The sequence below is a fragment of the Bacillus arachidis genome, assembly GCF_030285945.1.
Taxonomy (GTDB): domain Bacteria; phylum Bacillota; class Bacilli; order Bacillales; family Bacillaceae_G; genus Bacillus_A; species Bacillus_A arachidis.
In genome coordinates, this window is the sequence record NZ_CP127376.1 from 3,173,574 (window position 1) to 3,231,244 (window position 57,671).

The 57,671-nt window shown below is 34.8% G+C and carries 59 protein-coding genes and 5 pseudogenes (2 of these 64 cut by a window edge); 21 read left to right on the plus strand and 43 right to left on the minus strand.

Features of this window, described 5'->3' with window-relative positions; all coding sequences use genetic code 11:
* On the plus strand, nt 1–517 hold the 3' portion of the coding sequence (locus QRY57_RS17895; protein ID WP_286015767.1) for an IS6 family transposase. Its footprint begins 170 nt before the window's first position; only the last 517 of its 687 coding nucleotides appear in the window; its start codon lies off the left edge, out of view; the stop codon is at nt 515–517.
* 162 nt (nt 518–679) lie between these two features.
* On the opposite strand, the gene QRY57_RS17900 is transcribed toward QRY57_RS17895, so the two are convergent.
* The 4 genes and pseudogenes from QRY57_RS17900 to QRY57_RS17915 form a co-directional block, all read right to left on the minus strand.
* Nucleotides 680–1,135 (minus strand): hypothetical protein, encoded by a 456-nt coding sequence (locus tag QRY57_RS17900; RefSeq protein ID WP_286015768.1) that lies wholly within the window; start codon nt 1,133–1,135, stop codon nt 680–682.
* Between the two features lie 16 nt (nt 1,136–1,151).
* Nucleotides 1,152–2,126: a hypothetical protein gene (locus QRY57_RS17905; RefSeq protein ID WP_286015769.1), complete on the minus strand. Its 975-nt coding sequence runs from the start codon at nt 2,124–2,126 to the stop codon at nt 1,152–1,154.
* 17 nt (nt 2,127–2,143) lie between these two features.
* Entirely contained in the window at nt 2,144–2,587 is a 444-nt protein-coding gene (locus QRY57_RS17910) for a hypothetical protein (protein ID WP_286015770.1), read from the minus strand.
* A 52-nt stretch (nt 2,588–2,639) separates the two neighbouring features.
* A pseudogene (locus tag QRY57_RS17915) lies at nt 2,640–2,968 on the minus strand (IS4 family transposase); the annotation flags it as partial.
* A gap of 109 nt (nt 2,969–3,077) precedes the next feature.
* On the opposite strand from QRY57_RS17915, the gene QRY57_RS17920 reads away from it, so the two are divergent.
* Nucleotides 3,078–4,240 (plus strand): IS3 family transposase gene (locus QRY57_RS17920; protein WP_286015498.1). Its coding sequence is split into 2 segments (ribosomal slippage): nt 3,078–3,345 and nt 3,345–4,240, totalling 1,164 coding nucleotides; the frame shifts between segments, so codons are not numbered across the junction.
* A gap of 110 nt (nt 4,241–4,350) precedes the next feature.
* Here QRY57_RS17920 and QRY57_RS17925 read toward each other — a convergent pair.
* Nucleotides 4,351–5,229 carry a hypothetical protein gene (locus QRY57_RS17925; RefSeq protein ID WP_286015771.1) on the minus strand — a complete coding sequence of 293 codons (879 nt, stop codon included), beginning with the start codon at nt 5,227–5,229 and terminating at the stop codon, nt 4,351–4,353.
* A 334-nt stretch (nt 5,230–5,563) separates the two neighbouring features.
* Here QRY57_RS17925 and QRY57_RS17930 point away from each other — a divergent pair, with 334 nt between their 5' ends.
* The gene (locus QRY57_RS17930) at nt 5,564–5,713 is read left to right on the plus strand and encodes a hypothetical protein (protein WP_286015772.1); all 150 of its coding nucleotides are present in this window, start codon (nt 5,564–5,566) and stop codon (nt 5,711–5,713) included.
* A gap of 633 nt (nt 5,714–6,346) precedes the next feature.
* Here the strand turns inward: QRY57_RS17930 and QRY57_RS17935 are convergent.
* On the minus strand, nt 6,347–6,727 hold the full coding sequence (locus QRY57_RS17935) for a hypothetical protein (RefSeq protein ID WP_286015773.1): 381 nt from the start codon (nt 6,725–6,727) through the stop codon (nt 6,347–6,349).
* Between the two features lie 123 nt (nt 6,728–6,850).
* On the opposite strand from QRY57_RS17935, the gene QRY57_RS17940 reads away from it, so the two are divergent.
* From QRY57_RS17940 to QRY57_RS17955, 4 genes are all read left to right on the plus strand, one after another.
* A complete protein-coding gene (locus tag QRY57_RS17940; RefSeq protein WP_286015774.1) occupies nt 6,851–7,453 on the plus strand; it encodes a TetR/AcrR family transcriptional regulator in 603 nt (200 codons plus the stop codon).
* A gap of 352 nt (nt 7,454–7,805) precedes the next feature.
* Nucleotides 7,806–8,414 carry a DUF3967 domain-containing protein gene (locus tag QRY57_RS17945; protein WP_286015775.1) on the plus strand — a complete coding sequence of 203 codons (609 nt, stop codon included), beginning with the start codon at nt 7,806–7,808 and terminating at the stop codon, nt 8,412–8,414.
* A 36-nt stretch (nt 8,415–8,450) separates the two neighbouring features.
* Nucleotides 8,451–8,759 carry a hypothetical protein gene (locus QRY57_RS17950; protein WP_286015776.1) on the plus strand — a complete coding sequence of 103 codons (309 nt, stop codon included), beginning with the start codon at nt 8,451–8,453 and terminating at the stop codon, nt 8,757–8,759.
* A gap of 297 nt (nt 8,760–9,056) precedes the next feature.
* The gene (locus QRY57_RS17955; protein ID WP_286015777.1) at nt 9,057–9,527 is read left to right on the plus strand and encodes a hypothetical protein; all 471 of its coding nucleotides are present in this window, start codon (nt 9,057–9,059) and stop codon (nt 9,525–9,527) included.
* A gap of 690 nt (nt 9,528–10,217) precedes the next feature.
* Here the strand turns inward: QRY57_RS17955 and QRY57_RS17960 are convergent.
* The 3 genes from QRY57_RS17960 to QRY57_RS17970 are packed head-to-tail and all read right to left on the minus strand — an operon-like array spanning nt 10,218 to nt 11,759.
* Nucleotides 10,218–10,466 carry a DUF2164 domain-containing protein gene (locus tag QRY57_RS17960; protein WP_286015778.1) on the minus strand — a complete coding sequence of 83 codons (249 nt, stop codon included), beginning with the start codon at nt 10,464–10,466 and terminating at the stop codon, nt 10,218–10,220.
* Between the two features lie 15 nt (nt 10,467–10,481).
* The gene (locus QRY57_RS17965; RefSeq protein ID WP_286015779.1) at nt 10,482–10,940 is read right to left on the minus strand and encodes a peptidoglycan recognition protein family protein; all 459 of its coding nucleotides are present in this window, start codon (nt 10,938–10,940) and stop codon (nt 10,482–10,484) included.
* Between the two features lie 15 nt (nt 10,941–10,955).
* The gene (locus QRY57_RS17970) at nt 10,956–11,759 is read right to left on the minus strand and encodes a protein phosphatase 2C domain-containing protein (protein WP_286015780.1); all 804 of its coding nucleotides are present in this window, start codon (nt 11,757–11,759) and stop codon (nt 10,956–10,958) included.
* 119 nt (nt 11,760–11,878) lie between these two features.
* Between QRY57_RS17970 and QRY57_RS17975 the strand changes: the two genes are divergently transcribed.
* The gene (locus tag QRY57_RS17975) at nt 11,879–12,718 is read left to right on the plus strand and encodes a YitT family protein (protein ID WP_286015781.1); all 840 of its coding nucleotides are present in this window, start codon (nt 11,879–11,881) and stop codon (nt 12,716–12,718) included.
* 29 nt (nt 12,719–12,747) lie between these two features.
* On the opposite strand, the gene QRY57_RS17980 is transcribed toward QRY57_RS17975, so the two are convergent.
* On the minus strand, nt 12,748–13,116 hold the full coding sequence (locus QRY57_RS17980; protein WP_026592689.1) for a VOC family protein: 369 nt from the start codon (nt 13,114–13,116) through the stop codon (nt 12,748–12,750).
* Between the two features lie 277 nt (nt 13,117–13,393).
* On the opposite strand from QRY57_RS17980, the gene QRY57_RS17985 reads away from it, so the two are divergent.
* The gene (locus QRY57_RS17985) at nt 13,394–14,923 is read left to right on the plus strand and encodes a BA3702 family sensor histidine kinase (protein ID WP_286015782.1); all 1,530 of its coding nucleotides are present in this window, start codon (nt 13,394–13,396) and stop codon (nt 14,921–14,923) included.
* 101 nt (nt 14,924–15,024) lie between these two features.
* On the opposite strand, the gene QRY57_RS17990 is transcribed toward QRY57_RS17985, so the two are convergent.
* From QRY57_RS17990 to hutP, 6 genes are all read right to left on the minus strand, one after another.
* Complete coding sequence (locus QRY57_RS17990; RefSeq protein ID WP_286015783.1) at nt 15,025–16,152, minus strand: alkene reductase; 1,128 nt, start codon at nt 16,150–16,152, stop codon at nt 15,025–15,027.
* A gap of 179 nt (nt 16,153–16,331) precedes the next feature.
* Nucleotides 16,332–17,300, minus strand: coding sequence for a formimidoylglutamase (gene hutG, locus QRY57_RS17995; RefSeq protein ID WP_286015784.1), 969 nt, complete (start codon nt 17,298–17,300; stop codon nt 16,332–16,334).
* Nucleotides 17,279–18,550: an imidazolonepropionase gene (gene hutI / locus QRY57_RS18000; protein ID WP_286015785.1), complete on the minus strand. Its 1,272-nt coding sequence runs from the start codon at nt 18,548–18,550 to the stop codon at nt 17,279–17,281. The genes hutG and hutI overlap by 22 nt, the downstream gene beginning before the upstream one ends.
* 13 nt (nt 18,551–18,563) lie before the next feature.
* Nucleotides 18,564–20,222, minus strand: a complete 1,659-nt coding sequence (hutU, locus tag QRY57_RS18005) for a urocanate hydratase (protein WP_286015786.1) — start codon at nt 20,220–20,222, stop codon at nt 18,564–18,566.
* A 23-nt stretch (nt 20,223–20,245) separates the two neighbouring features.
* The gene (gene hutH, locus QRY57_RS18010) at nt 20,246–21,763 is read right to left on the minus strand and encodes a histidine ammonia-lyase (protein WP_286015787.1); all 1,518 of its coding nucleotides are present in this window, start codon (nt 21,761–21,763) and stop codon (nt 20,246–20,248) included.
* Nucleotides 21,764–21,866: 103 nt separating this feature from the next.
* The gene (gene hutP, locus QRY57_RS18015; RefSeq protein WP_003199156.1) at nt 21,867–22,307 is read right to left on the minus strand and encodes a histidine utilization transcription antiterminator HutP; all 441 of its coding nucleotides are present in this window, start codon (nt 22,305–22,307) and stop codon (nt 21,867–21,869) included.
* Between the two features lie 196 nt (nt 22,308–22,503).
* On the opposite strand from hutP, the gene QRY57_RS18020 reads away from it, so the two are divergent.
* Both QRY57_RS18020 and QRY57_RS18025 read left to right on the plus strand, forming a co-directional pair.
* The gene (locus QRY57_RS18020; RefSeq protein ID WP_286015788.1) at nt 22,504–23,454 is read left to right on the plus strand and encodes a class I SAM-dependent methyltransferase; all 951 of its coding nucleotides are present in this window, start codon (nt 22,504–22,506) and stop codon (nt 23,452–23,454) included.
* Between the two features lie 126 nt (nt 23,455–23,580).
* On the plus strand, nt 23,581–24,141 hold the full coding sequence (locus QRY57_RS18025) for a class I SAM-dependent methyltransferase (protein ID WP_286015789.1): 561 nt from the start codon (nt 23,581–23,583) through the stop codon (nt 24,139–24,141).
* Nucleotides 24,142–24,601: 460 nt separating this feature from the next.
* On the opposite strand, the pseudogene QRY57_RS18030 reads toward QRY57_RS18025, so the two are convergent.
* Together QRY57_RS18030 and QRY57_RS18035 are read right to left on the minus strand one after the other, a co-directional pair.
* Nucleotides 24,602–25,166, minus strand: a pseudogene (locus QRY57_RS18030) (DJ-1/PfpI family protein).
* Nucleotides 25,163–25,741, minus strand: coding sequence for an AAA family ATPase (locus QRY57_RS18035; protein WP_286015790.1), 579 nt, complete (start codon nt 25,739–25,741; stop codon nt 25,163–25,165). Before QRY57_RS18035 ends, QRY57_RS18030 begins: the two are co-directional and overlap by 4 nt.
* A gap of 260 nt (nt 25,742–26,001) precedes the next feature.
* On the opposite strand from QRY57_RS18035, the gene QRY57_RS18040 reads away from it, so the two are divergent.
* Together QRY57_RS18040 and QRY57_RS18045 are read left to right on the plus strand one after the other, a co-directional pair.
* Nucleotides 26,002–26,298 carry a hypothetical protein gene (locus QRY57_RS18040; protein WP_208018598.1) on the plus strand — a complete coding sequence of 99 codons (297 nt, stop codon included), beginning with the start codon at nt 26,002–26,004 and terminating at the stop codon, nt 26,296–26,298.
* Between the two features lie 104 nt (nt 26,299–26,402).
* Nucleotides 26,403–26,834, plus strand: a complete 432-nt coding sequence (locus QRY57_RS18045) for a DUF2621 domain-containing protein (RefSeq protein ID WP_026592677.1) — start codon at nt 26,403–26,405, stop codon at nt 26,832–26,834.
* Between the two features lie 27 nt (nt 26,835–26,861).
* Here the strand turns inward: QRY57_RS18045 and QRY57_RS18050 are convergent, their stop codons facing one another.
* Nucleotides 26,862–27,368 (minus strand): CcdC family protein, encoded by a 507-nt coding sequence (locus QRY57_RS18050; protein ID WP_026592676.1) that lies wholly within the window; start codon nt 27,366–27,368, stop codon nt 26,862–26,864.
* Nucleotides 27,369–27,457: 89 nt separating this feature from the next.
* Entirely contained in the window at nt 27,458–28,165 is a 708-nt protein-coding gene (locus tag QRY57_RS18055; protein WP_026592675.1) for a cytochrome c biogenesis CcdA family protein, read from the minus strand.
* A 471-nt stretch (nt 28,166–28,636) separates the two neighbouring features.
* On the opposite strand from QRY57_RS18055, the gene QRY57_RS18060 reads away from it, so the two are divergent.
* Nucleotides 28,637–29,545: an EamA family transporter gene (locus tag QRY57_RS18060; protein WP_286015791.1), complete on the plus strand. Its 909-nt coding sequence runs from the start codon at nt 28,637–28,639 to the stop codon at nt 29,543–29,545.
* Nucleotides 29,546–29,593: 48 nt separating this feature from the next.
* Here the strand turns inward: QRY57_RS18060 and QRY57_RS18065 are convergent, their stop codons facing one another.
* From QRY57_RS18065 to QRY57_RS18080, 4 genes are all read right to left on the minus strand, one after another.
* The gene (locus tag QRY57_RS18065) at nt 29,594–30,967 is read right to left on the minus strand and encodes an ABC transporter substrate-binding protein (RefSeq protein ID WP_286015792.1); all 1,374 of its coding nucleotides are present in this window, start codon (nt 30,965–30,967) and stop codon (nt 29,594–29,596) included.
* Between the two features lie 272 nt (nt 30,968–31,239).
* On the minus strand, nt 31,240–32,184 hold the full coding sequence (locus QRY57_RS18070; protein WP_286015793.1) for an ABC transporter permease: 945 nt from the start codon (nt 32,182–32,184) through the stop codon (nt 31,240–31,242).
* Nucleotides 32,177–33,088 carry an ABC transporter ATP-binding protein gene (locus tag QRY57_RS18075; RefSeq protein WP_286015794.1) on the minus strand — a complete coding sequence of 304 codons (912 nt, stop codon included), beginning with the start codon at nt 33,086–33,088 and terminating at the stop codon, nt 32,177–32,179. Before QRY57_RS18075 ends, QRY57_RS18070 begins: the two co-directional genes overlap by 8 nt.
* A gap of 93 nt (nt 33,089–33,181) precedes the next feature.
* The gene (locus QRY57_RS18080; protein WP_286015795.1) at nt 33,182–33,757 is read right to left on the minus strand and encodes an ABC transporter permease; all 576 of its coding nucleotides are present in this window, start codon (nt 33,755–33,757) and stop codon (nt 33,182–33,184) included.
* A 147-nt stretch (nt 33,758–33,904) separates the two neighbouring features.
* Between QRY57_RS18080 and QRY57_RS27305 the strand changes: the two are divergent.
* A pseudogene (locus QRY57_RS27305) lies at nt 33,905–34,024 on the plus strand (hypothetical protein); the annotation flags it as partial.
* Nucleotides 34,025–34,137: 113 nt separating this feature from the next.
* On the opposite strand, the gene alsR reads toward QRY57_RS27305, so the two are convergent.
* Nucleotides 34,138–35,040: an acetoin biosynthesis transcriptional regulator AlsR gene (alsR, locus tag QRY57_RS18085; protein ID WP_286015796.1), complete on the minus strand. Its 903-nt coding sequence runs from the start codon at nt 35,038–35,040 to the stop codon at nt 34,138–34,140.
* Nucleotides 35,041–35,185: 145 nt separating this feature from the next.
* Here alsR and QRY57_RS18090 point away from each other — a divergent pair, with 145 nt between their 5' ends.
* Together QRY57_RS18090 and QRY57_RS18095 are read left to right on the plus strand one after the other, a co-directional pair.
* Nucleotides 35,186–35,548: a CidA/LrgA family holin-like protein gene (locus tag QRY57_RS18090; protein WP_098301858.1), complete on the plus strand. Its 363-nt coding sequence runs from the start codon at nt 35,186–35,188 to the stop codon at nt 35,546–35,548.
* Complete coding sequence (locus QRY57_RS18095; protein ID WP_286015797.1) at nt 35,548–36,225, plus strand: LrgB family protein; 678 nt, start codon at nt 35,548–35,550, stop codon at nt 36,223–36,225. Before QRY57_RS18090 ends, QRY57_RS18095 begins: the two co-directional genes overlap by 1 nt.
* A gap of 203 nt (nt 36,226–36,428) precedes the next feature.
* Here the strand turns inward: QRY57_RS18095 and QRY57_RS18100 are convergent, their stop codons facing one another.
* The 3 genes from QRY57_RS18100 to QRY57_RS18110 all read right to left on the minus strand — a co-directional run bounded on the left by QRY57_RS18100 (nt 36,429) and on the right by QRY57_RS18110 (nt 39,517).
* Nucleotides 36,429–38,069: a M20/M25/M40 family metallo-hydrolase gene (locus QRY57_RS18100; protein ID WP_286015798.1), complete on the minus strand. Its 1,641-nt coding sequence runs from the start codon at nt 38,067–38,069 to the stop codon at nt 36,429–36,431.
* A gap of 78 nt (nt 38,070–38,147) precedes the next feature.
* The gene (locus QRY57_RS18105) at nt 38,148–38,894 is read right to left on the minus strand and encodes an IclR family transcriptional regulator (protein WP_090686923.1); all 747 of its coding nucleotides are present in this window, start codon (nt 38,892–38,894) and stop codon (nt 38,148–38,150) included.
* Between the two features lie 212 nt (nt 38,895–39,106).
* Complete coding sequence (locus QRY57_RS18110) at nt 39,107–39,517, minus strand: NUDIX hydrolase (RefSeq protein WP_286015799.1); 411 nt, start codon at nt 39,515–39,517, stop codon at nt 39,107–39,109.
* A 141-nt stretch (nt 39,518–39,658) separates the two neighbouring features.
* On the opposite strand from QRY57_RS18110, the gene QRY57_RS18115 reads away from it, so the two are divergent.
* Complete coding sequence (locus QRY57_RS18115; RefSeq protein WP_090686925.1) at nt 39,659–39,859, plus strand: DUF3903 domain-containing protein; 201 nt, start codon at nt 39,659–39,661, stop codon at nt 39,857–39,859.
* A 308-nt stretch (nt 39,860–40,167) separates the two neighbouring features.
* On the opposite strand, the gene QRY57_RS18120 is transcribed toward QRY57_RS18115, so the two are convergent.
* The 6 genes and pseudogenes from QRY57_RS18120 to QRY57_RS18145 all read right to left on the minus strand — a co-directional run bounded on the left by QRY57_RS18120 (nt 40,168) and on the right by QRY57_RS18145 (nt 45,952).
* Nucleotides 40,168–40,755, minus strand: coding sequence for a DUF2238 domain-containing protein (locus QRY57_RS18120; protein ID WP_286015800.1), 588 nt, complete (start codon nt 40,753–40,755; stop codon nt 40,168–40,170).
* 30 nt (nt 40,756–40,785) lie between these two features.
* A pseudogene (locus tag QRY57_RS18125) lies at nt 40,786–41,534 on the minus strand (sulfite exporter TauE/SafE family protein).
* A 114-nt stretch (nt 41,535–41,648) separates the two neighbouring features.
* A complete protein-coding gene (locus QRY57_RS18130; RefSeq protein WP_208019231.1) occupies nt 41,649–41,795 on the minus strand; it encodes a BC1881 family protein in 147 nt (48 codons plus the stop codon).
* 457 nt (nt 41,796–42,252) lie between these two features.
* Nucleotides 42,253–42,828 (minus strand): outer membrane protein assembly factor BamE domain-containing protein, encoded by a 576-nt coding sequence (gene bamE / locus QRY57_RS18135; RefSeq protein ID WP_286015801.1) that lies wholly within the window; start codon nt 42,826–42,828, stop codon nt 42,253–42,255.
* 41 nt (nt 42,829–42,869) lie between these two features.
* Nucleotides 42,870–43,913: a nuclease-related domain-containing protein gene (locus QRY57_RS18140; RefSeq protein ID WP_286015802.1), complete on the minus strand. Its 1,044-nt coding sequence runs from the start codon at nt 43,911–43,913 to the stop codon at nt 42,870–42,872.
* Nucleotides 43,914–44,347: 434 nt separating this feature from the next.
* Nucleotides 44,348–45,952, minus strand: a complete 1,605-nt coding sequence (locus QRY57_RS18145) for a lipase family alpha/beta hydrolase (RefSeq protein ID WP_286015803.1) — start codon at nt 45,950–45,952, stop codon at nt 44,348–44,350.
* Nucleotides 45,953–46,283: 331 nt separating this feature from the next.
* Here QRY57_RS18145 and QRY57_RS27210 point away from each other — a divergent pair.
* Nucleotides 46,284–46,406, plus strand: a pseudogene (locus tag QRY57_RS27210) (YxiF family protein); the annotation flags it as partial.
* Nucleotides 46,407–46,431: 25 nt separating this feature from the next.
* Here the strand turns inward: QRY57_RS27210 and QRY57_RS18150 are convergent.
* From QRY57_RS18150 to tkt, 5 genes are all read right to left on the minus strand, one after another.
* Nucleotides 46,432–48,213, minus strand: a complete 1,782-nt coding sequence (locus tag QRY57_RS18150; protein WP_286015804.1) for an ABC transporter ATP-binding protein — start codon at nt 48,211–48,213, stop codon at nt 46,432–46,434.
* Nucleotides 48,213–49,964 (minus strand): ABC transporter transmembrane domain-containing protein, encoded by a 1,752-nt coding sequence (locus tag QRY57_RS18155; RefSeq protein ID WP_286017902.1) that lies wholly within the window; start codon nt 49,962–49,964, stop codon nt 48,213–48,215. Before QRY57_RS18155 ends, QRY57_RS18150 begins: the two co-directional genes overlap by 1 nt.
* Nucleotides 49,965–50,088: 124 nt before the next feature.
* The gene (locus QRY57_RS18160; RefSeq protein WP_003199214.1) at nt 50,089–50,310 is read right to left on the minus strand and encodes a YneF family protein; all 222 of its coding nucleotides are present in this window, start codon (nt 50,308–50,310) and stop codon (nt 50,089–50,091) included.
* A 78-nt stretch (nt 50,311–50,388) separates the two neighbouring features.
* Entirely contained in the window at nt 50,389–50,829 is a 441-nt protein-coding gene (gene sirA / locus QRY57_RS18165; protein WP_286015805.1) for a sporulation inhibitor of replication protein SirA, read from the minus strand.
* 157 nt (nt 50,830–50,986) lie between these two features.
* The gene (gene tkt, locus QRY57_RS18170) at nt 50,987–52,987 is read right to left on the minus strand and encodes a transketolase (RefSeq protein WP_286015806.1); all 2,001 of its coding nucleotides are present in this window, start codon (nt 52,985–52,987) and stop codon (nt 50,987–50,989) included.
* 347 nt (nt 52,988–53,334) lie between these two features.
* On the opposite strand from tkt, the gene QRY57_RS18175 reads away from it, so the two are divergent.
* Complete coding sequence (locus QRY57_RS18175) at nt 53,335–53,634, plus strand: hypothetical protein (RefSeq protein WP_286015807.1); 300 nt, start codon at nt 53,335–53,337, stop codon at nt 53,632–53,634.
* 226 nt (nt 53,635–53,860) lie between these two features.
* On the opposite strand, the gene QRY57_RS18180 is transcribed toward QRY57_RS18175, so the two are convergent.
* Entirely contained in the window at nt 53,861–54,100 is a 240-nt protein-coding gene (locus QRY57_RS18180; RefSeq protein ID WP_026592652.1) for a DUF896 domain-containing protein, read from the minus strand.
* Nucleotides 54,101–54,145: 45 nt separating this feature from the next.
* Nucleotides 54,146–54,802, minus strand: coding sequence for a YneB family resolvase-like protein (locus QRY57_RS18185; protein ID WP_090686938.1), 657 nt, complete (start codon nt 54,800–54,802; stop codon nt 54,146–54,148).
* A gap of 142 nt (nt 54,803–54,944) precedes the next feature.
* On the opposite strand from QRY57_RS18185, the gene lexA reads away from it, so the two are divergent.
* The gene (lexA, locus tag QRY57_RS18190; protein WP_026592650.1) at nt 54,945–55,565 is read left to right on the plus strand and encodes a transcriptional repressor LexA; all 621 of its coding nucleotides are present in this window, start codon (nt 54,945–54,947) and stop codon (nt 55,563–55,565) included.
* Nucleotides 55,566–55,835: 270 nt separating this feature from the next.
* Here lexA and QRY57_RS18195 read toward each other — a convergent pair whose 3' ends face one another.
* Together QRY57_RS18195 and QRY57_RS18200 are read right to left on the minus strand one after the other, a co-directional pair.
* Complete coding sequence (locus QRY57_RS18195; protein WP_026592649.1) at nt 55,836–56,258, minus strand: YfmQ family protein; 423 nt, start codon at nt 56,256–56,258, stop codon at nt 55,836–55,838.
* Nucleotides 56,259–56,659: 401 nt separating this feature from the next.
* Nucleotides 56,660–57,671: the 3' portion of a pyruvate kinase gene (locus QRY57_RS18200; protein ID WP_286015808.1), read on the minus strand. It continues 41 nt past the right edge of the window; the window shows 1,012 of its 1,053 coding nt (coding positions 42–1,053); the start codon falls outside the window, past its right edge — the gene reads right to left on this strand; it ends in the stop codon at nt 56,660–56,662.

Below are 57,671 nucleotides of genomic sequence, written 5' to 3' on the forward strand. Positions count from 1 at the left end.
CATCTATCAAATTTGGAAAATGAAAAATAAATCTGCACGATTATCTTGGCATTTGGATGAGACTTATATCAAAGTTAAGGGAGAGTGGCGTTATCTCTATCGTGCAATTGATAAGGATGGACACACATTGGATATTCAACTTCGTAAAAAACGGGACCATCAGGCTGCCTATGCCTTCATGAAAAGATTAGTAAAACATTTTGGAGAACCAACGGTTCTCACTACAGACAAAGCGCCGGCATTACTTTGTGCATTTAACAAATTAAGAAAACAAGGATTTTATCAAACTACAATCCATTGTACAATCAAACATTTAAACAACCTTATTGAACAGGATCACAGGCATGTAAAGAGACGTTTTGCCAAATCTGCAGGATTTCAAAATCTTCGTCATGCTTCACGTACGATAAAAGGTATCGAGACCATTCATGCTCTATATAAACAAAGGCGAAGTCTTCAAAGAGACTCCGCCTTTTCAACGTACAATGAACTTCAACAATTACTAGCTACTTCCTAAACATTGTTCCTTATTTACCAACCTGTTTATGCTTTTTTTAAACTTTGCAACAGAACCCTTAGTTATAATATAAATCTATTTCTTCTTTTCATTACATCTTTCATTTAGAGCAAAAAAGGAAACCTTGACCGGAGTCAAGGTTGAAGACATACAATCTTAGGTCTATCTATAATACTTGATGCACCTTTCTTGAAAAGGGATTCTATCATCAAGCAGCACTTCTTCTTGCAGTAATTTTGTTATATTCTCTATTTTTACAATGAATAGTGCGAAGAAGTCGCCCGAATTTGGATATGAAAATAGTCCATACCCCTTTAGTGACAGTATTTTGTTGACCTCCTTAATCTTTTCAGGTAAAAATTCATAATTAAATGCTTCTAGTTTCTCGAGTTCTTCTTGTGTTGCTAATTCAATTTGGTGGGCAAATTCGTAATCAAGAATAAAATTGACAATTTCTTGGTATTGCTCACCTTTATAGTCAACGTATAAAAGCTGTTTCGTCGTCAATCCATATTTTAATAGGTCTTCATGTAAGTCATAACTTCCTTGTTCCTTCAAAAACGTTTCCAAATCCTTGCTATCAGGAAATATAATCTGCGCTATCCCTTGATTAGGCATATTAGCTTCCTCCCTTTTATTGAAATAATTCTCCATGCTTGTTTGGAATATATTCCGGGTAGTTTTTACGATAAAATTGATCGATCATCTGAAGCACAGGGTCCCATTCAGGGTATGGCTCACGTTCTCCAAATACCATTTTCGCTTCTGGAGTATTCATCAGAAAATTATCGATTTGAGTAGGTACTGGCAACCCTAGTTGTTTCCTTACATGGATCAAGAATAAGATTTCAAAAGGATAAAATCCGAATCCGAAATCACCAAATTCACCTAGCTGTCCGATTTCAGAAGCTAATGCAGAATGATACTGAGACATTATCGAAATTAGATGTTCTATTTCTTCTAAATCACCAGTCGACCAACGTCCCAGCACTTCATCATAAATGTTCAGCTCTTCAGGGATTAAGTCGCATCGCAGTTCAGCTTCCTTAAACTTATTTTTCACGGCTAGATGCAATTTTTCATTCGTTCCCATGATGGTTTTATTTTTATACTGCAAGTACAGCTCTAGTAAAAACCAAATATGTCTATCCTCTTCATTGGCATTTATTAAATGTCCACCGAAGTGATGAGCCATAAAATCATATAATATATTTTCTTCTTTCTCCCATCCATACATTGCAAAATGAACTAATGTGAAGACGACTTCGCTAAACCAATATCCCAAGAACATCCTTGGATACCTGATTGTATAAAGATCCTGTCCCATGCACTGGTAAAATAAGACCTTCTGCATGTTTTTTAATCCTTCTGCATTGTTTCCACCGCTGATCAATACATCGTTTTTCCATAGTGACAAGTGATATGAGGATATTTTGCTTAGATTTATTAATAGTATGTGATCTTTCTCTGTTTCATTTTGCTCAACGATTTTCTCAATCTTTCTTCTACTGACATTATATTTATCTTTAACATCTTCAAATTTGATTCCATCCACAAAATTTTTGCTATATCTTTTAAAAGCCATTTCTAACTTTTTGTGGTTTATCATTGTATCCTCCCTATGAATTAATCGATTTTCTTATTCCAGTCTTTTACCTTTAACTCATCAACGCCGAATCCAGTATCAGTAATCTTGATATCTGTTTCAACTCTAATAAAATCGAATTGTAGATCAGGACGCTCCTCCATCAGTTCCTCTAAGTTATCTCTGAAACTGGCATACCTAGGATCTTTGCTTTTAACCATGTCTTGTAAGTACGTATCTCCACCCTTTTTCTGTTTATCCGAGTAACTAAAACTAGCGGAATCTGATGCCTTCGATTCAATAATCGTTAACTTTGGCGGCGGCCCTTCCGATAGGAACGCTGCATCTATGCCGTTTCTCCCCACTTGGAACAGATCGGAAACGTCTTTACCTAAATTATTTTGTCTAGCTAGGATTTTTGTCACTTCTTCTCCAAAATCACCTTTATCACAAGAGAAATATTTAGAATTATCGATTTTTTCCATGCTCCTTTGCAACCTCCAAGTCATAATGATCACTTATAACATCTTTCGTATCCAACTTGTTGGCCAATTTTTTGCTTAGTAGTTCGGCTAGTAGCCGTTGTAAAAGTTGGACGGCGCCTTATTAAATCGTTGATTCAGTCCCTCAGGACTGATAAGTACTGCTGTTGATGCTTCTAAACAGCTAGATAACTGAGTTAAAGAAGTCATAGCTACATTTTGACTCATCCATACACATAAAGCTATTAAATCTTTTGCTTGGTACTTACTGGTTCGTTGTACAAAACCAACATCTCTAGCAAGATCGCGTAAGGTATTTGGAGATAAAAAACTTTGAATCTCTTGAGCAAATAGTTGTAATTCGTCAGACACAGAAATAGACATACAAAAACGCCATCCTTTCTATATGGAGTGAACCCTGAGAATGAGACGATAAAAAACACCTCTCTAAATCGTAAGTATCAGTTATGATTTTAATGGAGGTGTTTTTCGCATGGGGAAAAAGAATCATTATCCCGCCGAAATAAAGTGGAAAGTAGTTGAAATGAAACACCAAGGATTCAAAAATAAAGAAATTATGGATGCCTTAGGAATTAAACATGTGGCTCAAATTAAAACTTGGATGAAATGGTATCGTGAAGGCGAAACCTATCGGTTTGAACAATCTATTGGAAGACAATCTGCACATGGAAAAGGTTTAAAAAAGTTAACAGAACTTGAACAAAAAGAATTAGAAATACGTTATTTAAAGGCAAAGATTATATTGCTGGAAAAGTGCCAAGAAATTTTAAGGAGGTGGGAGGAAAAGAAGAAATAATGAAAATGATAAAGGAATGGCAATCAACTTTCACAATTGCAGAACTGTGTTCCATATTTAATATTTCACGTGCTACTTATTATCGTTGGAAAAAGCACGAGAAAACAGTAACTAATCATGAAGAAAAAACCGTAATAGAAATATGTCAACATCATAAATATCGGTATGGATATCGTCGGGTTACAGCTTGTCTACGTGATCAATTTAACATCGTAATGAATCATAAAAGAGTATTACGTATCATGAGAAAATACAACGTATTATCTCGAGTTAGAAAAAAGAAAAAGATATTTGTGCTCGGTCATGAACCAGTGGTAGCTAAAAATAGAATACAACGGAGATTTAAAGCTACCAAGCCTAATGAAAAATGGTTCACTGATATCACGTATTTGATGTTCGGCAATAAGACTCTTTATTTTTCATCTATTATAGATGGGTTTAACAATGAAATTGTAAGTTATAAAATAGGTGAGACACAGGATGTTTCTCTTGTATTAGATACTCTAAAAGAGGCTTTAAGAAAGCGAAATGTGATTGATACGATTTTGCATTCGGATCAAGGAAAAGTGTATACATCAAAACAATTTCAAACATATGCCAAAGAAAAAGGCATTATCACAAGCATGTCTCGTACAGGAAACTGCCATGATAATGCCCTCATAGAATCCTTTCATTCTCATTTGAAATCCGAAGGATTCTATGCGCAAAATATAAAACAATCGAATAATGCTAGTATAATACAAACTGTGGATGAATATATCCACTACTATAATAATGAACGGATTCAGAGAAAATTAGATAATATGTCACCTATAGCTTATAGGAAACATGTTGTCTAGGTGTTTTTTCTTTGTCTCACCAAATGGGGTCAGACCACTATATATGCCTACAAAAAGTATAGCGTTTTTTTATATTAGAATAAACTAAAAATTAAATTATATTAATATTCTTATGTGTTGGGTGAACACTTATTTTCCTCATATAACGTATTAACATGCTGTTTTAAATTTTTGATGAATAATAGAATCTCTTGACTAGACATTCTAGCATGTTGAAGGTGAAATATGTTGCCTTTTCCAATTTCTAACTCGTTTGAATTCAATGTAATAGGGATATTCATAAAGACATGCCATGGAAAATACAAGTGTACAAAAGTTTCTCTAAAATATATACCCGATTGACAAATTAATACGCCATCCGATCCTTTACTCAAATTACCAAGGACAGAGGTATCTAAAAAAGCAATGATTTCTTCTTCTTTTGAAACAACATATCGTGCCCAAATTTCCTTTAGCTTTTTGTCTGAAATATGAGTGTCTACAAATAATCCATTATCAGGTTCTAATAATTCATCGTACGTCTCAAACAAAGAGCAGATTGATTTTATCTCATCATTTTTTATAACTGGATGTATATCATTTTGCTTTGAATTATGGAACGAATTTGTAAGAGCTATAAGTAATTCTTTAAATAACTGCGGTGGATAATCACTGCCGTTAATATTAAAACTTTTTTGTGCATCAAAAGATAAAAAACCATCTTTATCAATTTCGATTTGTTGCACTTCATTTAATTTATCCCATTTCATATTTCCTTTACCTAATAACCAATTTTTCCAATATAAACCCGAACTTGTAAAATAAACACCATATTTTCCTGAGCCAAATAAATTGCAACTTAAAAATGCAATAATCCGATCATCCGTTGGTATAGAGAAATGTTTTTTTGCAATTGATAAGAAATCTTCAGGTATTCTAGTAACATAAAATCTAGACTGCTGATATTCTAAACAAATATCAGTTAAACGATTAATATCTATATTCAGCATGATAATTCTCCGCTTCTTATATATTATTGATATGTAAATTATAATATTATCAGGTAAATATTAACACTTAAAATTCGCTTAAATTGAGAGGCACTCTATTGGATTCTAAAATAAATTTGTATTAAATTGAAAAATTTATTATTTATTTTTATCGTTTTGGGGTAGTGTCTTCTTATTAGCTTGATAGCGATGGGGCGGTACCCCAAGTAGGAAATATCGGGATTAAGATAGATATAAGTAGAAAAACTAATAAAGTAATAAGGTTTACTTCAGTAAAATAAGGTATATTATATTTGTTGAATAGATTCCCTTTAAAGAAAAGAAGGTGAACAAAGTGGGAAAATATCAATTGGATCACAAAGGTCAGGTAGCTGTGGCAAAGTTTCATGAAAAACAGAAGCCTGCCAAATTTGATAAAAAGCAGCAACTTGAAAAATTGCGTGCGGAGTATTTGAAAAAGAAGAAAAAACAAACAGATAAATAATATGTTACGTTTTTCCTAATTTTAAGTGCGAACAAACACAAGAAAAAAGTGGATACCTACTCTCACAAGGAATCCACTTTTTCTTTTTCTACAACTCTATTTTATACGTTCCTACCCTGGTTGGTGGTACCCCTTCTTGCTCTTACCAAAACCTCCACCACTAGCTCATTTACATAATTATCGTTACAGGAAGTTAAGTATTATGATTTTTTCTTGGAATAGATGTAGAGATATAAGTCACATCTTTTTTAATTTTAGCTATATATAAAATTTAACCAAGATGCTCAGAAAAATGTGAAGCACATTGCATTACTATATCTAGGGGTCACCATATCATTTTAAGAAAATTGTATGTTAAGGAGTTTATAAAGGTAGTGGATACTTAATAAGCGTTTATAAATATTTTGCAACATGTTTATAAACGTGATAAACCCTGATTTTATAAGGGTAAAAGTTATGTTCTTAAAGGTATATCTTTATAAACAAGCGTTCGCTTTTCCTATTGGGGAAAATAGGCTTAGCGTACAGTATACGACTTAAAATATGTCTAAATTGTGTCGTAACGTACAATTTTCTTTTTTTGATATGGTGAGACCAACTACTAAAATCCTTTCAAAATTTAACATTTTTAAATTAAAACTTCCCAGTTTTAATCCACATTCCTCCATCGCAATGATCTGTATCTACACATTTTAAACTGTAGTTCACCCAACCTACTGCTGCGTTGTAAGTTCCTGTATCAAAATTACGGATTCTGTAGTCGTAAAAAGTCCTATTACCCTGCCAGATTTTAACATATACTCCGTACATTCCGTAGTTTTGTGCACGAAACGTGACCCTTTCTCCAGGAGATAACCAAATCCGTCCTTGACTATATTCATAATCAGCATGGACACGTAAAGATCTATGATCTGCAGCAGAAGCTTCAGATTGAGGAAAAAATGCAAAAAACATTGCAAAGCATAAAATAAATACTAATAAGCATTTTTTTATAATTCCTTGAGATAATGTCATTAAATCATCTCCTTTATAAGTGTTATTTTTCTAATACCAACTAGTCGGTATTAATTAATTTATTATATGATGGAGAATGTGTTACTATTAATTAAATATTCAGTTTTTTAAAAGGAGGTTGTTATGGGGAATTATCATCAGAAACAATCAGAAAACACCATTAAAAAATTAATGCAATCAGGAATTAGTTTGTTTTCTAAACAAGGCTATTCTAGTACAAGTGTTGATCAAATTGTGAAACATGCTGGTTACTCTAAAGGTGCTTTCTATGTTCATTTTTCTAATAAAGAGGAGTTTTTGTTGAAACTGATAAAAGAAGGAATTGATTTTTATTTTGAAGATTTAAAAGAAGCTCTTACTCAAAAAGAGTGTGATTTACTAAAGGAGTTTAAAGAACACTCTTTGCGTCTGGTAAATGAATCTTATGAAAAAGGATCTTCTCCCATGCTTCTCCAAGGATGTATGATATCTAATCAATTACCTCTAATAAAAGAAAGGCTTATTCTCCAAATGGAAGAATGGAGATCATTTCTTACACATTTTTTTCAGATAATGAAAGACGAAGGTATAATCGGAAGTCCATTAGATGCCAGAACTTTAGCAACAGCAGGAATGGCTCTTTTTAATGGATTTAATTTGCAACACTTTGTAGACAATCGAATTCAAATACAGGACATGCTAAGTGTTTTTGTTGAATTACTCCAAATCCAAGAGCCTAATAAATAAGATGGATAAGAGTATGATATTTGAATGATAGTTTATGAGTACTCTATACATGTGAGGTTAACATAACGCATCATTATCAGTAGCAAGGACATGGGGGAATCCTTAGTTTTATCAGATTCTCTCTTTTTCTTATGTAAAATCGATATACATGATTTTATACATGGTTGATGTAGCGGGGATTCTGGGGATCCTCGCTATTCTTTTTTTGCATAAAATTTTGTATATAGAAAAACGATTTTGGTGTGGGTATTGAGATGTAATGAGTATTTAATTTTAAAACAAGTGAAACGTGAATTATTAGGGAAAAGGGTATATCATTGCTATAGCGAATATATTTTTGAGGTTAAGCGCTATGAAGACGTTATATAGTCCTGGCGATGTGGCAGAGCAACTAGGTATCCAATCTAGTACATTACGTAAGTATGCTGATGTACTAGAAAAAGAGGGTTATACTTTCATAAAGAATAAACGTGGGCATAGGAAGTATAGAGAAAGTGATGTAATGGTGTTTCGTAAGGTTATCAACCTAAAGAACGACACAGACATAACATTAGAAAACGCCACAAAACAAATAGTATCATGGCATCAAGGTGTTGAGGTATTGCCATTAGAACGACACGAAATTGAGCGCTATGAAGAACCCAATTTCAACGCCACAACGCTACAGACGATGATTCAAAATCAAAAAGAAGTCATTGAAAAGCAAAATGACTTACTACAGGAATTGACCAAACGATTAGCGGAGCAAGACCAGCGATTCATACAAAGAGAATCAGAGTTATTGAGCGCTATACAAGCGATACAGGAATCCCATGCTCTTATAGCGATGAATACAAGCGAAGACATGGTGAAGAATCAAGGTCGTGATAAAATGCTTATGCAAACAATAAGAGAAGTTCAGGAAGTTAAGAAGATAATTGCAGCAAGTAAAGATAAGAAATGGTATGAGTTTTGGAAATAATCTTTTGAATTTTGATTAATTAAGGGGTGAATTGAAATGGGAAGATACCCAACGATTACAATAATAAAAGAATTAGATAATAGCAAATATGCGATTTATAGTTTTGGTCCTCATATTGATAGTTGCGAGCAATACCCAGAAAGGTATGAAAGATGGCGTTTTAAGATTTTGAAAGATAAAATAACCTTTGAAGAAGGCTATATTTTACTTGATGATATGCCTAAAGAACATTTCCAATTATTTTATAAGTGCGCATTTAAAGTATATAAGCAAGTTGAAGAATGTGGTGGAATGGAGAATTTTAAAAATATTGATTTACCAGATCGAATTTCATTTGCTATTTAAAATTTATTAGGATAGATTGTATTTTATTTTAAAATAAGTATTTTTATATTCCTTTATTTACAGTGTTTTGAATGTATACTTTTGTTGTGCATTTTGCGGATATCAGAGGATTTGGTATAAGGTCGATGTTTTATGATATTTGAATGTAAACTAATATTCAAAAGTTTACTTTCGGGTGTTTTTGATAAATATGGATTTGAAGGTGTTGCATAAGAATTACCTGATCCTATTAGTCGGTGGTTGGTAGAATATGGTCAAAATGCTAAACTTATTAAGTAAGAGAGGAGAAATAATTAAATGATTAAGCCTTTATATGTAGAAAATATTATAGTAGGTGTAAAATATAAAAATAAGTTCAATTGGTATATAACTGAACCGCATTTATGGTATTTAGATTATAATCAAGCTGGGTACTCTCCTAGTGAATATCCAGAAGAAAGAAAAGGCATTAGTATTTTAAATGAGACTACAATAGCTCATTTTTTAGAAAGAATAGAAAAATATGAAAGATTTACAGAAGATATTCGGTTAGAATTTTTAAGGGAATTAAGAACTAATAGAGAAGAAGCCTATTATGATTATAATCCATGTTTCTTGATAGATTTTGAACGTTTAATTTTTTATTCTAATTATCCGGAATCAATATCTTTTGAAGAATATATTCCGAATAACTGGAGAGGTTATTTACAGCGATTTGATGAACAAGTACTCTATGAGTATAGATACTGGGAAGATAAGAATAAAAGCTATTTAGTTAGAGAGGATTAAGTTATACAAGGGGTCCGCCACATTGCCATCAAGCTAGTATTTTGAATTGCCCCTAAAACAAAAAAATTTATTATTTTATAGTTATTTATGAGAATTCCGCTCGTTTTTTTCGTTTTGGGATAGTTTATTCTTGTTAGGTTGATGGGCATGGGATAGATCCGGAACTTATACGCTTTATGGACGAGCACCACTTTCCACCTCACTTTCTATTTTAGTTTTTCTACATGCTTTTTTCACGATATGTATGAGAACGATATCGGAATATATTCAAAAATACTTCTCTCGTATTATTTCTTCTTTTTTGTCGAAATTCCTCTATCACCCTTCAAAAATGTATACATATGGAAAGACTTTTATGATGGAACAATTCCTTATATGTAAAAATGCTTCTTCCTGCATCATCTCCCTTCTATAGGAACGAACGGATCCCGATACCTCATACTGACTCTTCCACAAGAAGGAATGTTAGGCCTTTACCTAACCACCATTCATCTCCCACCTACTCATTGGACCATGTCCTACCCATTCCTTGAGGTGGGAGTTTTCTGTTGGGGAATGATAAATGAAAAAATATTTACCTTTCAATATTTCTTCTCTTGTACATTCCATACAAATTGTAAAGTATACTATCGGTACCGTAACAGAAAAAGTAGATGAACATAAATAAAAAGAGCCTTTTATAAGCTCTTTTTATTTACCATTCTGTTTTTCTAATACATATAAATCCTCTTCTATGTTCGACAATTTATCTGTAACTAATTTTCTCGCATCTCCAATCGCTTGATTATATACATACGGTCCAAGTAATTTTATCATCTCTTCTATTAAACGCTCTGCTTGGAAACGTCCAATTGTATCTAAGTCCTCTTCTTCAAAAAACTGCTGAATGTGCTCTACAAGCTCCTCTTTCTTTTCATTTGGTATTTTTACATTCATCATGAATTATCTTCTCCTCTATTTTTGAGATAAGGTTTTCCTTAACTCTACCATAGAAAAGCGTATTCCTGGACAAGTTTTTGTAACACCTTCTAATTCACGATGACCAAGTATGTGTGCTTCACATATAGAGAATTGTTCCATTAAGTCTCTACATAACGAATGTAAAGAATCTATTTGTGCTATTGTTGGATCATATTTATCAAAATTACCTGTCATACAAATCCCTATCGTTTCACTATTATATCCTTTTGCATGGGCTCCAACATATAATCCCCTACCTTCAAACACAGTCCCCTCTTCTTCAATAAAATAATTATATCCAATACCGCTCCACCCTCTTACCTTTTGATGGAATTCATGTGTTTTATACACATCCCATCCATCTTCAGCTGTATGATGAATAATGATTTTTGTTACACTTTGCAGTGGCTTAAGCTTATCTCGAAAAGAGAATTTCGGTCTTTGAATTTTCATCTATATCCCTTCCCTTTACAAATGAATCATAATAGCAGTTTTATCATCCGGACGAATTCGTTTCTCTTGTTCTAGCTCTTCAATTATTGAAACATATGCCGGTATACCATATTTTTTGATATATTGTACTGTTTGTTCCAGCGACCAATCAGCATGAAATAGTCCATCAGAACAAATAAATATATCTTTTACTTCTCCTCGTAACAGTATTCCTTGTTGAATCCATTCAATTGCTTCTGGCATTCCATTTGCTACTGCATATCCATTTGGCATATTAGCAAGATAACGATTATATTTTAATTGCTGTCTCACGTCATTAAATATATGTTCTTCCGGTACAGAACGTCCTTTGTTCCTATCTGCTTCACGCTTTCTTTTCGCTCGTGTACTAATCCCTTTTACTGTATCCTTTGTTAACACCTTTATGGTTCCATCATGAAATGTAGCAGCAATCATACAGTCACCAAGTTGAGCATATTGAATGATTTCATCTTTTATACGAACTACAGCAATACATGTACACCATAAATGATGTTTCTTCGTCGTATCAATCCTATAATCTATCATTTTTTCTTGTAACGCTTCGTTTGCATTTACAATTTCCTCTTGTAAACTAGTCACTTCTTTTAGCGATGTAAAATGACTTGCAAATAAATGTGAGGCAAGATATGCTCCGTTATGCCCCGTTTCATCTTGAAATGGTATAAGCGGTGTTGCTCCATCACACACACCATAAACTAGCATATCTTCATTACAAAAAAGTGTATCCTCACACTCCTGTTTCAAAGGACTTTTCTGTTGGTATCTTTTTATTTCCATCTCTTTACACTCCTCTATCCAACATTGAGAATTATTCAAACTTTTTTGATTAATCTAACTTCCCTAAATAAACTGTTTTCCCAAAAGACTTTCAATTTCATATATAATCTTGAAATAATATGATTTTTTTAGTGAAGGACGGGAAAAAGATGGTCAGATTTCTTGGAGTTATCATTGGTTCTATCATTATTGCAGTTGCCTTTAATCTTTTCCTCATCCCCCACAAAATATTAAGTAGTGGAATTGGTGGAATTGCTATTATCTTAGGAATTGTAACCCCTGTAAATACAGGAATTATTAACTTTGTATTAAACTTACCTATTCTTATTTTAGGATACATAGGCCTTGGAAAAAAAGTGATTTTTAATACCGTTGTCTCTGTTATAGTATTATCTGTAGCATTATACTGGATTCCAGTACAAATCGTCGCAAAAGACCCACTTCTTTCTTCCGTATTTGGAGGCGTAATTGCCGGTGCAGGAGTTGGTCTTGTCTTTAATTGTCATGGTTCCACCGGTGGATTCGATATTATCGGCATGCTATTATCTCGCAAAAGGGATATTAAACTCGGTGGTTTTCTCATTATTTTGAATACAGTTGTTATTGTAATTGCTGGATTTTTCTTTGACTGGGATGTAGCATTAACGAGTTTACTTTCAATCTATGTAACAGGTAAAGTAATCGATGCTGTCTATACAAAACATCGTAAAGTTACACTTATGATCGTAACAAACCAAGCTGAAGAAATGAAAAAGAGACTTCTTTCAACTGTGGTACGTGGAATTACACTTCTTGATGGTGAAGGAGCTTATTCAAGTGAAAAAAAACGTGTACTTATGACGGTTGTTTCGCGTGAAGAGCTTGCTGATATGAAACTAGCCATTTCTGAAATTGATCCGCAAGCATTCGTAAATATTACAGAGACGGTTGAAGTATTAGGTTTATTTAGAAAAGGTTAAAAAACTAGGTAGAATTCCACCTAGTTTTTTTATTTATTCTCCATAAATTCTACTCTATTTCCAAATGGATCTGAAACATAAAATCTAATTACATCTGGTCGAGCATGATCATCTATAACTTGAACCCCTTGCTCGATTAATTTTTGTTTAAATTCTTCAATTCTATGAACATAAAAAGCTGGATGTGCTTTTTTAGCAGGAGAAAAGGTTTGTTCAACTCCTATATGAATTTCTTGATTTCCACAACGAAACCAACAACCGCCACGTTTTCTTAATTCTTCAGGTTTTGGAATTTCTTCTAAACCTATTTTATGTCCATAAAATTCTCTTGCCTCTTCTTCACATCCTACAGGTGCTGCTACTTGTACATGATCGATTCCTTGAATATAACTTACCATATATCTCTCCCCCTTTATATTTTTATTTTATAGTATACTGCTTAAAAAATAACTTATTTATATTTTATAAAACGCGATAAGATTTACTAATCAGCTATATACATATTGTTTGTTTTATAATGAAGAGGGTATTTTAACAAGCACCGATTAAAAAGAGCGAAAAAACATTCAATTCTGTAACTTTATTTTTTATAGAAATATATAACATTTTTCATATATTATATTTATAATAGGTTATTGAATCTGTTTTAGATGCTAGTTGCATGGAGGAAAAGTTATGAGTCGGAAAAAGTTTTCATCTATTCAAAAAAATCGTCATTCGGCTGTGCCTCGCCGTTTACAAAGTCATATACAAAATTGTACTTTAACAGAAATGTATGCATCTCTTTTTGAGCATAATCCTGATAGTATTATTTCACTGAACTTACAAGGAATCATATTACATATTAATCCCTCTGCGGAAAAAATATTAGGATATACTTCAGAGGAATTAGAAAGAAAAACAATTACGTCTATTATAGAAGCACATATTTCTGATCAAGTACTACAACATATAAAGAATACTACAGCTGATAATCAAGAAGAATACATACTTTCTATCCGCCATAAAGATGGATATCAAATAGATGTAGTTACAAAATTAGTCCCTATTTTTATTCAAAATCACCTCTCGGGTGTATATGCAATTATGAAACCTCTCGAAAAATCTGAACGAATTGAAAAAATGTTAAAAGAGAGCGAAAAACGATTGCGCACATTAATGGATTCAATGCCAGCCTTTGTTATCTTTAAAGATCATGAAGGACGCTGGCTTGAAGCAAACGATTACGCACTTTCTTGCTTTGATTTTCACAACGTTCCTTATCATGGAAAAAAAGATAGTGAACTCGTTCAATATAACGAAGCGTACCGCGAAGCATTTTTACATTGCGAAGAAATTGATGAACTTGCATGGCAAAAAAAACAAATTATTCATGGTGAAGAATTGGTTTTTCATAAGGGTACATCCAATATGATTTTGGACCTTTCAAAAGTTCCACTCTTTCACCCTGACGGATCCCGAAAAGGACTCATTGTTATGGGCAGGGATGTTACTGAATTAAAAGAAACAGAGAAATTACTACGAAAATCTGAAAAATTAGCGGTAGTCGGACAGCTAACGGCAGGAATAGCTCATGAAATACGTAACCCATTAACAGCTTTAAAGGGATTCTTAACATTATTACGGCCTGATATTAGTGAAAAAAACAAGTGGTATATAGATGTTATGCTAAGTGAAATTTCACAAATTGAATCCATTACAAGTCAATTTATGGCGATGTCTAAACCACAAGTTTTATCTATCCATTCTTGTCAAATCCAAACAGTAATAGAAGAAGTTGTAACCTTTATTTTACCTACTGCGGTTATGCATAATGTCCATATTATTATGGATCATTCTTCTGCTCTGCCCGAAATCCAATGTGATGCTAATCAGTTAAAACAAGTCTTTATTAATATTTTAAAAAACGCCATTGAAGCTATGCCAGATGGTGGAAATATCTTTATTAAAACGAAATCATTAAAAGATAATTTCATTTTAATACGCATTTTAGATGAGGGCTGTGGTATTCCGCAGGATCGTATTTCTCGTTTAGGTGAGCCTTTCTATAGTCTAAAAGAAAAAGGCACCGGACTCGGTTTAATGATGTGTTATAAAATTATCGATGAGCATCACGGTAAACTTCAAATCTCAAGTAAATTGAATAAAGGAACAACTGTAGATATTCGATTACCCATCTCCCCGGTGCCGAATAATAACAAGTAGTGTTTCATTTATTTTCTCTTCTCCCTATCATGTTATTCTCTTATATTTATTGCTTACATAATAAAAGAAGAACACCTTATGTGCTCTTCTTTTATTATTATTCAGATTAATGTAGCAAGATGCTGCTTTGCATCGTATTCCTCTAAGCTTTCCCCTCGTTTAACACGATGAACAAAATCCGGATTAGAAATCAATGGTCTACCAAATGCTGCTACATCAATTGTACCTTCTTGTAGTGCTTCTTCTGCCTCTTTTGGATTTAAATTCCCAACTCCTACAATTATACCATCCCAATATTTACGAACTAATTGATGTAAGTTTTTTCCGTCAGCTATAACTTGCGTATAATGCATTGTAGAAGGATGAATCATCGTTAATCCTACTTCACAGAACATCTCTATGAAAGTTTGAATTGCTGCTTCAGGATCTTTCCACATATAACCAGGGTTATCACCTTTAAATGCCGAAAAACGAATAAGCGTTTTATCTGCACCAATCGCACTTATAACAGCTTGTAATACTTCTTTCATAAACGTTAACCTTTGTTTTAAGTCTCCGCCGTATTGATCATTTCGATGATTCGCAAACTCATAAGCAAATTGATCAATTAAATATCCATGTGCCCCATGAATTTCTACCCCATCGAAGCCTGCTTCTATCGCATTCCTAGCAGCTTGTGCATACTGTTCGATAGTCTCTTGAATTTCCTCTATCGTCATCGCTTCTGGCGTATCAAAAGGCTTCCGAAAACGCGGGACATTTCCTTGTGCCGCAATAGCTGAAGGTGCTTGTGGTAAGAATCCACCTGTTAGTTCATGATGGCTCATACGTCCTACATGCCATATTTGCGCAATAATTGTTCCACCTTCTTTATGTACTGCATCTGTTACTGACTTCCAAGATTCAATTTGCTCCCCGGTATAAATACCTGGGACACCTGGATTCCCCTTCGCTCTTGGACTAATTACTATTCCTTCTGTAATAATGAGACCAACACCATCTGCCGCACGCTTTCGGTAATACTCGACTACATCAGCTCCGACTACTCCTGTTTCATCATTTGCGAAACAACGCGTCATCGGAGCCATTGCCACACGATTACGAAGAGACCAAGCTCCAATTTGAATCGGATCAAATAACTTCGTTTCTTCCACGTTTTGAAATGATCCCCAATTGTTTATATTTGTGCCTTCATAGATACTGGCTACTTTATTATTTGAATTTGTCATCTTTCTTCCCCCTTAATTAAAAATTCCACTTACATTTCATTGAAACGATGGAAATTATCTATAACCGCATCATAATTTCTCACAAACTAGTACGTCAATTTATACGCTCTTATCACACAATATTCGTATATTGGGCCATACAAAAAAGCCTCTTCAAATAAGAAGAGACCTCTTTTTTCTTATATACTAACCTGCTTACTAACTGTTTCTCTTGCTAACAGAAAACTCATAATAACCTGAGCAGCCACACGACTTGTCATATCACGAAAATCGAGCGTTGGATCGATTTCTACAATATCCATACCTTGGACAAGTGGTTCTTGTCCAAGTGCCGTAATCGCATCCAGTAACGTCGTACTATCCATCCCACCTGGGCCGATTGCCGGACATCCTGGTGCAAATGCCTGATCTAGTACATCCATATCCACAGAGACATATATAGCTGTAACCCCTAGTCTACGTAAGGTTTCAATGCTTTCTGTAATGATATCCTTGATTGCTCTCTCACGGACATGTTTCATTGTATACACCGTCACACCATGCTCTTTTGCATACTCATGGTACGTACGAGCATTTGAGAAGTTACGAATACCAATTTGAACAAGCTGCTTCCCTGTAATCACATCATTTTCCAACAAGCTACGGAATGGTGTCCCATTAGACGGACCACCATCTTCTAAATTACGCAAATCATGATGCGCATCAAATTGAATAATACCAACTTTCCCTTTACTACTTGCAAAACCACTTATACTAGGAAAGCTAATAGAATGATCCCCACCAAGAACGATTGGTACCATTTGCGGATTCACTTTTGTCAAATGACTAAGCGTCTTGGTAATGCGAGCATGGCTTTCTTTTATGTCTGTTACATGCATTGTAATATCACCACAATCATACAAGACACTTTCTTTCATATCATGCTCTTCTGTAATTGCATACGTACTATATGCATCTAGCATTGCACGAATGGTTTTCGGTGCAAAACATGCGCCTGAATGACTAATAGAAGGTTTAGAGAGCGGCGCACCAATTAAAGCCGCTCCAAAGATTTCTTCCCCATCCCAAACTCTAATCATATCGCTCCATTTCGTTACTTCGCGATCTATAAACTTTGCATTCTTCTTTAAATAGTGGCCTTGCTCCACGCTTTGTCACCTCTTGTATATGCAAGATTACCATTCTTCCATACTGTATTTACATGACTCACACCATAATGATACGGTACATACGCATAATTATATGCATCCCATAAAACTAGGTCTGCCTTACGTCCGACGCGAATTTTCCCAGCAACATCTCCGCGATTAATCGCATATGCTGAGTTAACTGTTACAGCATTCCAAACTTCTTCTGGTGTCATTTTCAGTTTTAACATTGCAATGCTCATAATAAGCTGGATGTTTTCAGTTGGGCAGCTACCCGGGTTGAAATCTGTCGCTAAAGCAACCGCTACACCTTCGTCAATCATTTTACGTCCTCGCGCAAAACTTTCTTTATTTAAGTAGAAAGTCGTTCCCGGAAGTAATGTTGCAACTGTATTTGACTTTGCAAGCATTTCAATTCCTTTATCTGATGCTCCAACTAAGTGGTCTGCTGATGCCGCACCAATTTCAGCTGCCGCTTCCGCACCGCCAAGTGGATCAATTTCATCTGCATGAATCTTCACATCAAAACCAAGTTCTTTCGCCTTTAATAAGAACTCTTTTGATTCTTCCACAGAGAATACCCCTGTTTCACAGAAAATATCAACGAACTCTGCTAATTGTTTTTCTTTCATCTCCGGTAATAAATCTAACATCCATTGTAAAAACTCTTTTGATTTTCCTTTATACTCCTTTGGAACAGCATGTGCCCCTAAGAATGTTGACACTAAATCAATTGGATGCTCTTTTTGCAACTGTGCCGCAGCTTCTAATTGCTTCCACTCTGTTTCAGCATCTAATCCATACCCGCTCTTTGCCTCCACTGTTGTAACTCCGAACGATAACATACGATCCAAATGAAATTTCGCTTTCTGCACAAGCTCTTCTTTCGACGCTTGCTTCGTTGCATTCACAGTCGAGAGAATACCACCGCCCTTTTCTAAAATTTCTAAGTACGGTACTCCCTGTAACTTAAGAGCAATTTCATTTTCACGAGATCCGCCGAATACAAGGTGTGTATGAGGATCAACTAGCCCCGGAGAAACCATCTTCCCTTCGCAGTCGATGATTTCTTTTGCTTGTAAACCTTTTGCTTCTTCCGCTGTGCCAACGAAAGTAACAATACCATTTTCAATACCTACCGCACCATTTTCGATAACAGGAAGCGTGTTCATCGCTTTCCGTCTTAACAAGCCATCTTCTTGATCCATTGTTAACAATTGACCGATATTCGTTAGTAAAATGTCTAGCATGTTTTCTTCCTCCTTATTTCATCATTGGAATGTTAACGCCTTTTTCTTTCGCTGTTTCAACAGCTAAATCATATCCCGCGTCAACGTGACGAACAACACCCATACCAGGGTCAGAAGTTAATACGCGTTCAATACGTTTTCCTGCAGCTTCTGTTCCATCTGCAACAATAACCATTCCAGCGTGAAGAGAATACCCCATACCAACGCCACCACCGTGGTGAACAGATACCCAGCTTGCACCGTTAACACTGTTGATTAAAGCATTTAAAATTGGCCAGTCTGCCACTGCATCACTTCCATCTTTCATCGCCTCTGTTTCACGGTTTGGAGATGCAACTGATCCACAGTCTAGATGGTCACGACCGATAACGATTGGTGCTGATAATTCACCATTTGCAACCATTTCATTGATGATACGTCCAAATTTTGCACGTTCCCCGTAACCAAGCCAACAAATACGTGATGGAAGACCTTGGAACTCGACTTGCTGACGTGCCATACGAATCCAGTTACATAAATGCTCGTTATCTGCAAACTCACGTAAAATTACTTCGTCTGTTTTATAAATATCTTCTGGATCACCAGAAAGTGCTACCCAACGGAATGGCCCTTTTCCTTCACAGAATAATGGACGGATAAACGCTGGAACGAATCCTGGGAAATCAAATGCATTTTTTAATCCTTCGTCGAAAGCAACTTGGCGAATATTATTACCATAATCAAATGTAATTGCACCTTTTTGCTGCATCGCAAGCATTGCTTCTACATGTTTTTTCATACTTTCTTTTGATAATTGTACGTAGCGTTTTGGATCTTCTTCACGAAGTTTTGCCGCTTCTTCTAATGAATAGCCTACTGGAACATATCCATTTAATGGATCATGTGCAGATGTTTGATCTGTTACCAAGTCTGGTGTAATATCACGTTTTACAAGCTCTGGTAAAATTTCTGCAGCATTTCCTAATAATCCAATTGAAATTGGCTCTTTCTTTTCTTTATATTCTTTTGCAACAGCTAGTGCTTCTTCTAAAGATTCTGTGTACATATCACAATATCTTTTTTCAATACGACGATCGATGCTGCGCTTATCTACATCAATAGCAATGACTACCCCACCGTTCATCGTAACAGCAAGAGGTTGTGCACCACCCATACCACCTAAGCCAGCTGTAAGTGTTAATGTTCCTTTTAATGAGCCACCAAAGTGTTGACGTGCGGCTTCTCCGAACGTTTCATATGTTCCTTGTAAAATCCCTTGTGTTCCAATATAAATCCAGCTACCAGCTGTCATTTGACCATACATCATCAAACCTTTTTGTTCTAGTTCGCGGAAATGATCCCAATTTGCCCACTTCGGTACTAAGTTAGAGTTCGCTAAAAGAACACGTGGTGCATCTTCATGCGATTTAAAAATTGCAACTGGTTTTCCTGATTGAACAAGTAAAGTTTCATCACTCTCTAATGTTTTTAACGAATCAACAATCGCGTGATAGCTATCCCAGTTACGAGCTGCACGACCAATGCCGCCATAAACAACTAATTCTTCTGGTTTTTCAGCTACTTCTGGATCTAAGTTATTCATTAACATACGAAGTGCTGCTTCTTGAATCCAGCCTTTTGTTTGTAATTCTGTTCCTCTTGGCGCACGAATTGTTTGTTTTACGTTTTCCATTTTAATCTCTCCCTTTTCCCTTTTTATAGTGTTGCATTTACATCCAATCGTTCTAATGTAAAGCGACTTGTTTTTAACCAATGTGCAAGATTTTCAATATCTGTTGAGAAAACACGATCATTTGTAATTGACGGTACTTGCTGACGTCCTTGGTGATAAAACGCTTTCGTTACTGTACTCATCTCTTGGGTACCACGGTATTCCGCAGCTTGCATTGCGCAGATCATTTCAATTGCAAGGACACGTCTTACGTTTTGAATAATTTGATGTGCATGACGTGAAGCAATTGTTCCCATACTTACATGATCTTCTTGGTTAGCTGATGATGGAATTGAGTCCACACTCGCTGGATGAGCTAGCGTTTTATTTTCTGAAACAAGTGAAGCTGCTGCGTATTGCATAATCATTGCACCAGACTGAAGCCCTGGCTCTGGACTTAAAAATGGTGGTAAATCATTTAATTGTGGGTTCACAAGACGCTCAATACGGCGCTCAGAAATATTCGCCAGTTCCGCCATTCCAACCTTCAAAAAGTCCATTGCAAATGCAATTGGCTGACCGTGGAAGTTCCCGCCAGAAATCACTTTTTCTCCACCATCAAAAATAAGCGGGTTATCTGTTGCTGCGTTCATTTCAATTTCTAATTTTTCTTTTACATAATTTAAAACTTGCCAAGAAGCACCATGCACCTGTGGAATGCAGCGAAGTGAGTATGCATCTTGTACACGCAGTTCTCCTTGCTTTGTTACAAGCTTGCTATCTTGAAGTACATCGCGAATGCGCTTTGCAACTTCCACTTGCTCTTTATATCCACGAGCTTTATGAACATTTTCATCAAATGCATCAATAATGCCGCGTAACCCTTCGATTGTCATAGAAGCAATTAATTCTGATTGATAAGCAATCGCCTCGGCTTCTATATAAGAAAGAATTCCTTGCGCTGTCATTGCTTGCGTACCATTGATTAATGCAAGCCCTTCTTTCGCTTCTAATTCAATTGGCTCTAAACCTTCTTCTGTAAGAGCTACCATTGCATGAACGCGTTTCCCCTTATAGAACACTTCTCCTTCCCCTAATAGAACAAGAGCAAGATGAGATAGTGGCGCTAAATCACCGCTCGCTCCAAGTGATCCTTGCTGCGGGATAACCGGATGAATTTTACGGTTTACAAACTCTAGCAACATATTCACAACAAGAGGGCGAACACCGGATACTCCTTTTAACATCGTATTAGCCCGTAAAATTAACATACCGCGTGACACTTCTTCAGGGAATGGATCCCCAACTCCACATGCATGTGATTGAATTAAATTATGTTGAAGGGCTTTTACATCATCTTTTTGAATAAATACATCACTAAATTTTCCAAACCCAGTTGTAATGCCATAAACAACCTTTCCATCTTCTACAATTTTCTCAACAGCTTCACGGCACTCCGCTACTTTTTGCATGCTGTTTGGGCAAGCTGCTACACCTTCCCCTTCAAGCAGCAAACTTTTCATTTCTTCTACTGTCAATGAATGTCCTGTTAACGTAATCATCCGTTTTCCTCCTTAAAAAGAGCAAAAGGGGACCTTACCTTTTCAAGACAGACTTCTGTCCTAAAAAGCAAGGCCCCCTTCTAACTAATAGACTATGGGCAAATCATATGTGATTAATTCCTAAACCAATCGCCTCATGCTCAGATCCTTTTACAGGCGCACCTATCGTTCCATAAAGTGCAACAGCAAGCCATTCGCCTTCTTTTTTTCCGTCGTATGGTGTACCGCGCACGATTGCAAACCGAAGACCTACTGTACGAAGAACGTCTGCTAACTGAATTTGACCTCTCGTTACCCCGTACAACGCTTCCATGATTGCATGATAAAGTGCATGCGTTTCTCTGTAAACGTCTGTTTCAATAACTTGGTTGCTCTTAGCCGCTGTTTCCATTGCTGCAACAACCTTTTGCGAATTCATAGAACCGACTTTCCCAGTACAATATTTCCAACCTTTCGGAATCGATAGTACAGGGCTTTCATTCTCATCCGCAAGTGCCAACAACATAGCCATACGACCAATTCGATGTGTTCCTTGAAGAAGCATGTGACTCTCTCATTTCTCGTGAATTATTTGAATATTACTTAATTTAAGAATATATGAAAACGGTTAAATCGTCAATAGTTTAAATAATTATTTAAATGAATTTTTTCAATACTCTGTTCAATTGTGTACACAATTTATTTACAGAAAATTTCTAACCATGCTATAGTTTCACTAACAGCTGCAAGGGGGACCCGAATTGGTTAAGAGAAAAGATATTCACTTTCGAATTGACGAAAGATTACTAGAAAGATTTGAAGCAGCACTTCATTATGAAGGTCTAAATAAAACAGATGTTTTAACACATGCTATTCAGCAATTTTGTGTAAAGGTGGAATCTGAAAAATTGAATGATATAAAAAGGCAATACGCTGTAAGTAACCATCTGCAAACACGGATCGATACTCATAAAAAATATGAGGAAAAACGAGTAGACTTAGATGAAATTGTAATAGGTCATCTACAATTACAAGGAACGGAAAAGATATTAGAAGTTGGATGCGCTAATGGAAAGTTCCTTGCACTGCTACAAAAAAACGGTCATAAGGGGCATCTCACTGGTTTGGATCAATCTATAACTATGCTGCGAGAAGCTGCTATAAATGGAGTGCAGCAACATGTAAATATTGAATGGGAACTTGGAGATGCTACCAAACTCCCTTTCCCAGCTGATTCTTATGATTGGATCATCGCAAGACATATGCTGTATCACATGACAGATGTTGAAAAAACAATTCAAGGATTTCATAAAGTAATTTTTCCTGAAGGCAGGTTCCTAGCCACAACAAATTCCAAAATCTCATTACCCCGTATAGATGAGATGTGTAACAAAATGTTAGTCGCATTCGATTTACCCGAAAAAGCACCATCAGCTTCTCCATTTTGTTTAGAAAACGGAAAACAATTATTACAATCTGTTTTTCAAACTGTGGAGGAAACAGTTATTCATAATGCACTTCTATTTCATCATGCTACACCTATCGTTAACTATATCTCTAGTATGTTTCCATCTTTAAACATACCTGATGACATTCATCTTCATTCAGAAATGAAAGAATGGCTGACCATGGAAATAGAAAATGAATTATCTCTTCATGGCGGAGTATGGCATGATCCAAAAACACTAGCTATTTATAGATGTACAAAATGAATTTGAATCTACTTTATAACAAGCTCTTTAAATTTATCTTAGGTTGCTGTTGATATGGTGATACCCCAAGAGGAGAATTATATATTACAAATATAACAATAAACAGAAATACAAGAGGTGAAACTGTTGGCTATAAAACAAAAGGAAATTAAGGTGGTAATTGGTGCAGGGGAATATAATAATAATCCAGGCTGGCTACATACAAATGAAGAAGAATTGAATTTATTAAAAAGGGAAGATTGGACAAAAAAGTTTGATCCTAATTCTTTAGCGGTAATTTTAGCGGAGCATGTATGGGAACATTTATCATATGAAGAAGGCATAGAAGCGGCGAAAGTATGTTATGAATTTTTAAAGCATGGTGGTTATATTCGATGCGCCGTTCCTGATGCATTTTTCCCAGATGAAGAATACCAAGAGGGTGTACAAGTTGGAGGACCTGGACCTAAAGACCACCCCGCAGCTAGTCATAAAATAGTTCATAATTATGAAACTTTAAGGAAAATATTTGAAACTGTTGGATTCGAAGTGGAATTACTTGAATATTGTGATGAAGAGGGGCATTTTCATTACAATGAGTGGGATGGAGCCGATGGGGTTATTTTTCGTTCAAAAAAATATGATCCACGAAATCAAGGGGATACACTTGTTTTTCCGTCGTTAATTATAGATGCAATAAAGTCTTAGTTATTAAGCTAAACAGGTGCTTTTCTTGAAGAAAAGCTTTAAAGTCGATTTCCAATAGGAGATCAGCTTTTTTAGTATCATAACTCAACAATCTTGATACCTCTTCATCATTATAAAGGTGTATGCGGTTTCGTAACATACATTTATAAATCGCGTGACAGTTATATACAAGCACCCAAAATACTAAAATTGAAAGTTATATAAAACTCTCATTCTTAGGGCATTAGAAAAAATTAGCTTGATGGTCATTCTGTGAACCAGAAGAACGAAAACCTTATCCTGTCTGGCGTTATCCAAATGAAAAATGGTTTGATGCACACTATCAATATATCGATAAAAAACACGGGGCGCTATGTCAAAAAATCACTGAGAATTTACTTTCACTAATGAAACAAGCCTATTCTTCCTCCATATAAAAAGCTAGCAATTTGCTAGCTTTTTATCCCCTTTACATGCACTTTCACTCTTCAACTGTTTGTTCCAAAAGCTTTTCCATTAGTATATTGCCTTTACCTCGATATACATTCCCTTTATGCTCATTCATTATCCCAAAATATTCAGCTATTGCAACTCCAAATTCGACAAAAACATGCCCTTGTGCTGTTATAATATTTTTATAACTAACAACATTTTTATAAATAAAATTCCCTATAGGAAAACAATCTATTTTACTATAATCCAACATAACTGTATAAGGAATATCTTTTAATACACCAGCTGTTGCCAATACAAATGGTCCAGCACAAATAGCTGCAACTAATTTTTCTTTTTTATAGAATTGACGCACGATAGAAAACAGCTCTTTAGCATCTTTAATATGTTTGACATCCCCACCAGGAATAATCATCCACATGAACTTCAGTTAATTCCAAATGCGATTGCACTTGCAATCCTGTTTCACTTGTGATGATATTTTTTGTTACTCCTACTGTTTCAATTTTATAGTCGTCTTTCAATAACGCTGTAGCCACGGTAACCTCGAATTCTGCAAATGTCGGATATACAAATAAAAGTATTTTCTTCATGTTCTCTTCTCCCTCACCCATTTCATAAAATACACCTCTGTTTCCTCTACTGTCACTTCATCAGTATTCACATATGTAACCGAAAATTGTTTATACCACTCCCTTTCCACTTCTACCAATTCTAACTGCTCTTCAAATGAACTTCGTCTTCTCGACGTATCATTCTCTTTTCTCTCCTGCAATATCTTTTTAGAAACATCCAAATAACAAATCGCATCTGAACGACATTTCCTTAATTTATGTAATTCATCTTTTAATTCGTTTTCAATATCCCAATCCATCCCTATCAATTTTGGAAAATGTATTGTATAAAATTCAACATCTTCTGGGCCCCGATCAAATATCACAATATCTCCTGTGACACTTTGAACCTGTTTAATCTTCGCTTCAATAAACATTTTTTGATTTGTAATAAATCCCTCTTTTGTGTAAATATCCAAATTTAATCTTTTTCTTTTTTCTACAATTTCATAAGGATTTTCATATATTACTTGAAAACCTCTTTGCTCTAATCTTCTTGCTAACGTTGTTTTTCCGCCTGCCATTGGTCCTTGAAGTGAAATTATATACGTCATTTTCCCCATCCTTTTTCACTAAAATAAACCTCTTTTTTACAATAAACGGAATTTTATAAACTATCAACAAAATACTTCCAACCTTGTTTCCTATTTCTATCTAGCTTATAATAAAAAATAGAGACGATTATGAACGCCTTTTATGTAAGCTTGGAAAGCCAAGCTTACATTATTTTTTGCTTTCCCTTTCATTAAAAACAGGGTATACTATAATAGAACATATGTTCTTAATGATTACATACAGTAAGGAGATAGAACAAATGGTATACGATACAAAAGTAATTTCTTGGAACGAATCTTTAAAACAACTACAACGTCGCTACACAAATCAAGCAGTAGATCGAAAACAATTTGAAGATGTTGAACTCATGGAGTTTTTCCGCGATAACGACTACATTTCTCTTCCTACACATATTAGCGGCCTATCAACAAAACGTTTTACTTCTTACTCTATTTTCACCACTGAAGATAAAGATCGTAAAGTTGGAACACTCATTATTGAATATTTAGAAGATGATAATGATATATTACGTGTCGAACAACTATACTTTGTTTAATTCAGAACGCTTGGTCAAAACGGCCAAGCGTTCTTGCTTTCTATCAATCTCACTGCTTATAATACTAGTAAAAGGAAAACTGCTATCGCAAAGGGGGTATATACTTGCTTGAAGGATGGTTTAGTTGGTTTATTGTGATTTGGACCGTTATTTTACTAGGACTTATGTCTATTGGTGGATATTTCATGTTCCGAAAATTCTTAAAACGATTACCGAAAGAAGATGGCATGTCTATTTTAGATTGGGAAGAGCGTTATATTGATCAAACAAGGCACTTATGGGATGATGAGCAAAAACAATTGTTAGAAGAACTTGTAAGTCCTGTTCCTGAGCTATTTCGTGATGTTGCCAGGTCAAAAATTGCTGGTAAAATTGGAGAACTTGCATTACAAGAAAAAGCTTCAAAAATAACTGAAGATTTAATCATTAAAGGATATATTGTAGCAACTCCAAAACGAGATCATAAATTTCTCATTAAAAAATTACAAGAAAAGCAAATTGATTACTCTCGTTATCAATCACTGTTAGCCAAATAAAAAAACCTCAAGGAATCTTGAGGTTTTTTACGTTAACTTCATATCTTTCTCATTATAAAAACCATCTTCCTTTTCCATTTCCTTTTGCACTTTTGTAAATGAACGATACATAGCAATTCTCCATGATACAATCATTGCAAAAGCAAGTAAGAAGAACATACCACTTAGTTGCCCTAAATCAAGCGATTGACTTAAATATGTTTTAAAGACAATACGCACCACAAGCAAACCGATTAAAATAAATACGAAAGCTTTTGAACGTTTCAAGTAAATCTCTTGTCCACGCACTTCAAATTTAGATGTTTTAATAAGAAATATTGAGAAAAACAAACCTACACCGATCGCTTCTAACATTTCCGCTGGTGTCAGGCGAAATTCCGGAAAAATGTACATCAGTGCCCCCGTACTCATGAAAAATGGTGGGAGAATGATTTTTTTCAATGTTGCAGGTTTCTTCGCTGCTTTTAAACGAATGAACATCGCACCAACAGCCATACAAACAGCAACAATACTCGACAAAAGAACTATGTTCATACTTTCTCATCCTTTTTTGTGGCAATATGAAAATCTAGTTTCATTATATGCTTTTCTACTAGTATTTCCAACATTTTCACAGGATAATACTAAAAACCGGTGAAACCACCAAATAAACTTGAGAAATACGCAATAATTTTTGTCATCCAATTAAAGTATAAAAATATACCCATAACAATCATGATATATCCGCCTACTTTCACAAACGTTCCACTATGTCGTTTAATCCAAGACATTTTCGTAATAAAAAATGAAAGTATAAAGAACGGTATTGCAAAACCAAGTATGTAAGCAATCATATATAGCATTGCTGATTCTGGATTCGTACTAGCCAGTCCAATTACAGCTACTAAAATTGGTCCTGTACAAGGTGTCCAACCAGCAGCAAATGCCAATCCAATTAAAATAGATCCAATATAACCACTAGGACGACTTTTAAATGTAAATTTTCGATCTTGCATTAAAAACTTTGGTTTAAATACCCCCACAATTACAAGTCCGAATACAATAATGAATAGTGCCCCTAACTGTCTAATTAAATCTTTATAATCTTGAAAAAATGATCCAATAAAACTTGTACCAAAACCAATTGCGATAAAAACAATAGAAAATCCAAATAAGAAAAACGCCGTATGTATCATACTTCTTTTACGGAGCATCGCATTTTCTTCTTTTAATTCAGAAACCGACATTCCCGTTATGTAAGATAAAAATGCTGGATAAAGCGGCAAGCAACAAGGGGAAATAAATGATAAGAATCCCGCACCAAACGCTAAAAAAATATTAATATCTTGCATCGTTTCACTCCTCTCTTCTACAATATTGTAGCAAAAATGAAAGAAAATACTATGTACAATTCATGAATTCACTATTTACAACGTTTTAATAAGAAAAAATAGCTGTACACTGCTATTTTTCTAAAGCGTTTTCATTTTTCTTCTATTATAAATGTATTCTGTTATTCATTAACATATCAAAGCTTCTTCCAAACAACAAATGATTCGTCTACGATACCTCTGTATACAAGACATTCCCTATAAAAAAATATTTTTTTCAAATGATAACTTTATACAGCCCATTCCTTACCTTACAATACTTCTATAATTATAAATTTCAAGATTATGCATAAATATCATATTTTTATTATTATTCTATAAAATGTCACACTTTTCTTTCATTTGACCCTTCATTTTTAATTTTGTATACTTCCATCTAGTTATATATGTCCGTTTTAGAACAATTAAATATATAGGATGGGAGGGATTTTCATGCTTCGTTATTCTCTTTTAGTTTTATTAGGAGCATGTAGCTATGGAATTTTAGCTATCTTTGTTAAACTTGCATACGCAGATGGTTTTTCACTTGGAGAAGTAATTGGTAGTCAATATTTGTTCGGTTGGTTTATTTTGCTTGGAATTACACTCTTATTTTCTAGGCACCGCGTTCCACTGAAACAAATGCTTATTTTATTTGTCGCTGGAACCTCTGCAAGTTTCACAGGAATTTTTTATTACGCTTCACTGAAAACTGTGCCGGCATCTATTGCCATTATACTGTTATTCCAATTCGTTTGGGTTGGTATTATCATTGAAGCTGTGGCAACAAAAACATTACCATCAAGAGAAAAAGTTATTTCTGTTCTCTTTTTACTTGCTGGTACATTCTTATCGAGCGGATTATTAGAAAAATCAGCAGGCGATTTCGATACAACTGGAATCATATTAGGTTTACTATCTGCTGTTACATTTGCAACCTACATTTTTGTAAGTGGTAGAGTTGCTGTCGAAGTACCATCATTACCACGAGGCGTTCTCTTAATGGCTGGTGCTTTAACTTTAGTAATGATAGTATTCCCACCAACATTTATTTTTAACGGGGCTATTTCACAAGGACTTTGGAAATATGGTTTAGGACTCGGAACGTTTAGTATTGTCATTCCATCCATCGCCTTCACAATTGGCATTCCAAAAATCGGTTCTGGATTAGCAACTATTCTTGGTGCAGCTGAACTACCTGTTACAACAATTATGTCTGTATTTGTTTTAAAAGAAGCGGTACTCTCTTCTCAATGGCTTGGTGTATCACTTATCTTGGTTGGTATTGCAATTCCACAAATTGCATTTGCGATGCGCGGACGATATCGAAAACATCATACACATAAGAAAGTTGCTGCATAAAAGAAAAGAGGCTTCTCATTTGAGAAACCTCTTTTTTAGTATTTCCTATTATTTTTTAGCTCGATTCTCAATTTCTAAAGCGCGGTCTGTTTCTTTAGCTGCTTGATCTAATGCTTGTTTTACATCTGTTCCTTCTATAATACTTTCCATTGCCTTTTGTACTTTTTGACGCGATTCTGGAAATACTGTAATTAACGCGCCCTGTGTTGCAGGTGATACTTTCGAATCATGAAGTTGATTCACCGTTACTTGTAATTGTGGATATTTCTCATATTCTTTTTTAACTAACTCCTCCTCATACGCCTTTGGATTTACCGCGAAGTATCCTGTGTTTACATGCCATTCTGCTTGTATAGATGGTGTAGTCATATACTTCATAAACTCCCAAACCGCTTTTTGTTTCTCTTTCCCGATATCTTTGGCCATCCATAATGATGCGCCGCCAATAATAACACCTTCCCTTTGAACATCTTCAGGATAAGGTAGATACGCTACCCCAACTTGAAACGGTGCGCTGTTAATTATATCCTTCACACCAGCTGAAGAATCTAGGTACATTGCTGTTTTCCCCGCTAAAAAGGCAGCACGCGTATTATCCCAATCCGAACCGTAGTTACCATTAATACCTTCTTTATTAAGATTATTGACAAACTCTAAAATTCTTTGCCCCTCTTTCCCATTAAAAGTTGCTTTCGTTGCTGCTTTAGCACGACCATTATCATTATTTACATAAGTTCCGCCTTGAACCGCTAACATTTCTTCAAAAAACCAAGTATCTAATAAATAAGTAAACCCGTAACGCTTTACTTGATTCCCTTCTTTTTTCGTTAATTTCTTCCCTGCTTCCTCTATTTCTTTAAATGTCTTTGGGGCTTGGTCTGGATCTAATCCCACTTCCTTAAATGCATCTTTGTTATATACCATAACAGGTGTAGAAGAGTTAAAAGGCATCGAATATTGCTTTTTATCTACTGTATAATAACTGCGAATATTTGGTTCCCATTGAGACACATCATACTTATCTTGATCGATGAACTTTTGAACCGGTTCAATTTTCCCGCTATCAATCATATATTTCGTTCCACCATCAAAAACTTGAATAACATCTGGTGCATCCTTTGTGCCTGCAATATTCTTGTACTTAATAAACGATTCATCATATGTACCTTGGAACAACGCTCTTACTTCAACTTTATCTTGAGATTGATTATACTTTTGAACAATTTGTTCTAAAACTTCTTTTGTTTTTCCACCCATTGCATGCCAAAATACAATCTCTGTCTTTCCACTGCTCATTTTTTCACTTTTCTCCTTAACTTTTGATTGCTCTTTCCCAGAAACATTTGAATTGGAGCAGGCTGTTACCAAAAACAAAATACATAATGATACAATAGTAAGAAATTTTTTTCCCACACTTCTCAACTTTCTCTCCCCCTTTTCATACAAAAAGACCATAAGTAACAATAGCGATTTTAAATCATTCTCCGCTGCGTTATACTATGGCCTCTACACGAATTTTGTATGTATTTGCGTTTACATGTTTTAGTATATCTTACCTTTATGAATTTCTTGTAAATAACGATCATGTAGTGTAAAAGATACAATATTTTAATGTAAAAATTTGTTATCATTAACAAATTAAGATAGAGAAAAGCCGTTAAGATTATTCTTCCTAACGGCTTTTTCATCTGTTATTACGTTAAATCGCGCTTTAAAAATATAGTATAAGAAATACCTAAGAATACAAGTAAGTAAATTAGAAGCATACAAGACGCAAATGAGAATGTTACACCTTGAATGAAACTACCACCCTTTAAGATTCCATATAAATCTGTATTAGCTGGTAATAAAAACTTCATCCATTCGTACCTAGACGCTGGTATTAAAATAATTCCACCAGATAACGCCACGAATAAGGAAATACCAATTGCTCCCCCACTCGATCTCGTTAGAACAGAAATCATAAAAGCAAATGCTGCATACACAAGAGTTGGCAACCATTCTAATACATAATACTTACTCACATCAACAAATATATTTTGCTGAACGATATTACCATTTTGCATGATAAATTCCACCCATGCAGGTTGTTGAAATTTATAAATAATAAACCCGCATAAAAGTGAGAAAACCATATTAAATATAAATAATAATGCAGAGAAAATAACAATCGCAATATACTTCGCTGTTAAAATTTTAAATCGACTTGCCGGGCGAATCATTAAAAATTTATAAGTTCCCCAATTGTACTCATTCGCAAAAATTGTACTTGCATATACAAGAATAAATGGTAATAAAATTGGAAACACAATTAAACCTGTGTCTCTCATAAAGGTTAAAGGTGAATCGCCTGCTGGTGGAGTATTCGTATCTAAATGCTTCATTTTCAACTGATACTCTTTAACAAGCTCATCTCCTGATTTTTGATTCAAAATATCCTGTTTTGTACTCCCAAGTTTTTTTTCAATTTCTGCCGTTCTTTCTGTATAATCTACTTTCCAATCTCCCGATGAAGATGGAAAATATTTAACTGACACCCATCCCAAACCTATAACTAGAATTGTAATAATGGCAAATGGAATAATCGTTCGCTTCCGTTTAAAAATTTTATATATTTCATTGTAAACTAAATTAAACAATATCCTTTCCCCCTGTTAATTCTAAAAACTTCTCTTCCAGCGTTTTTCTTTCTTCATAAACACGATAAATACGAATACCTTGTTCTGTTAATGTACGAATCACATCTGGAATTTCTTCATTTTTCACAATCATAATCAATTCATTATCTTGAATCGTGACATCATGTTTTAAAAGTTCAGTCGCTTGCTTCACATCGTCCACGCGTATATGTATCATATCCATCTCTTCGTTTTCATTACGGAGAATATTTTGGGTTGCCACATATTCTCCGTGCTGAATAATAATAACTCGATCACACATCAATTCAACTTCAGATAATAAATGACTTGAAACAAGGACAGCTTTCCCTTGCTCATGAGCAATTTTCTTTATATACATACGCATTTCGTGAATCCCACTTGGATCCAGTCCATTGGTCGGTTCATCTAAAATGAGTACATCTGGATTATGTACGAGTGCTTGCGCAATTCCTAAACGCTGTCTCATACCAAGCGAATACGCTTTTACTTTACGATCAATAACCTGTCCCATACCTAATAATTGGACTACCTCGTCAATACGCTCTTCAGTAACATTACCCTGCATACGTCCAAAATATGTTAAGTTTTCATACCCACTTAAAAAAGGATAAAATTCCGGATTTTCAATTACGGCACCGATTTTCATAGCTGTACCTTCAAACTCTTGTTTTACAGATTGTCCGTCAATCCATACTTCTCCTTCAGTCATACTTATCATACCGACCATCATTCGCATCAATGTTGTTTTTCCGGCACCGTTTGGTCCTAATAAACCAACAACTTCTCCCTTCTTTACTTCAAAGCTTATATTTTCTACTAATGTCTTTGAGCCGATTCGCTTTGTTAGTTGTTCTACTCTCACTATAGATTGTTTATTTACCATCCTATACAACCTTTCTCTCTAACACTTTTTTCAGTTCCTTACACTGTATCATGATTATTTTCTGCTGTAAAACGACGAAAAAGACATGATATCTCATGCCTTTCTCTCCATTTTATATACTTGTTCACATGGAAATTTCCGAATAAACTTATAACATTGCCATATGGATAATAAGATTATAATACTCACTAGCATCGTTACTACCGATAATGCGTATGATGTAATAGGTATGCTATTTATTCCATGAACTCCTGTTAGCTTTATAAAAATCGCTGTAAATAACTTCAAAAATAACATTCCGTGAATTAAACCAAAAAGAATCGCTCCTCCATAAATCAAAACCTGCTCCTGAGATAACAAGCAAAAAATCGTTCTTTTTTTCATACCAGCAATTTCATACAATAGTAGTTCCTGTTTCCTATTTTTTAAGAATCTTTTTGTCATTTGGTATGTAACAGCAGTGCATACAAAAAACAACAGTACTTCCCCATAATATAACGTAGCTAGCAAAAACGGTCTATGTTGTATTTTTTCTATTACCGCTTCATTAGATCGGACAGATATAATAAAAAAATATAGCATGGTACTCATTGCTATCCATATAAATTGTTTTAATCTTTGGGCAGCGTAGTTCTGTATATTTTTCCTTGCTAGCCGAAATAAAGACATAATTGATTCCCCCACCTTACTTCATAACGTCCAATCTTCTATACTACTAGTGTATAAAAATATGACTTTTTTAACATCGAACTATAATCGGAATATTTACTAGGTCTTAAGTCGCAGAAATGACCGCTTCTGAAAATAGCTTACCTAATGTCTGCATTTAAAGAAATTAGTAGCCCCATAAAAATAAAATATAATACAAGAACAGTTCTTGCTGCTTGGATAAAAACAAATAAAAATCATATATCTTCACTCTCTATGGATGATGAAAGCTCACGCCAACAATTAATTCTAGAAAATGAACATGTCTACCTATTCAGTATTGAAATAAAAAAGGAGATACACCACAATAGTATCTCCTCTTTTAACACATTTGTGCCACCTTACTTATCATTCTCCACTTCTATTCGCTTTTTCTCCCTTGCAATTTTTAAAAACTCTAGCAACTCAGGATTACTATTTGACTTCCGATATGCAACCGACATCTCTGCTATAAAATTAGAATCATATATAGCCTTATATACAACTTCTGTTTTATACAACTTATTCGCAGAAACCGGAATCACTGTTAATCCAATTCCCGCTGCTACAAGCCCCATAACAGTTTGGTACTCTGTTGCTTCCTGTACAATGTGTGGGCTGAATCCAGCGTTCCTACATAATGATAAAATCGTATCGTATAATGCAGGCCAAACCGGTCTAGTTATGAACACAAATGGCTCATCTTGTAAATCTTCAATATGAATTTCTTCTTTCTCTGCTAGTGGATGCGCTTTTGGTAAACATAATGTACACGAAAGCTTTTGAATGGGCTCTAATTCTAGTAATTGCGTATTAATTGGTGGACGTAAAAATCCAACATCAATTCGATTATCATGAAGCGCATGAACCTGATCTGGTGTCGATAATTCATGCAGTGCAACAGATACTCTCGGGAACTTCTCTCGATACTCCCTAACAATAGACGGTAAAATATCATATATAGCTGCCCCTACAAACCCAATTGAAAGTGATCCAACCTCTCCCCTTTGTGCACTTTGTGCAACTTCTACCGCCTTCTCAATTTGATCAAATGCTTTTTTCACTTCTTTTAAAAACATTTCTCCTGCTTCTGTCAGCTCAACTTTCCGCTTCGTTCTTGAAAATAATGTAACCCCCATCTCTTTCTCTAATTGCTGAATTTGTTGACTTAGCGGTGGCTGTGTCATTTGCAAGCGAGCAGCTGCCCGCCCAAAATGTAACTCTTCTGCCACAACAACAAAATATTGCAAATGCCGTAATTCCATTTTGGATCCTCTTTTCGATTAATATGTATAATAAATTAATAACATATAATTTATATATTAGACAAATATTTCGAAAGGATTTATAGTAGAAATTGTTAATTTTTTTTACAATTTTTATGTAAAAAAACGAAAGAGGTGTTACTGTATGAAATGGTGGAAATTAAGCGGACAAACCTTACTCTTATTTTGTTTCGCTTGGACAGGTGAATGGATCGCAAAGCAGGCACACCTCCCAATTCCAGGAAGTATTATCGGCATTTTCTTATTGTTAATATCATTAAAATTTAACTTGGTGAAAAAAGAATGGATTCAAGATGGAGCAGACTTTTTATTAAAAGAACTTATCTTATTTTTTATTCCTTCTGCCGTGGCTGTTATCCGCTACAAAGATACATTATCACAATATGGTATCGATCTCATTTTGATTATCATGATTAGTACCCTTTGTGTAACACTCGTCACTGGAATCTTAACAGAAATGCTATTAAAGCGGAAAGGATCAGCATAATGATTGGCTTTTTTTGTTTACTATTAACACTATTGACATATTGGATTTCTAAGAAACTTTATTGGTGCTGGAATTGGAGTATACTTTCACCACTTCTCGTTTGTCCAATTGTTTTAATTGCGTTATTACTTGGACTCGATACATCTTATGAAACATACAATTCTGGCGGTCAATGGTTAACTGAACTATTAAAACCAGCAACGGTAGCTTTTGCATGGCCAATCTATAAATATTTTGATTTATTAAAAAAATATGCAAGTGCAATTTTAATTAACGTCATTGTTGGTTCATTATTATCTGTTATTACTTCGGCTCTTCTGGCAGATGCTTTTCATATTGATTCATCACTGGAACAAAGCTTAGCACCGCACATTGTCACAACACCGATTGCAATGGCGATCTCAGAAATGATTGGCGGTATGTCACAATTAACAGCTGTATTCGTTGTACTTACAGCACTAACGGGAGCACTCTTAGGTCCTTCTCTTATTCGCATATGCCGCATTAAAACATCCATTGCGAAAGGTATTATGCTAGGTACTAGCGCAAACGGAACTGGTACTTCAAAAGCATTTGAAATCGGACCAGTTGAAGGTACAATTGCAAGTTTATCCATGCTTCTAACAGCTGGGGCAAGTTTAGTCATTGTGCCACTTTGCTTATCTTGGTTACAATAAACCACACGATTCTTTTATTTTATTTATCCCGATTAATCGGGCTTTGGATAAAGTGAGGACTTACCGCCCACAAATAGTGAGATAAAAATAAATTATTACAAGAAAAAGGATAGAAACTGTAGTATAGCGCTACAGTTTCTATCCTTTTCTTAATTTTAATTGAAATCTCGATTTAAATTTCTTCCTCTCTTATACAGACACAACTATGACTGTGCAATTTTATTAGGAACTAGTAATTTTTCAATACATATTGGTAACATATCCAGTAACGTTTCAAATGCGTAATTTATGTCTAAGCGCTCTGTCCATTGGTGTGCATCTCTTCCTACTGGTCCCATATTTAATACTGGAACATCAAATTTTTCTAATTCCTGAAGCGGAATTGAATAACCTTTATTCCATAATGGCATATTTTCAACAAGTGAGCTCATTGAATCAACTGGGTACTGTAAGCCCACATAGCTTAAATCTGAAATTCCGCCAAAATAATTTTGATTTTTAAAAGTAATTCCATGACTGTAGTGAGCATACCTTTCCATTTCTTCAACTACTTCTTTAATCAAAGGATTGTGGTGTGAGCTCACAGCTGGGTAGTATGGTGGGGCAAAGAAAAGTACAATCATTGGTGCCTTTTCTTTACATAAAATAGCTAATTTATCAACCAAATCAATTGTTACCGCACGATCATCTTTATCTTCTCTATTTTTTATAACAGTAGATTGAATACTATCTATTTTTTCTTGCCCATGTTGTTTAATTGCATAAGCGATAAGTTCTTCATACGTTAATACATTTACTTTAAGATTAGGCGGTATGAACGGATTATACTTAGAAAAACGATATGCTTGCTTCTCATACGACTCTTCAATTTTCTCTGCTACTTTCGTTACCTTTTGATGTAACAATGCAATTACATCCATCATCGTTTTTTCTAGTAAAAACAAATTAAATAATGTAACTGCACGATGAGGAATTTGTACAGAATAATCCTCCTTCAAGTCCCTCTGAAATAAATTAGTGGGCGGGGGACTCGCTTCTCCTTCTACAATATCACAAAGTTCCGTATTCAATTCTAATTCAGCTGTTAATAATGAAGCCATATAATTTGCATTTAATCCTGCAAAAGGTTCACCTACATGTGTTTCTTTTCCATAGCAAAGAAAACCAGGCAACACCTTACCAATAGAGCCAGTGTAAATATACTTATTTTGATCACTTGGATATCGAGAAAACATAGGTTCTGAATTTAGGACTGTTTTATATTCTAAGTTATGTTCTTTTGCTAAATCTAATAATCTTGGAACAGCAGCCCTCATCCCTACAGAGTTCACTTCTTCATCTGGAACAGTCAATAAAAGGACATTTCCATCAAATCTTCCTTCACAAGCTTGCTCAACCATCGCCATTTGCAAAGCTAGACCACATTTCATATCCATTGTTCCTCTACCAAATAACCAATCCCCTTGTGCTATATCTTCACGTACATGATCTGGCAATTCATCTTTGTGAGAATAAAACATAGATGTTAATTTTTTAGGGTTAAATGCATCTGCTTTCCACACTCCATAATCTTGTACATCTACAACATCAAAATGACTAACAAGAATTACTGTATTTTTTGTACTATTATTTTTCTTTACTAGAGCGGTAACAAAATATCGTCCATCCCCAGTCGGATTTTTTTGCAAATGATGCGGGTTTTGTTTGAAATAGTGTAAGTCAGATAATTGTTCTACAACAAAATCAGGCAATATAACTTCAGCTTCCGAGCCAGTAATACTAGGAATTTCAACAAGATTGCTTAATAATTGAACCAATTGTTCTTTTGATTGCCATTTTGACATATAAATCCCCCTTTTTTCCACATTATGAAATCCATTTCCGCTATATGAATAAAAAATGACGACAGGCTATCAAAATTATTATTCTGATGTTCTGCCGATTTTTATTGATATTTCACTAGCCGCTTGTTTTACCTTACTAATAAGAAATGATAGTCGATCATTATTAATGCGATGACTAATTAACCCAATACTTAATGCTCCTACTACTTTATGATTAAATCCTATAATTGGTGCAGCTACTGAAGCTGTCCCTTCTGTTTTTTCACTATAACTCACAGCATATCCTTCATTTCTTATCTGCTTTAGTTGATTAAAAAGAACTTGCTTTTGTTCTGGTAAAGAAGAAAGTAAATGTTCTACAATGTGTTCCATTTCATTCGTTTTCATATTAGCAAGCATCGTTTTATTTGCGGCGCCAATCGAAAGAGGAATCTGTTCCCCTAAGTTATCGATAACTCGAATTTTTAAAGGACTATCTATTCTTTCAATAATAATAGAATGTGTTCCATTTGGAATATTCAAATAAACACTTTCTTCAACTTCAGCAGCCAAACGCTTCATCACTTCTCTTGCAACAGATCTGTAGTCTACCTTCTCTAATTGACGTAATCCTATTTCCATCCACATTGGTCCAGTTGTGTACTGTTTTGTTTCTGAAATTTGTGTAACTAATCCGTGCTCCATTAGAGAGTTAAGTAACCTATGTACTGTACTAACCGGGAGATGTGTTCTATCAGCTATATCAGAGATAGCCCAATACTCTTTTTCATTTGTAGAATTTAATAACTTAATAATACCTATCGCTCGATCAATGGACTGTACCATAACTCGCCTCAACTTTACTTGTAATATATTAGTAACCTCAATTTACTATCAATTTAGCAAAAATCCAAACTGAAATCAATTAAGTTGTCGAATTTTCAAAAAATAAAAATAACAATTTAAAAACGGAAACACATCAATTTTCACCCTATCAATTATGAAAGTGAGGAAAACAATGACGCAATTAAGCAATACAAATAATGAACTAAAACGTACTATAAAAAGTAGGCATTTATATGCCTCACTAGCAACTCATAGTCTTCTGGAAAAGATAAAGAAATATACCCCAATTCAGTAACATCCTTCCAATTAATCTCGTGAATTAATCCGTCTGGATCCTGTATATTCATAAACCCTCCTATTTGTTTCACAAGATAATAATGTACATGAACAGGTACACCGTATGTTATACCCTTTTTTTCATATATTTTATTTATAATTTCTACCTGATATCCAGTTTCTTCCCATACTTCTCGAACGCAACACTCCTCTAATGTTTCCCCTTTCTCTTGTCCCCCACTTGGCACTGACCACCTTTTTGGTTCGTCTTTCTTTCCTTGTAATACCATCAAAATTTCATTTTTCTGATTTATACATATAGCTGCTGTCCCAATCCATGTTTTCATTTCCTCTCCCTCCTATTCCTAATATTCTCTTTTCTTTATTCTTCTCCTTGGAAATAGGGGGAAAATTAATTTTTACAACGAAGAACTATAACAACTTCAAAGATAGCTCATTCCTTGAAATTCAGACGAAAGGATGAAAAGATGATTTCTAAATATGTTGTGGAATGTGTCTTTTGTGAAGAAAATCGAAAATCTAGGCGGGCAACTGTCACCGTGTCTGCTACCTCCCATGCGCTTGCCGTTCAAAAAGTGACAGATGAATGCAAACGCCGATTTGGAAAAACACTTCTATTACAAACAGAAATTACAGAGGAATTAGTTGGAAACAAAAAAGAAAGCTGACCATATGTTGGTCAGCTTTCTTTATCCGATCATATTTTCACATGAAGATTAGGGGCATCCTCTTTAAGGATCGGGATTTCACCATTATGTACGTTCCATAATGGGCATCGAACAATATATTTCTATACAATAAAATATTGAATAGAATAGGGCAAAACTTGTTCGCATTTTTAGAAAAGGGATAGGGATATAATATTAGTAATACGTCGAATACTCGAACGTTACACTCATTATATTATAGCAAATCCTTTTATATGAGAAATATGAATTACTTACATAATTCATACGTAAAACATATTAATAAATTACTATATAGTTTCCTTACTACGGAAAACTATCAGTGCTAATATCGCTCCAATTAATGCAAATGTCATATCCCATTGTGTATCCCAAACATCTCCTTGCGTTCCAAGAAATGCTTCTGCTCCTGTCCCTGTTAATTTTGCGACTGCAAACTCTAACAATTCATATAGTGCACTAAATGCTAAGCAAATTGATATCACAAGTAGTTCTAACCACCCTTTTTTCTGAACCTCAACTACTTTTACAAGTACTTCTTTCGCTATTAAAGCTGGAACAAACCCTTGCATGAAATGCCCAACACGGTCGTAATAATTTCTTTCTAAATCAAATGTATCACGAAAATAGTTGAATAGTGGTACTTCTGCGTATGTATAATGTCCCCCAATGAGCAATATTAACATATGAATAAAAATCCATACATATGTGAACGTTGTAAATCGAAAACGTCGATATGTAATCATTAAAATGAGTACTACAATAAATGCTGGTGCGACTTCTAAACACCATGTAAAAAAATCTTTTGGACATATTCCTGATATAAGTAACGCAATCCAAAAACTTGTACATAACAATTTATGAAGATGAACAGACACACCACTTTCCTCCCCAATATTCTTTATAACTTATTCTATTAATAACATACATCCAGCTAGAATGGGCGTCATAATCATCGAAAATTTCAAAATAATACGAGGTGCATAATTGGTAAACTTCGCTCCTATATATGCTCCAAGCATTGTTCCAATTAAAACTTGTACCAATAATAGATAATCTAAATACCCCTCAGAACTATATCCAAATCCGCCCCCAATGGCAATTGGTAAAATAATAAGCATTGTAGTCCCGACTGACTGTTGAATTGTTAAACCTAACAACACCATTAGTCCTAGTTGAATAAAAGGCGCTGACCCTATCCCAAATGCACCTGCTAATCCTCCAGTTACTAGCCCTAACAAAATACATTTTCTAATGATAGATAATTTCTTTACTATGCTCATAGACAATTTCTTTTGATTTTGAAAAAAAGTAATCGAATGAACATAAATATTGCTGATAAAAACAACATACCAGCCGTAAACCAATGAAGAAGGTGTGCTGGAATCACTGCACCAAATTTAGAACCAATATATGATCCAACTGCTCCAAATCCCCCAACAATACTACCAATTCTCAATACAACATTTCCTTCTCTATAATGACTCACCACTCCTGAAAATGTTGTAAATGCCATTGCGGTTAATGATGTTGCAAGGGCTACATGAATTGGAACTTGAAATATGAGAGTCAGTACCCCAATAATAAATCCAGCACCGCCTGCTCCAACAAACCCTAATAAAATCCCCATTAAAAACATTGTTATAATAATAGCCACTTTCTTTCCCTCCAGTAGCTCTATTATCTGATATATCGCTTTTTTTACGCAAACAAAAAAGCATCCACATAGGACGCTTTTCATTATTTTCCTATATTCATCATATGTACTCAACTAATCTTGATTAATTAAAATGACAGCTGGTCCAGATACCACCACTCCAGCTACTTCAATCTTCTCAAATTCTTTAACTGTAATTGATATAACACCTTCTCGTTCCATTAATTCCTTACTCAGGACTTCAGTCGGTACGTTTTTCACCGTCTTACCTCCTTTTCATTCTTGTTTCCTAAAATCTTTACTTTTCATTGATAATATTTCGTCACGGAACTGGAATCTAAAATTATAAAATTGTTCCAATGCATCTATATATACACTCTCCCTCCTATTTTCATTCCTTAAATTCCATAAAGAATGTATGATTCCTTTTTATAACATATTGAAAAAAAATAAAAAAGCATCCTGTACGGATGCTTTCATCATTTTGATTCACGTGAAAACTTTGTATACACACCAAAACCTGCAAGCAGTACCCCTAATCCCGCGAACATAGTACCTAGGCCTAAAAAGAATGAACCGAGTGTTTGTAAATCTTCCATATATACATATATCTCCTTCCCAATATCTCTATATTCAACATAATTAATTATACATCATTTGCCATTTTTGTTGTATTAATCTTTCACTCAATTTCTTTCACAATCCTAATCGATAGCAATTAGTCTTTGTGAATCTTATATTCTATTACTCTATCTTTTTCATCAAAATTAACAATTAAACGCTCACTATCAATTCGAATCAAGCCCCGTTCATCTCCTAGATAATAAACAATTTGATTCGTTTTCATAAAACTCTCTGTTTCTGTTGGCTTACCTAACAATTGTAATATTTCTTGCTTTGATTTTCCTACCAATTGATGTTTTTCTAAAAGGTCATCTACTATATACACTCTTTTGTTTTCTTTCTCTATCCATACATCTCTATCGAATTTTGAGTTGTATTCATTTATTCCAAGTTGCATAGCACAGCACAAAAATAGGCTCGCCCCAACAACTGTTATAGTTTTGAGATCTCTCTTTTGCTTTTCATTCTTTTTATTTAAAGAAGCCTTCCAAATTATCCATTCAATAAACAACAAAATAACAAATGGTAATATTACAATCGATATACTCTCTACACTATAAGTTAAATGACTGATAGCAATTAAAAGAATGAAAGCAAGATATATGAATAAATACACAAAAACATAAAGATATAATATTCCCCACAATAAAGTATTTTTATGTTTCTTCAAGAAAGAACCGCCTTCATTTTAAATTTGAACTTTTAACCCTCTCAGAGTTTCATATAATTCATACGTTCAATGACTTCTTTTATATCTTCTAATTCTTTTGCCGTATATAATTCTTTTTCTTTTAATTTTTCATTTCTAAAATAAGTAACTAGCTGCTCTCTTCCCTTCAGCCGTGGGAGTGCTTCATTAGAAAGATCAATCACTTCATTCCTATTTCCGTTCGTCTCATTACCGAAATATAAAAGAGGCTTAATTTCTTCTTTAACTTCTTGCTGATAGCTTTCTTTAAGGCAATCATATAAAACAGAGGACGCATGTTTTATTTTATATGCTGGATTTCCTTCATTCTCGACTCTTAAACTCAATGAATTTCCGTCTGATGATCGCTCTGAAACAAAAGTAAACGTCTCTTCCTTTTGATACTTACCAATCTCATCAATCATAAACGAATATACACCGGCATTCTCTTTCGTCACTCCATGTATCAGTCGTCCCTGCCATTCTTTCGTCTCAATAACATAAATTCCAGTCGTACATAATACAAGATGATCAATTCGAGTATAGCCACTTTTATTTTCTGCTTCACTATCAGTATTTAGTACAAATACATTCGGAATAATATAGAGCTCCTCTCCAGTTATAAGGCCTTCCTGAACAAATCCCCGTTTCATATAAGTTAATATTTCATGTGTATTCATTTCTTCGCTATTTTTGGAATACGCTCTTAACTCTGTAACAAGGTTTTGTAGCAAATGAATCTCATTACTATGTTTTTGTTGCATCTCATTACGTTCCTTATTATGCTGCACAGCTAATTGATTTTTCATCATTCTCACATTTTCCAGTTCTCTTGCTGTACTCTCTTTTAAATTGTTATACTTTTTTCGTTCTACACTTTTTAACGTCTCTTGTTTTTCCTCATAAGTAGCTACTGTTGCAGCAATTTCACTTTGGTAGTTTTCTATTGATTGTGTCCTTTCAAACTCCACTTGTTGCTTGTCAGATTCTAACTGTTTATTCTTATAAAACAATACAAATATTCCAACTAACAATGCTAAAATCACACATATGAATACATATTCCATCTTTTTCTCCTTTATAGATTAGGTAGATATCACCTAAAATTTTAAAAACATTTTTAATCTATTATACTACGTATTATAATAACGATCTGTAAAATTTGGATAAATTTTGCATACTTTATTTACTATAAAAAGTGAACAAGTTATCTCTCAACTGATTTAAGACCGGAGGAAAACATATGTAGAAAAAAGTCAAGAACTTAAGAAGAATCAATCATAAAAAAGAAGCCCCCGAAACCTCGACATTACAAGGTTTTTCGAAAGCTTCTTTTATTGTAAAGTAAAAACATCCCATCATGTAGGAGATTTTTCATAAACGTTTATTACACTGTACTTAGACCAAAACGTTTACAGTCTTCTTGCCATTACCTCTATCTTTAAAAAAAGAATAACAGCACATGATGGCCATCAAACCGTACTTTTTTCGTAATTACGATTTATTTTTCAATATACACAGAACGCACAATTGTACGAGTATAAGCTTTACCTTCTGCGTTAATACCTTTAATATCAATCGTCATATTATATACATCTGATTTTTTTATATGATCCAAAAGGCCTTTGAATGCAGCCTCATCTAACCTTTGCAGCTGGTTCGATTGTAATACTAAATTCCCTTCTCGATCAACAACTCGAACAGTAAAAGAAAGATTCTCTTGTTTTCCTAGTTCTTTAGTAGATTGCTTCAATTGAAATTCAACTTTATCAGCTTTAATTTTCCCTGGCATTTTCAATGTAAACGGCGCTGTTTGTTTATAATCACTAACAACCATATAAGCATCTTTTGTATGTGTGGTCATTAGTTTAACATGCCATTCTCCGGTTTCCATTTGATTAATTTTAAATGTCCGAATGGACGCCCCCTTAAAGTAGGAAGTTTCGTCTCCAACCGTAAACTTACTATCTTTATTCGTATATACTTTGCCCGTCGGAGAAATAAGTTGTACTTTCACTTCTGAAGATGCTGTCAACACAGAGACCACACCTTCTGTTTTTGTATCTACCGTAATTGTTTGATCAATCCATTTATTCGGCTCCAGTTCTCCACCTAAAATGCTTTGATTAGATGTAGTATTTAAATTATCAACAAATTCTCTATTATTATTTAAAGTATAAGGAGGAACGAATGTAGCAGTAGAAGTACGTAAATACGATTCAATTCGAGAAAAGACGGCTGAACCTTTTCGAATATTATCATGGTCAAATCTAGAATCGGTAAATAAATGTGTTCCATACGGTAATTTTGTACTCCATTCATTCACTAAACCATCATTAGAGCCATACGCAGAAAGATATAACCCACCTAAAGATAGAGCAGAGAAAGCCGGTCCCCAACTTGTACCTGCAACTGTATAATAACGATTTAATTTAGCGTTTGGATTGTTATCTATTACAGAACGAAATTGTGCCATTTCACCTGTTTGTAAAGAATAAGTGCCATCGTCTCTTTGTCCGAGTAATGAAGCCAACCACCCCGCCCACCAACTATAGGATAAGTCTGCTAAATTTGACCCATAATGCGGCGAAGCTAGTGTAATAACATTTCCTACAAAACGATTCGCACCGTATTGAATGAGCGCTGCTTGGGTGTCAATTCCACCTTTACTATGAGCCACAATATTCACTTTTTTACCAAAATGATTATAAATCTCTTCTAGCTTTGCAGCCAATAATTTACCATTATCCCACTGACTTGCAGATCCCTTTCCAGCTGCATCATATAGTTGAACAAACACCGTTTGATATCCCGCACGATACGCATAATCATACATATCGTTTACATCGTGATAAACTGTTTTTCCATACCAACTATCCGCACTTCCATTTCTTCCTTGTACAAAAACAATCGGTGGCCTATTTTCATCATAATTTAAAGGCTTCTCACCTAAAAACCAATCTCCTGGATTAAATGTTTCTTTTGGCGGAAGCACCCCACCATAATTCGGCGTAGTATTTGCTTCAGCGCTTACAATACTAATAGGAGTAACGAGTAAAATGAATGTAGTAATCAACATCATGCATCTTTTAAACGACGCGTACATAATAACCCCTCCTTTTTTTTCAGAAAGATGACGCAGAGTTTATAAATTGCTATGCTATTGCAATACCATTACTTCTATAATTGCCAAGACTCCTTTGCTTCTAAAATTTCTAAGGGTCATATTTATTCAATTAATGAGTATGATAGTTTAAACACATCGTCTTATTCTTTATAAACGGTATTCTTCCTATGCATCTTAATTCCTTTCACTCATCAATAGTACAAATGTTTCTCAATAAAAAGCTCACAGATTTTCTTGATAATAATATTAAATTAAGAAAGACCACTGAAAAAAGCAGTTATAATCGGTATGATAGGAACCCTCTCAAAAATTTTATTTAGTTGGAGATAATGTAGCATTCGGTGTATGTATTGAACGAACAGAGTATCACTACGAATTCAGTATGTGGGGTATAACAAAAATTACAGAGATAGAGGCATTTTTAAGAGAATAAAAAAGAGGCCTTCAAAACCTCAATATTATAAGGCATTCTGAAGGCTCCCTTTATTCTGAAGGCTCCCTTTATTCTGAAGTAAATACATGTTGTAATACAATCCTTGCTTACTCAGTAATTCTTGATGCGTTCCTCTCTCTACAATTTCTCCTTCATGCATAACAAAGATTTGATCAGAATCTTGAATAGTAGATAAGCGGTGCGCAATCGCAATTGTTGTTCTACCTTTTCGCATGCGCTGCAGTGCTGTTTGAATCGCTTCTTCTGTTTCTGTATCAATATTTGCTGTTGCTTCGTCTAATACTAATACTTTCGGATTTGTAGCAATTGTTCTCGCAAACGCAATGAGTTGCCTTTGCCCACTTGAGAACGCAGCTCCTCTTTCTACTACTTCTGTATTATATCGCTCTGGTAACTTTTCAATAAATATATTCGCTTGCACAAATCTAGCAGCTTCTTCTACCTCTTCATCCGTAATACTTTCATTATACATACGAATGTTTTGTTTTACGTTTCCAGCAAACAAGAATGCATCTTGAAGTACAAGCCCAATTTTCTTTCGAATTTCCTGCTCTTCATATTTTTCTAAGTTTACCCCGTCTATTAAAATATTGCCTGACTTAATATCATAAAAACGCATCAATAAGTTCATAATCGTGCTCTTCCCACTTCCAGTATGCCCAACAAAAGCAACCGTTTGCCCAGGCTTCACATGAAAAGATACATTTTTCAAAACATCACGCTTTCCATCATAGGAAAATGTAACATCTTTAAATTCAATTTCTCCTTCATCCACTTTTGACTCTCCATTTCCTTGTTGAACAGGGGCTAAATCTTTTTCATCCATCAAATGAAAGACACGTGAGGAAGAAACAAGCGCTTGCTGAAAGAAAGAAAGCTTCATCATCATTTCATTTACAGGTTGGAAAAAACGATGAATATAATTAACAAAAGCATATAATACCCCAACTTCAACTGGACTATTCAAGGCGTTAAAGCCAAATAATGCAAGCACTAAAGCGATAGCCATAATATGAACAAGGTCTGTTGCTGGGCGTAAAAATAACGCATCTAGTTTTAACGTACGGCGCCCAGCACCGTAATGCTTATCGTTCACTTCTTCAAATTCTTTTCGCATCCGTTTTTCTTGGCGAAATACTTGCACGATATTCATCCCTTGAATCGATTCATTGAGCTTAGCATTTAAAATACTTAATTGATTCCGTAGCTCCAAATAAAAAATAGAGCTTTTCTTGCGATACATCGCCATAATTGTAAGCATAATTGGAATTAATATAAGGGAACATAAAGCAAGCTTCACATCAAGTAAAAACATTGCCACCAAAATCCCGATTAAAAACACAACATTTTTTATAAATGTTGATAACACACTCACATAGAAATCTTTAATTGCTTCCGTATCATTAGTAATACGAGATACGAGAGTACCAATTGGCGTACGATCAAAAAAGCTTAATGACAACCTTTGTACATGTTCATACACTTCAACCCGCATGTCTTGCACAATTTTAAACGCAATATTTTGGAAATATAGTAAATTTAAATACGTAAATAAAACCTTTAATAAATGAGCAATCATATATACAACAAATAGGGTTACAAGTGCTGATTGTTCAAAGTTCCGCGGAACTAAATGTTCATCAAGAAACTGCTTAATTAAAAATGGCCCCATCATTTCTGTGAAAGTTGCACCAACTAGAAATAGAAATGCCAGTGCCAATAAGCCTTTATATGGTTTCATATAAGAAAGTAATCGCCATAAATCGCTTCTTTTTTTCTCAGCCATTATATGCCTCCCTTCTCAACTAACGCTTCTAACTGCTGACTTTCATACATCTCTTTATACCAACCTTCTTGCCCCATTAGTTGTTCATGCGTACCACGCTCTACAATTTTCCCTTCATCAACAACAAGAATAAGATTTGCATGTTGGATAGCACTTAATCTGTGTGCTGTAATTATTGTTGTTTTTTGTGCTCTTTCTCGTTTCAATGCCGTTAAAATTATTTCTTCTGTTTTTGCATCAACTGCAGATAAACAATCGTCTAAAATTAAAATTTCAGCATTTGTTAATAAAGCACGTGCAATTGAAATCCGCTGTTTTTGTCCACCTGATAAAGAAACCCCGCGTTCCCCTACTACCGTGTCATACATTTCTGGAAATTGCATAATATCATCATGAATACAAGCAATATTCGCAGCATGCGTAATCTCTTTATGCATAGCATCCACCTTTCCAAATGCAATATTTTCACCTATACTTGCTGAAAATAAGAAATGGTCTTGAGGGACATACGAAATAGCCGATCGAATACCGTGAAGCGTCATATCACGAATATCTTTTCCTCCAACTTGCAATGCTCCATTAAAATGATCATATTCTCGAATTAAACATTTTAGTAATGTCGTTTTCCCTGCACCAGTTCGGCCAACAATACCTAATGTTTCACCTTTTTTTAGCGTAAAATGAATATCTTCTAAATTAATTATTTCATTTTTCTTATAGGAAAATGTATCGATTGCAAACGTAATGTCACCGCTTGCTACATTTTGTACTGCGCTCTCCTTATTCACCACATCTGAAGTTTGAGATAATATTTTTTCCACACGGTCATATGAAGCACGACCACGTTCCATAATATTAAATAGCCAACCAAATGCAAGCATCGGCCAAACAAGTGTCCCTAAATATGTTGTAAATGTAATTAATTCACCAACTGTCAGTTCCCCACGGACAACTAATAGTGATCCATAGCATACAGCGATTAAGAATGAAAAACCGACAATAAGAGAAATTGTTGGATCAAATAGTGAATCGATACGTGCAACTAACATATTTTTATGTACAACATCTTCTGATTTTTTTCTAAATGCTTGTAAATCTTCCTTTTCTTGACCGAGTGAACGAATCACTTTCATCCCACTCATGCTTTCTTGGACTTTATCATTGATCTCAGAAAACGCTTGCTGTGCTTTATGAAAGCGTCTATGTAATAAAGTACCATAATAATTAGTTGAAATCGCTACAATCGGCATTGGAATTAGACTTAACAATGTTAACTTCCAACTAATTGTAAGTCCCATAGCCACAAGTACACATCCACCTACGGCTAACGAATCCACAAGTGTCAAAACGCCCGACCCAGCTGTTTGTTGAATTGCTTGAATATCATTCGTTGCATGTGCCATTAAGTCCCCTGTACGATGTGATTGATAAAATGACGGACTCATGTTTGTAAAATGTTCATATAATTTCTTTCTTAATTGGCGCGCGAGCTTTAAAGAAGATCCAAAAATCATAATACGCCATATGTAACGTAATATATACATTGTAATCCCAACAACTACTAAAAGAACAACCCACTGTAACAACTTTTCAAATGTTAGCGTCTGGTTGTTAATTTCGTCTACAATAATCCCAATGACTTTTGGTGCTACAAGCTCAAGAAGTGCTACGCCAAACAACAAAATAATCCCCGTTATATACGCCCGTTTTTCTTGTTTAAAAAACCACGCTAAATTAAAAAATACTTTCATCATATCCTCCTCCCCTGAAATGAGCGATGTTTTCAGTGTATCAAAATCACAGAATTTTTTAAAGTTTTCAACACTAAAGTTTTCCAAAAAGAAAGGACACTCTTATCGAGTGTCCTTTTAGCGCTTATTTCATTTGTTGCTTGTTCATTGCGCTCATCATTTGATTGATTTTCTTTTGGGATGGTTTTTGTCCCATTTGCATCATCATCATTTTTAACATTTGTTCATTGATTGGTGGATTTTTTTGTAAATAATTCATCATATATTTGCGGGCGATGAAAAATCCTAACGCCACGCCTGCTACTAGTGCTAATACGCCCACTAGAACAACTACCCAAATTGACATATATTTTCCTCCTTCATGTTGTCTACCTTACAGTGTACTAAAACCTTTTCAATAAGACAAGATTGTATTCGACATTTTTTACACATATGTTCGCGCTTGTTTCAAAGGATTTAGCCAACCATACTTTTTATTCTCATAATCCATTGCCAAAAATGTCAATTCACATTTCCTAAGAACCTCAAAGAAAGTCGTTTCCATCGATACATTCCCAGATGTATTCATTTGAATATATTGTGATTTCACCGTTATTTCCCCATATTCTGCACCCGTAGATAATATGTGCGTATGGTGTATTCTCTTATACTTCCCAACACTACGTAATGTTTGTTCTAATTTATGGTGAATTTTCATTACTTGTAATGGCATCGTAATATACATCATCTGCTTATATAACACTTTCTTTTCCGAAAGGGAACCAGATTCTGAAAATCGAGCAAATAAATCGAAAAACAAATACTCCCGACCAAAGTATGCCTTCGCAATATCTTCTTGAATTAAATACAATTCATACGTTTTCATACTTTCCCTCCCGCACTGGACAACCTTTTTCTCTACATTATATAAAAGATAATATGCAATGATTGTCTGACTGCGGAGAAAGAAAAAACTTTTTCTGTCGAATAAACTCATTTACATAGAAAAATCTCTCCATGCCGGAGAGATTTTTCACAAATCATTAAAGCATTTCTTTTACTTTACGAACAACATTTTCTACAGTGAATCCATACTCTTCCATGATCTTTTCACCAGGAGCAGAAGCACCAAATGTATCGATACCTAACACATCTCCTTCAAGACCAACGTAACGGTGCCATCCGAAAGTAGCACCCATTTCGATTGCGAAGCGTTTTGTTACTGCTTTTGGTAATACAGATTCTTTATATTCAGCAGATTGTGCTTCAAAGCGATCCATAGATGGCATGCTGACAACAGCTGCATCGACACCATTTTCTGCTAATACTTTTTGCGCTTCAACCGCTAAACTTACTTCAGAACCACTTGCAAGTAAGATTACATCAGCAGTTTCTTTCTTGCTTGCAGAAATTACATACGCACCTTTTGCAACTTTTTCATACGTATCGTCTAATGCACCTTCTAATGTTGGAAGATCTTGACGAGTTAAGATTAATGCAGTTGGTTGGTTTGTAGATTCTAAAGCCAATTTCCAAGCTGCAACTGACTCGTTACCGTCAGCAGGACGAAGAACAGATACGTTTGGCATCGCACGAAGTGCCGCTAATTGTTCAACTGGTTCATGCGTTGGTCCATCTTCTCCAACAGCGATACTGTCATGTGTAAACACATATGTTACAGGCAATTGCATTAATGCTGCAAGACGGATTGCTGGACGTAAGTAATCAGAGAATACGAAGAACGTACCACCGTAAGTTTTTAAGCCACCATGAAGCGCGATACCGTTCATTGCTGCGCCCATTGCAAACTCACGTACACCGTACCAAATGTTTTTACCACTGTAGTCAGCTCTTGTGAAGTCTTTTTCGTTATTCATGTATGTTTTGTTAGAACCAGCAAGGTCTGCAGATCCACCAAAGAATGATGGTACAGCTTCTGCAATCGCGTTAATTACAGTACCTGAAGAAGAACGAGTTGCTGTTTTTGATCCTAATTCATAAGTTGGTAAGTTTTTATCCCAACCTTCTGGAAGAAGACCTTTCATTGCTGCTTGTAATTCATTTGCTAATTCTGGATATGCTTGTGCATATTCACCAAGCATTGTGTTCCATTCAGCTTGAGCTGTTTCGCCAACATCTTGTACCGTTTTACGGAAGTTCTCATATACTTCTTCTGATACATGGAAGTCTTGTTCAGCTGTCCAAGCATACGCTTCTTTTGTTAATTTTGTTTCGTCTACACCTAGTGGAGAACCGTGTGAAGCTGATTTTCCTGATTTATTTGGAGAACCGAAACCGATTGTTGTTCTTACTTCAATTAGCGTTGGGCGGTTTTCATCAGCTTTTGCTTCCTCAATCGCTTTTGCAATCGCTTCAACATCGTTTCCATCCTCAACACGGATTACTTGCCAGCCGTATGCTTTATAACGATCTTCTACACTTTCAGAGAATGAGCGATTTAAATCACCATCTAATGAAATATCGTTAGAATCATATAACACAACAAGGCGACCTAATCCTAAGTGAGCAGCTAATGAAGATGCTTCAGCAGAAACGCCTTCCATTAAATCACCATCACCGCAAATTGCATATGTATAATGATCAACTACGTTGTATGCATCACGGTTATACTTCGCTGCTAAATGTCTCTCAGCCATTGCCATACCAACTGCTGTTGAAATACCTTGTCCAAGTGGACCAGTTGTTGCATCTACGCCTGCTGTATGACCATACTCAGGATGTCCTGGAGTTTTACTTCCCCATTGGCGGAAGTTCTTTAAATCATCCATTGTTACATCGTAACCAGATAGATGAAGTAGACTGTATAATAACATTGAACCATGACCTGCAGATAATACGAAACGATCACGGTTAAACCACGTTGGGTTATTTGGATTATGTTTCATAAATTGCGTCCATAATGTATAAGCCATTGGTGCTGCACCCATTGGCATTCCTGGATGACCAGAGTTTGCTTTTTCAATCGCATCAATGGATAATGTGCGAATCGTGTTGATAGAAAGTTGTTCGATTGAATGTGACATGCTATTCTTCCCTTCGCTTATATTAGTAAACGTTTTACACATTTATATGATAGCTTCCCACGCAAGATTATACAACATGTATCGACAAATATGTTGATGTTTTTTCGAGTTTGTTCAAAGAAAATACGAAATTCCACAATGTATAGGGTTTCAATCTGCTATACTTTTTTATTATTCATTTATTAACAATAAAGGGAATTATCTATATTTTTATACGTGACTCGTAAAAATTTTTAGCAAATATTCTATCCACTCCATATCGTCCCTCTATTCACAACATATCATTAAAATGAATATATATTGATTTTCATCGTATAGATTAAATAAAAACGGAGGAATGCGAAATAATGAGTGAAGAAATAGCTTCTTACACCTTTATAATGGTTTTGACCCTCATTTCAATTCTTTCTATTTATTTTTCAGTCAAATTAAAATCACCCCATAAATACATCCCAGGTGTCTTCATGCTTATTTTCTCCATCGCTACATTTTGCATACTATATTTTGATCAGGGCGCAATTATAATAAGTGAAGGATTAGGATATCTATATAGTTTCATGGCGATCCTCTTGTTTCTTATTGCCGTTATTTCTTTATTTATTGCAACTGCTATTTCTTTTATTTCAGCTTTATTTAGAAAAAATTAATGTTTTTATATGTGGTCACCTCGATGGAAAAAAGATTACATTCAAAAATGCAAAAGGTATCCTTCATTATCTTTCACTTTATGAAGGAATTTAGCCAAAGAGTCTAATTCTGAACAAAAACGAGCAAAATAAGTGGACCACTATTTCTGCCCCCGCCTTCTCGTTTTTGGTAATACCATAATAAACAATTATATTAAAATCAAAAAAGATGGGCTTCGCCCATCTTTTAATTCAACTTTGCATTATCTTGTTTTTTTAATGCCTTTAATTTCGCCGGTGTAACATCTTTACCTTCTTCATTAACGATTTTAATGCCTTTTAATTCGTTTAACATATTTTGGCGAAATCCTTTTAAATATTGTTCACGGAGCGATTGGCGCTCACGTTGTTCTTCTTCAGTTAATCCTTCAGCTTTTGCTTTTTTCGCTAAGAAATTAATGCGTTCAATGAGTTCGTGACTTAGCATCTCGAATCCCCTTTCTACTTAAAACTGATTATTATCATACAATAGTTAGTCTTGTTTATCAAGCAGTTGCTTCGTGTATTCCACGTATCTGCGATGTACTGTTGCTTTGGATACATCATGACCAAAACCACGAAGTGTTGCAGCAATTTCCTCAAATGTTAATTCATTACGACGAAGACGCACAATTTCTTCAATCGGTACTTCTTTCTTTTCACGGCCTGTACTTAAATGACGATTTGTTAAATTTTTTTCTGGACGAAATCCCCTATCCACCGCTCGCTGCATTCCACGTTTAATCTTCAAATTATGAATCTTTCTCTGATATTCTTCAACTATACCAATAATATCTAGTACCATAGAATCTGAATCAGAAAGTTGTAATTCGCCATTATGTGTATGCGTATATACCTTTACCCCTTCTTTATGTAAACAGTGCATTAAAGCAATCTTTGCATTTCCTCTTCCAAGCCTTGTTTCATCTTGAATAAGAAGCACATCGACCTGTTCAGCTCGAATCATATCCAATACTTCTAATATACCATCTCGTTCAATTGTATAGCCGCTTGCCTTCTCCTCAAACACCTTTATAACATTCATTTGATACCGCTTAGCTAAATGCAATAATTCATCTTTTTGACGTGATAATGACGTTTCTTGCGCTTCTTTTGTTGTGCTTACACGGGCATAAATAATTGCATTCATTTTAAAACCCTCTTCCTCACTTCAATTTTTACTTTAGTGTATCACAAATCACTTTTTTGTTCGAACTTATGTTTGTAGAATGTTTTTTCCCATGTTATACTTATAAGTAAGAAAATTGAAAGAAAACGAGGTGTTAAAAAACATGGAAAAGTTAACAAAACGCCAGCAAGACATTCTCGACTTCATTAAGCTAAAAGTACAAGAAAAAGGTTATCCACCTTCCGTACGCGAAATTGGTCAAGCGGTTGGCCTTGCTTCTAGTTCTACGGTGCACGGACATTTATCACGTCTAGAAGAAAAAGGTTATATTCGACGTGATCCAACAAAACCGAGAGCTATTGAAATTTTAGGGGAAGTAAAAATCGAAACAGAAACACAATCAGTGGTTCAAGTCCCAATTGTCGGAAAAGTTACAGCTGGTTTACCAATTACAGCAGTTGAAAGTGTAGAAGAGCATTTCCCACTACCTGCAAGCGTTGTTGCTGGAGCAGATCAAGTGTTTATGTTACGAATTTCTGGAGATAGCATGATTGAAGCAGGTATCTTAGACGGAGATTTAGTTGTTGTTCGTCAGCAACATTCTGCATATAACGGAGAAATTGTCGTTGCTTTAACAGAAGATAACGAAGCAACTGTAAAACGTTTTTACAAAGAAAAAGATCACTTCCGTTTACAACCTGAAAACTCTTCTTTAGAACCCATCATTTTAGATAGAGTTTCTGTTATCGGAAAAGTAATCGGTGTATATCGTGATTTACATTAAAAATAGACCAGTTAGCCTGGTCTATTTTTAATTCGATTCAATTGTATTGTCTCCTGCAGATGTTTGTCCGCTAATTTTCACTCTACCATTTCCTAGTGTTACATTTCTTTAAACCAAATCAGTTAAATACTCACGTTTTTCCATGGCTATGAAAAAACGTAACAACGGGGATATCTACTCTAAGTCCTTCGCCCCCATATGCTATTTCAAGAATGTTACTTTTTAACATTTCATATGTAATAAAAAAAGACCGTCTCTTTAACGATCTCTTTAAGCTAAATTTCCGGCTACTAACATTGAACAATTTTGAAGGCTTTTAGAACGTAGACTATACGCGACCACTTTCTTCTTATACTGCTTGACTACATCAACGTGATCGTCATACCTGTACACAGAAAACCTAACATCATTTTTCCCTTTTTTCGTATCAATAACCAATGGCGTTCCACTGCTGTGTGGAGGAAAATAATATTTTTCTAAAAATATCGCTTCGTTAAAATAATCAACAATTTGAATTTTTTCTTCCCCTTCTAAACGCTTTCCATCAATCGTTACGGTAACAGCCTCATTATTCAATTGCGGGTGCAGTTCAAATCTACCGATAATAGACTCTATAACAGAAGTTGGCATACTCGTCACTACTATTTTTAAAGCACCGAAAAGAATTAACATAACTATAAACCAAGTCGTCATATTTTATCCTCCTCATCATATTCTAAATTCACATTATTACATTAATAATATTACCATAGTGTAATTAGTTATTTTTTGTACATTGTGTGAAACTTAATATAGTGAAGCTTCCATCAGTGGTGGAGAGCTTTATCTCTCACTGATGGAAGGCCTTCACCAGTCCAGCTTTTACGAGCAGTTATCAATTCATTTCCCTATGAACCTTAAGCTGTAGTGCTTACTGCCCATGGATAGTGGGATAAAATTATGCAGAAATGTCAACAGTACTTCGTAATCTTACCACATCTTAAGAAAGCTAAGACGCAATAAATTCCTCAAAATAAAAGGATACATTTTTCATATTTAATTATGAAAAGTAACATTTCCCTTTTTAAGCTGAGCGGTTAATGCAGCCTTATATACTAAAGAGATTTACCGAACAATTCTAGTACATCTTTCATAACAAAAGGACCATCTTTTTTTACATGCTCAGCAAATTCAGAAACGAGACGTAATGTTTTAACACTTTCAATTGGATGACCACCTGATGCACTTTCAGCAGAAAGCATAACCGCATTCGTTCCATCCAGTACAGCCTGGAATACATCAGTCACCTCAGCTCTTGTAGGAATAGAATGATCCACCATAGATTGAAGCATTTGCGTCGCTGTAATCACATATGTATTTGTTCGATTGCACTCATGAATCATCATTTTTTGCAAAAGCGGAATAAATTGATACGGTAATTCCACACCTAAATCCCCCCTTGCAATCATAATTCCATCCGCTTCTTTGCACATATCTTGAAAATTCTCGATTGCTTCTATCGTTTCTATTTTTGCAATTAAATTGGGGGAAGTTTCTTTATATTGATGTATAAAGTTTCGAATTTCCTTTATATGAGAAGGTTTTCTAACAAATGAACACGCAATAAAATCCACACCCTCACCTAGAAGAAACCGAATATCTTTTTGATCCTTCTCCGTAATAGCCGGCAAACTAACGTTTGCTCCTGGTAAATTCACCCCTTTATGCGAAGCGATATCGCCACCTATTTTCACTTTCGTTTCTATTTTTTCCATACTAACCTTTTCAACAATTAATTCAACTTGTCCATCGTTAATAAGGATTCTATTTCCAACTTTCACATCATTAGCAATCCCAGAATAATCAACACTCGCTCCTTCTTTACTTCCAGTAACGGATTGAGTATATAAAATAAAAGGATCCTCCGCTTGAAGGGTAATTTGTTCCTCCTTGATTACACCCAATCTTATTTTAGGCCCTTGTAAATCACCTAGGATTTTTATGGAATCATCTAAAGACTTTACTAAATGAATTATTTCTTGATGACTTTCATGTGAACCGTGTGATAAATTTAACCGAACAATTTTCATACCCTGTTTTATTAACTGAGCTAATGTCTCTTTATTA

Excerpts from the sequence above, each read along its gene's own strand:
- QRY57_RS17960 (WP_286015778.1), bottom strand. The coding sequence starts at position 10,466 with ATGATGAATGTAAAAATACCAAATGAAAAGAAAGAGGAGCTTGTAGAG.
- QRY57_RS18095 (WP_286015797.1), top strand. The coding sequence starts at position 35,548 with ATGATTGGCTTTTTTTGTTTACTATTAACACTATTGACATATTGGATT.
- QRY57_RS17965 (WP_286015779.1), bottom strand. The coding sequence starts at position 10,940 with ATGAAAATTCAAAGACCGAAATTCTCTTTTCGAGATAAGCTTAAGCCA.
- QRY57_RS18040 (WP_208018598.1), top strand. The coding sequence starts at position 26,002 with ATGGTATACGATACAAAAGTAATTTCTTGGAACGAATCTTTAAAACAA.
- QRY57_RS18105 (WP_090686923.1), bottom strand. The coding sequence starts at position 38,894 with ATGGTACAGTCCATTGATCGAGCGATAGGTATTATTAAGTTATTAAAT.
- QRY57_RS18055 (WP_026592675.1), bottom strand. The coding sequence starts at position 28,165 with ATGCAAGATATTAATATTTTTTTAGCGTTTGGTGCGGGATTCTTATCA.
- QRY57_RS18180 (WP_026592652.1), bottom strand. The coding sequence starts at position 54,100 with ATGCTAAGTCACGAACTCATTGAACGCATTAATTTCTTAGCGAAAAAA.
- hutI (WP_286015785.1), bottom strand. The coding sequence starts at position 18,550 with ATGCTAGACATTTTACTAACGAATATCGGTCAATTGTTAACAATGGAT.
- sirA (WP_286015805.1), bottom strand. The coding sequence starts at position 50,829 with ATGAAAACGTATGAATTGTATTTAATTCAAGAAGATATTGCGAAGGCA.
- QRY57_RS17935 (WP_286015773.1), bottom strand. The coding sequence starts at position 6,727 with ATGACATTATCTCAAGGAATTATAAAAAAATGCTTATTAGTATTTATT.
- QRY57_RS17910 (WP_286015770.1), bottom strand. The coding sequence starts at position 2,587 with ATGGAAAAAATCGATAATTCTAAATATTTCTCTTGTGATAAAGGTGAT.
- hutP (WP_003199156.1), bottom strand. The coding sequence starts at position 22,307 with ATGCTTCTTCAAGGAACACATCGAATTGGTCGTATGGCTATGTTGTTG.
- QRY57_RS18060 (WP_286015791.1), top strand. The coding sequence starts at position 28,637 with ATGCTTCGTTATTCTCTTTTAGTTTTATTAGGAGCATGTAGCTATGGA.
- QRY57_RS18075 (WP_286015794.1), bottom strand. The coding sequence starts at position 33,088 with ATGGTAAATAAACAATCTATAGTGAGAGTAGAACAACTAACAAAGCGA.
- QRY57_RS18175 (WP_286015807.1), top strand. The coding sequence starts at position 53,335 with ATGAGTGAAGAAATAGCTTCTTACACCTTTATAATGGTTTTGACCCTC.
- QRY57_RS18110 (WP_286015799.1), bottom strand. The coding sequence starts at position 39,517 with ATGAAAACATGGATTGGGACAGCAGCTATATGTATAAATCAGAAAAAT.
- QRY57_RS18185 (WP_090686938.1), bottom strand. The coding sequence starts at position 54,802 with ATGAATGCAATTATTTATGCCCGTGTAAGCACAACAAAAGAAGCGCAA.
- QRY57_RS17955 (WP_286015777.1), top strand. The coding sequence starts at position 9,057 with ATGATTAAGCCTTTATATGTAGAAAATATTATAGTAGGTGTAAAATAT.
- QRY57_RS17970 (WP_286015780.1), bottom strand. The coding sequence starts at position 11,759 with ATGGAAATAAAAAGATACCAACAGAAAAGTCCTTTGAAACAGGAGTGT.
- QRY57_RS18145 (WP_286015803.1), bottom strand. The coding sequence starts at position 45,952 with ATGTACGCGTCGTTTAAAAGATGCATGATGTTGATTACTACATTCATT.
- QRY57_RS17975 (WP_286015781.1), top strand. The coding sequence starts at position 11,879 with ATGATTTTTTTAGTGAAGGACGGGAAAAAGATGGTCAGATTTCTTGGA.
- QRY57_RS17900 (WP_286015768.1), bottom strand. The coding sequence starts at position 1,135 with ATGCCTAATCAAGGGATAGCGCAGATTATATTTCCTGATAGCAAGGAT.
- hutH (WP_286015787.1), bottom strand. The coding sequence starts at position 21,763 with ATGATTACGTTAACAGGACATTCATTGACAGTAGAAGAAATGAAAAGT.
- QRY57_RS17945 (WP_286015775.1), top strand. The coding sequence starts at position 7,806 with ATGAAGACGTTATATAGTCCTGGCGATGTGGCAGAGCAACTAGGTATC.
- QRY57_RS17950 (WP_286015776.1), top strand. The coding sequence starts at position 8,451 with ATGGGAAGATACCCAACGATTACAATAATAAAAGAATTAGATAATAGC.
- QRY57_RS18195 (WP_026592649.1), bottom strand. The coding sequence starts at position 56,258 with ATGACGACTTGGTTTATAGTTATGTTAATTCTTTTCGGTGCTTTAAAA.
- tkt (WP_286015806.1), bottom strand. The coding sequence starts at position 52,987 with ATGTCACATTCAATCGAACAACTTTCTATCAACACGATTCGCACATTA.
- QRY57_RS18090 (WP_098301858.1), top strand. The coding sequence starts at position 35,186 with ATGAAATGGTGGAAATTAAGCGGACAAACCTTACTCTTATTTTGTTTC.
- alsR (WP_286015796.1), bottom strand. The coding sequence starts at position 35,040 with ATGGAATTACGGCATTTGCAATATTTTGTTGTTGTGGCAGAAGAGTTA.
- QRY57_RS18050 (WP_026592676.1), bottom strand. The coding sequence starts at position 27,368 with ATGAACATAGTTCTTTTGTCGAGTATTGTTGCTGTTTGTATGGCTGTT.
- QRY57_RS17925 (WP_286015771.1), bottom strand. The coding sequence starts at position 5,229 with ATGCTGAATATAGATATTAATCGTTTAACTGATATTTGTTTAGAATAT.
- QRY57_RS17990 (WP_286015783.1), bottom strand. The coding sequence starts at position 16,152 with ATGACAAATTCAAATAATAAAGTAGCCAGTATCTATGAAGGCACAAAT.
- QRY57_RS18160 (WP_003199214.1), bottom strand. The coding sequence starts at position 50,310 with ATGTCAATTTGGGTAGTTGTTCTAGTGGGCGTATTAGCACTAGTAGCA.
- QRY57_RS18155 (WP_286017902.1), bottom strand. The coding sequence starts at position 49,964 with ATGAAAGTATTTTTTAATTTAGCGTGGTTTTTTAAACAAGAAAAACGG.
- QRY57_RS17980 (WP_026592689.1), bottom strand. The coding sequence starts at position 13,116 with ATGGTAAGTTATATTCAAGGAATCGATCATGTACAAGTAGCAGCACCT.
- QRY57_RS18140 (WP_286015802.1), bottom strand. The coding sequence starts at position 43,913 with ATGGAATATGTATTCATATGTGTGATTTTAGCATTGTTAGTTGGAATA.
- QRY57_RS18115 (WP_090686925.1), top strand. The coding sequence starts at position 39,659 with ATGATTTCTAAATATGTTGTGGAATGTGTCTTTTGTGAAGAAAATCGA.
- lexA (WP_026592650.1), top strand. The coding sequence starts at position 54,945 with ATGGAAAAGTTAACAAAACGCCAGCAAGACATTCTCGACTTCATTAAG.
- QRY57_RS18035 (WP_286015790.1), bottom strand. The coding sequence starts at position 25,741 with ATGACGTATATAATTTCACTTCAAGGACCAATGGCAGGCGGAAAAACA.
- QRY57_RS17985 (WP_286015782.1), top strand. The coding sequence starts at position 13,394 with ATGAGTCGGAAAAAGTTTTCATCTATTCAAAAAAATCGTCATTCGGCT.
- QRY57_RS18150 (WP_286015804.1), bottom strand. The coding sequence starts at position 48,213 with ATGGCTGAGAAAAAAAGAAGCGATTTATGGCGATTACTTTCTTATATG.
- QRY57_RS17905 (WP_286015769.1), bottom strand. The coding sequence starts at position 2,126 with ATGATAAACCACAAAAAGTTAGAAATGGCTTTTAAAAGATATAGCAAA.
- QRY57_RS18080 (WP_286015795.1), bottom strand. The coding sequence starts at position 33,757 with ATGTCTTTATTTCGGCTAGCAAGGAAAAATATACAGAACTACGCTGCC.
- QRY57_RS17940 (WP_286015774.1), top strand. The coding sequence starts at position 6,851 with ATGGGGAATTATCATCAGAAACAATCAGAAAACACCATTAAAAAATTA.
- hutU (WP_286015786.1), bottom strand. The coding sequence starts at position 20,222 with ATGGAAAACGTAAAACAAACAATTCGTGCGCCAAGAGGAACAGAATTA.
- QRY57_RS18100 (WP_286015798.1), bottom strand. The coding sequence starts at position 38,069 with ATGTCAAAATGGCAATCAAAAGAACAATTGGTTCAATTATTAAGCAAT.